Raw genomic sequence first — 57,671 nt, forward strand, 5'->3', positions numbered from 1 at the left:
GTCCGGGGCTTCGCTGGTGTTAATCCGCGCTCCCTCCTGCGGCTTGCACACAATCCCCGCCCGGTGGGGGTCTTTGTCCTCCACAAACCCCCCCCCCCCCCACTGGCTTGCAGACCCTGTGGAACCTCTACGAGGGAAGCCCGCGCCAACCCTCCGGGTCCACCCCACCCGGCACAGCAGTCCCCGCCTCGTACGGCTCCCGGGTGAAGAAGAACGAGCCGAGGTCAAGATGGCTCACCGTTCCGTCGGGCCGCCGCACCGCCCGCAGCTGCTCCCCGGCGAAGTAGCCCTCGAGCCCGGTCCAGGTCCCGTCGCCGTTCGGCCGGAACCCCGATCCGCGGCCCCGGCCGGCAAGGGGAGCCAGCTCGAGCGCACCGTCGCCCTTCGGCCGCAGCACGAAGGTGCTCGTCCCCCAGTACCAGGGCCCCGCCAACGCCAGCAGATCCTTGTCCAGCTCGGGCAGGGGGCGCCACGCTTCGGGGATACGAGGCTCGGCCTCGGCCACGATCTTCAGCAGGTCGAAGGCCAACGCCGTCACAGCGGGGCCCGAGGTGCAGTTGGTCAACGTGACCGCCACCAGGCCGTCCTCCGCGCTCGCCCACAGCCCGGCCATGAAGCCCGGCAGCGATCCGCCGTGCCCGACCAAGGTGCGCCCGTCCCCGCGGATCAGCTGCGTCCCCAGGCCGTACGTCACGTCCCAGTCCCCCGGCGGCAAGGGCGACGCGGGCTCCCGCATCTCCCGCACCGTGTCGGCGGACAGCACCCGGTCGTCGCCCTCCAGGAGGAAGGCGGCAAAGCGCCCCAGGTCCGCCGTCGTGGACCACAGCTGCCCGGCCGGCGCCATGACGCCCAGATCCTCGGCGGGTTCGGGCATCATCACGTCCGCCCACGGGTGAACGGCCCAGCCACCCGCGTGCGGGGCCTGAGGCTGCGCACTCGTACGGTCCAGGCCCAACGGCTCCAGGATCTCGCGGCGCAGCACGGCTTCCCAGGGCTCTCCCCGCAGCGCTTCGATCAGCGAACCGAGCAACGTGTAGCCGGGGTTGGAGTAATGGAACCGTCGCCCGGTGGGGTGTTTGAAGGGCTGCTCACCCAGCACGTCACCGAGCTCGGGGCGCTGCGCACCGGGCGTACGCTCCCACCATTCGCCCGGGGTCTCAGCCGCCAGGCCACTGGTGTGCGCGAGAAGCTCCGCGATGGTCACGTCGCCGGCTGCCGTACCCGGAAGGTGCTTCTCCAAGGGGTCCGAGAGGTCGAGGACGCCCTCGTCGCGCAGCCGCATCACCAGCACGGCGGTAAAGGTCTTGGTGATCGAGCCGATGCGGTACTGGACGTTCTCGTCCGGTGCGTGCCCCTCGACGCAGGTGCGGCCCTCGGTCCACACCAACTCGCCGTCCCTGAGCACCGAAGCGACGAGCGAGGGCGCCCTCCCCTCCGCCTGAGCGGTGGCGACGCGGTGCAGCAAGGCTCGACGGGTGGTGGGCAGCAACTCTTCACGCGGTGATGTCATGGCCCTAGTCCACCGTCGGAGAAGCCGCGCGTCGAGCCAATTCCGCTGTCGGCTGTGCAGGACGCGTGCCCGTGGCCTTGAAGAACGTGTAGTGGAAGGTCCCGCCGTCGTCCGCGGTCCGTCGCAGGTCGGCGATCCCGCGGTCCCAGTCGGCCTCGGTGATGAGGGCCGAGGCCAGCGCGTCGTCTTTGACGGATTCGATCATGGCGATGAACGTGCTGCGGGTGAAGCCTTCGACGAGCTCGGGGCGGGTTCGGTCCGCGTAGACCGTGCGGGGTCGCACCCGGACGCCGTCGTAACCGGCCTCCGCAAGGAGCGGTTGCAACTGCCGCCCCACCAGCGCGTTTCCTCCGCCGTCGGCCTGGAGCCGGACCAGACAGTCGATCGCCGCGCGGGCGTAGGCGCTGTCGGGATGGAAGAACGCCGACCCGTGGTCTCCCTCGATCACAGTGATCGTGCCGCCCGGCCGCAGCAGCCGCCGCAGTCCGGCGAGCGCCTGCCGGGCGGCGGCCAGGTGCTCCAGGACGAAGCAGACGAAGATGTGGTCGAACTCGGCGTCCGGGAAGGGAAGGGCGAAGAGGTCGGCACGGCACCATCGCACGTGGGCTTCGAGCGCCTGTGCCGTCACGCGGGCGCGGGCCTTCGTCAGCGAATCCGCCGACCGGTCGACGGCCACGAAGTGAGCACCGGGGCTGGAGTCGATCAGGTGGACGGTCTGGGCCCCGACCCCGCACCCGACCTCCAGGACCCGGCTTCCCGCCGGATACGCCGTGCCGTCGTGCAGCAGTGCGGCGAGGGTGTCGGCCTGGTCCCCCAGCCTGCGCGCCTCGCGGCGGGAGTACCCATGGACGTAGTCAACTGCCGGGCGGGAGAGGGAATCCAATGTCGTTGCGAGGGCGTCGTGGGATGCGGCTGCTGCTGTCTGCATGGCTTCACCCTGCTGCCACTATGGCCCGGTGAACAGGTCCAATGAGCGCGCCATCGACCGGTCCATACGGCACGAGCCCATACCGCGCGGGGCCGGGTCCCCGGACCAAGGAAGCCCCGGGCAAGCGGCCCCGGTCGGCGCCGACTTCCTGCAGCTGAACATCGCCGACGCCCCTGTGGGTGGCCGCGCGGACTGGCTGGCCCGGCGCCTGCGCCTGGCGATAGCGGACGGCCGCCTGCCGGTCGGCAGCAGACTCCCGGCGACCCGCGTCCTGGCGGCCGAACTCCGCGTGTCCCGCGGCGTGGTCACCGAGGCCTACCAGCGCCTGAGCGAGGACGGACACGTCGCAGGCCGCGGGCGGAACGGCACCGTGGTGGTAGCGGCGCCGACGACAGCCCGACCTGGTGCAGGACCGGAGGCTCGGCCCGACTCGCCGGCGAAAGCCTGGCCCACCGCACCGGCAACAGCCCGGACCGTCGCTTCCGCGAATCCCCCTTCCTCGTCGCCGAACGCCCGGTTCGGCGCCCCGCCCGGCACGGACATCTACGACGCGCTGCGCGCCGCCCCGGCCCGGATCGACCTCTCGCCCGGGATGCCCGACCTCGCCGCCTTCCCCCGCGCCGCGTGGTTGCGGGCAGAGCGCGCCGTACTCAAAGAGCTCCCGGCGTCCGCCTTCGGTTACGGGGACCCGCGCGGGGCCCCGGCGCTGCGGGCCGCCGTCGCCGACTGGCTGGCCCGCAACCGGGGCATCCGCGCCGACCCGGGTGATGTCGTCATCGCCGCGGGCACGGCCCAGACCCTCACCCTGCTCGCCCAGGTGCTGCACGGCGACGGCATCCGTACGGTGGCCGTGGAGGACCCGGGCTCCCTCGGCGCCCGCCAGCATCTGCGCAACGGCGGCCTCGACACCCCGCCGGTCCCGGTCGACGCCGACGGCATCCGCGTCGACGAGCTGTGCGCGACGAACGCCCCCGCGGTGCTGCTGACTCCGGCACACCAGTTCCCGACCGGCGTGGTGCTCGGCGGTGAACGGCGGCGGGACCTGATGCGCTGGGCCACCGAGCGCGACGGGCTGATCATCGAGGACGACTACGACGCCGAGCACCGTTACGACCGCTCGCCGGTGCCCGCTCTGCGTTCCCTGCTCACCGAGCACGTCTGCTACGCAGGGAGCGTGTCCAAGCTGCTCGCTCCGGCGCTGCGCATCGGCTGGGTCCTCGCGCCGCCGAGGTACCGGGACGCACTGGTCGCCGCCAAACGCTTCGCCGATCTCGGCAACGCCGTACTGCCCCAGCTCGTCCTGGCCCGGCTCATGGAATCCGGCGCCCTGGAGCGCCAGTTGCGCCTCCTGCGCAGCCGCCACCGCCGCCACCGGGACGCGATGATCGCCGCTGTCAGGACGCATCTGCCCCAGGCCGTCGTGCACGGCGCCGCGGCGGGCCTGCACCTGACGATCACCTTCGACGCCGGCTTCAGCGACACCGAGCTGGCCGCGGCGGCCCTGGCCCGCGGTGTGAAGGTCCAGCCGCTGTCCTGGCACAGCCAGCGGCCGCACCGCCCCGGCCTGGTCCTCGGCTACGCCGCCCCCGCCGCCGGCGACATCGCCGAGGGCCTGGCCACCCTCGGCGATGCCTTGCGGCGCCTGACCTGACGTATCGCCAGACCCCCTTGCCGTACCGCCGGAATCGCTACCCGGGACGGCTCAGAGGTCGCCTCACGCGACGGCAGTGCCCTCGAGTTCGACCAGCTGTCCGGGGATCGCCAGCCGCGTCACCCCGAGCATCGTGGTGGTCGGCGCCACCCCGGCAACGCCCAACCGCGATGCCAGCACGCCGTAGTGCGGGAACAGCAGGTCGACGTCGGTGGTGTACACGTTGAGCCGGACGAGATTCGCGAGTGACATGTCCGCCGCGCCGAGCACGGCCTCCAGGTTGTCGAGGCTCAGCGCCAACTGGGCGGCCATGTCGCCCTCGTGCTGGGGCTTGCCGTCACCGTTCATCGCGGTCTGCCCGGAGCAGTACAGGGTCCGGGTGTGCCCGGAAACGACCTCGCCCTGGTTGAATCCCATGTCCTGCGACCACGTCACCGGGTTGACTGCCGTTCGTTCCATTGCCACATCAGCTCCATTCGATTCATGGCGAGCACGTACGTCCGTCGGCGCTCTGCAGGCCATCGGTGACGTCGGTTCTCAGGAGCCTCGCAACAATTCACGACATCCTCGGTCATGTATTTGAGAGGGTTCTCGTATGCGCGCCGACCGACTCGTCTCGCTGGTGCTGTTGCTGCGTCAGCGCGGCCGGCTGACCGCGGACACGCTGGCTCGCGAGCTTGAGGTGTCCACCCGCACCGTGCTGCGGGACATCGAGGCACTGTCCGCGGCAGGCGTTCCGGTCTACGCCGAACGCGGACGGCACGGCGGTTTCGCCCTGCTGCCCGGTTTCCGGACCGAGCTCACCGGCCTGAACCACGACGAGGCCCTTGCCCTGCTGACCGCCGGATCGGGGCGCGGCGACCAGACGTTCGGCCTCGGCTCGGCGCTCGCCTCAGCCATGCGCAAGGTGGTCGACGCGTTGCCCGAGAGCCACCAGGCGTCCGCGAGCGACGCGGCCCGGCGGATCCTCGTCGAACCGGAGACCGACCTGCTCTCCCGGCGGCCGGTCACTGAGGAGGTGCCCGACACCACCATGATCGAGGTTCGGCGCGCGGTGCTCGCCGGACACAGGCTGCGCATCCACTACGCGGCCACGGGCCAGCCGCCGCAGTGGCGCACGGTGGACCCGATCGGCCTGGTCACCGTGCGCGACCGGGGATACCTCCTTGCCAGGAGGTCCGGCGCGGACCGCACCTACCGGCTGTCGCGCATACTCGCCGCCGCTGAGCTCCCCGAACCGGCACAGCGCCCCAACAGGGTGGACTTGGAGCAGGCTTGGCGGGAACGCTGTGCGCGGTTTCTGTCAGACGGGCACATAGCCGTGCTGGTACGGGTGAGCCCGGAGCGGCGCGAGGACCTGCTGAGCACCGCGCTGGCGGTCCGCGCCGAAGAGCCCGAGACGGACGGCAGGTTGCGGCTGGAGGTGACGTTCCAGGATGCACGACATGCCGAGTGGGCACTGTGGCAGCTCAGCACGGACGCGGAAGTCCTGTCCCCGAAGTCGTTGCGCACAGCCCTGCACGACCGCGCCACCGCCATCGCAGCACGCTACGAGGAGTAAGCAGACCCGCTCCGCTACGTCTGCGCCATGTCCACGAAGCGCGAGTAGTGGCCCTGGAAGGCCACCGTGATCGTCGCCGTCGGGCCATTACGGTGCTTGCCCACGATGATGTCCGCCTCGCCCGCGCGCGGCGACTCCTTCTCGTACGCGTCCTCGCGGTGCAGCAGGATCACCATGTCCGCGTCCTGCTCGATGGAGCCGGATTCACGCAGGTCGGATACCTGGGGCTTCTTGTCGGTGCGCTGCTCGGGACCACGGTTCAGCTGCGAGAGCGCGATGACCGGGACCTCGAGCTCCTTGGCGAGCAGCTTCAGGTTTCGCGACATGTCCGAGACCTCTTGCTGACGGCTCTCGGCGCGTTTGGAACCACCGGACTGCATCAGCTGCAGATAGTCGATGATCACCATCTTGATGTCGGCGCGCTGCTTGAGACGGCGGCACTTCGCGCGGATCTCCATCATCGACAGGTTCGGGGAGTCGTCGATGTAGAGCGGGGCCGCCGAGACCTCGGGCATCCGGCGCGCGAGCCGAGTCCAGTCCTCGTCCGTCATCGTGCCGGAGCGCATGTGGTGCAGCGCCACCCGGGCCTCCGCGGACAGCAGGCGCATCGCGATCTCGTTGCGCCCCATTTCCAGGGAGAAGATGACGCTGGGCAGGTTGTGCTTGATGGACGCGGCGCGCGCGAAGTCGAGGGCCAGCGTGGACTTACCCATGGCGGGGCGGGCCGCGATGACGATCATCTGGCCCGGGTGCAGGCCGTTCGTCAGCGAGTCGAAGTCCGTGAAGCCCGTCGGCACACCGGTCATCTCGCCGCTGCGCGAACCGATCGCCTCGATCTCGTCGAGCGCGCCCTCCATGATGTCGCCGAGCGGGAGATAGTCCTCGCTGGTGCGCTGCTCGGTGACCGCGTAGATCTCGGCCTGGGCGCTGTTGACGATCTCGTCGACGTCGCCGTCGGCCGCGTATCCCATCTGTGTGATGCGCGTGCCCGCCTCGACGAGGCGACGCAGGACCGCCCGCTCGTGGACGATCTCCGCGTAGTACTCGGCGTTCGCCGCGGTCGGCACCGTCTGCACCAGCGTGTGCAGATACGAGGCCCCGCCGACCTTGGTGATCTCACCGCGCTTGGTGAGCTCGGCCGCCGCGGTGATCGGGTCGGCCGGCTCCCCCTTGGCGTACAGGTCGAGGATCGCCGTGTAGATCGTCTCGTGCGCGGGCCGGTAGAAGTCGTGGCCCTTGAGCACCTCGACGACATCGGCGATGGCGTCCTTGGAGAGCAGCATGCCGCCGAGCACCGACTGCTCGGCATCGAGATCCTGCGGCGGTACGCGCTCGAAGGCGGTGCCACCGCCGTCCCAGCCGCCGCCTTCGCGCCCGCGCTCGTGCTGCTCGTCACGGCCTCTGCCCCCGTCGCGGCGTCGGGAGGCGGGCAGACGGTCACTGGGACCGCTGTCGGCCCAGGGGTCGTCCAAGGGCTCGGAAATACTCACCGGGCCACCTCCCTCACGTCCGCCGCGCGGACCTCGCCGTGCCCTTCTTTCTTACGGCACGACACTGACAAATAAGCGGGCCCAACTCCGGTTCTGACGCGTCGGTTTTACGAGCTTTCCGAGGCCGGATCACGAGGGGGGCGCCGCCCCACGGTAGGCCCGTGGGCACCGTCAGCCAATCTGGTTATCCACAGGCGGTGTGGATGACGGGCGCGTTGCTGTGGAGAACCCCGCCAAACCTGTGCACGGCCCGGTGGACAGCCCTGTGAACAAGCACTCAGCGCTCTCAAGAAACCCGCTCTGACCTGGACCTTTCCCATCCACCGGCTGTGCAGAAGAAAAACTTCCCCAGTCGGACCAAGATCCTGCCGAACAGCGCCCCGTAGAGTGTCCGACTCGAGACCAGGTAAGGGTCTTAAGAGCATTGCATCTCTTACCTGTGGAAGATTAGATTGGTGTCCATGACACAGGCTCCCGCGGCGCCCAAGGCCGCTCGGCGACAGCATGACCGAGAGATCATCGCTCTCGCCGTTCCCGCCTTCGGCGCGCTCGTCGCCGAGCCTCTCTTCGTGATGGCCGACAGCGCCATCGTGGGCCACCTCGGCACCGCCCAACTGGCCGGACTCGGCGTCGCCTCGGCACTCCTCACCACCGCCGTGAGCGTCTTCGTCTTCCTCGCCTACGCGACCACGGCCGCCGTCGCCCGCCGGGTGGGCGCCGGGGATCTCCAGGCCGCCATCCGCCAGGGCATGGACGGCATCTGGCTCGCCCTCCTCCTCGGCGCCGCCGTCATCGCCGTCGTTCTCCCCACCGCACCCGCGCTCGTGGAGCTCTTCGGCGCATCGGACACCGCGGCCCCGTACGCGATCACCTACCTCCGCATCTCCTCGCTCGGCATCCCCGCCATGCTCGTCGTACTGGCCTCCACCGGAGTCCTGCGCGGGCTCCAGGACACCAAGACCCCGCTGTACGTCGCGATCGGCGGCTTCGTCGCCAACGGCGTCCTCAACGTGGCCCTCGTCTACGGCGCCGGCCTGGGCATCGCCGGCTCCGCCTGGGGAACCGTCATCGCCCAGTGCGCGATGGCCGCCGTCTACCTCTTCGTCGTCGTCCGCGGGGCCAGACGCCACGGCGCCTCCCTGCGTCCCGACGCCGCCGGCATCAGGGCCTGCGCCCAAGCAGGCGCCCCGCTTCTGGTCCGTACGCTCTCACTGCGGGCGATCCTCATGATCGCGACTGCGGTTGCGGCCCGTCTCGGCGACGCCGACGTGGCAGCCCACCAGATCATCCTGTCCCTGTGGAGCCTTCTGGCCTTCGCGCTCGACGCCATCGCCATCGCAGGCCAGGCGATCATCGGACGCTACCTCGGCGCGAACGATCCCCAGGGAGCGCGCGACGTCTGCCGCCGCATGGTCCAGTGGGGCATCGCATCGGGCGTCGCCCTCGGTGTGCTGGTCGTACTCGCCCGGCCACTGTTCATCCCGCTCTTCTCCAGCGACTCCGTTGTCCAGGACGCGGCCCTGCCCGCGCTTGTGGTGGTGGCCATCTCCCAGCCGATCTGCGGCATCGTCTACGTCCTCGACGGCGTCCTGATGGGTGCGGGGGACGGCCCGTATCTGGCCTGGGCGATGCTGGCCACGCTGGCGGTCTTCGCTCCGGTGGCACTCCTCGTGCCCACCTTCGGGGGCGGACTGACCGCCGTCTGGGGAGCGATGACCCTGATGATGGCGGTCCGCATGGTGACCCTCTGGCTGCGTACGCGCTCCGGCCACTGGATCGTCACCGGCGCCACCCGCTGATCCGGACCCACGGATCTCTGGACGAGGTGGGCCCTCGCCCCGCTGTTTCACGTGAAACAGCGCGTCCGCAAAACAGCACGTCCGCAAAACACATTGGGCCGCACCCTGAGGGTGCGGCCCAACGGTTGCTTCAGCCCTGCCAAGCGCAGTGCTTAGGCGGAGACGACCTCGATGTTGACCTGAGCGGCAACCTCGGGGTGCAGACGCACGGACGTCGCGTGGGCGCCCAGCGTCTTGATCGGCGAGCCCAGCTCGACGCGGCGCTTGTCGATCTTCGGGCCACCGGCAGCCTCGATCGCCGAAGCGACGTCAGCCGGGGTGACGGAACCGAAGAGACGACCGGCGTCGCCGGAGCGGACGGCCAGACGGACCTTGACGCCCTCGAGCTTGGCCTTGACCTCGTTGGCCTGCTCGATGGTCGCGATCTCGTGGATCTTGCGAGCACGACGGATCTGCTCGACGTCCTTCTCGCCACCCTTGGTCCAGCGGATCGCAAAGTTCCGCGGGATCAGGTAGTTGCGGGCGTAGCCGTCCTTGACGTCTACGACCTCGCCGGCGGCACCGAGGCCGGAGACCTCGTGGGTGAGGATGATCTTCATTTGTCGGTCACCCTTCCCTTATCGCGCGGTGGACGTGTAGGGCAGCAGCGCCATCTCACGGCTGTTCTTCACGGCCGTGGCGACGTCACGCTGGTGCTGCGTGCAGTTGCCGGTCACGCGGCGGGCACGGATCTTGCCGCGGTCGGAAATGAACTTCCGCAGCATGTTCGTGTCCTTGTAGTCCACGTACGTGACCTTGTCCTTGCAGAATGCGCAGACCTTCTTCTTAGGCTTGCGCACAGGCGGCTTCGCCATGTGTTCTCTCCTGTTTGATCAAGAAGTGTGGGAACGGCCCACCCTTGGCCCTGAGGCCTAGAAGGGGGGCTCGTCCGAGTAGCCGCCGCCAGAGCCGCCGGAGCCGCCGGAGCTTCCGCCCCAGCCACCGCCGCCGCCCTGCTGGCCGCCGCCGGCCGGCGCACCGGTCGTCCAGGGGTCGTCGGCGGGAGCACCGCCGCCGCCCTGCTGCTGACCGCCGCCACCGGGGCCGCCGCCCCAGTTGCCGCCGCCCTGCTGGCCGCCGCCACCGCCGCCGCCGAAGCCGCCTCCGCCCTGGCCGCCTCGACCAGTGGTCTTGGTGACCTTGGCCGTGGCGTTCTTCAAGCTGGCGCCCACTTCCTCGACGTCCAGCTCGTAGACCGTGCGCTTGACGCCCTCACGGTCCTCGTAGGACCGCTGCTTCAGCCGGCCCTGCACGACTACGCGCATGCCTCGCTGGAGCGACTCCGCGACGTTCTCCGCCGCCTGACGCCAGACCGAGCAGGTGAGGAAGAGGCTCTCGCCGTCCTTCCACTCATTGGTCTGACGGTCGAAGGTGCGGGGAGTGGACGCGACACGGAACTTCGCGACCGCCGCACCGGACGGGGTGAAGCGCAGCTCGGGGTCGTCGACAAGATTGCCGACGACCGTGATGACGGTCTCGCCTGCCATGGGGGAACCTCTCGGCGGGTTTGCTGCTGGCTGCTTTTGCTGCTGCTACTCGGATCCCGAATACCGCTGAGCTAGGAAGCTCAGTGGGTCTCGGGACGGAGGACCTTGGTCCGGAGGACCGACTCGTTCAGGTTCATCTGGCGGTCGAGCTCCTTGACGACCGCAGGCTCGGCCTGCAGGTCGATGACCGAGTAGATGCCCTCGGGCTTCTTCTTGATCTCGTACGAGAGACGACGACGGCCCCAGGTGTCGACCTTCTCGACCTTTCCGTTGCCCTCACGGACGACGGAAAGGAAGTTCTCGATCAACGGGGAGACAGCGCGCTCCTCGAGATCGGGGTCGAGGATGACCATCACTTCGTAGTGACGCATGTGGAACCCACCTCCTTTGGACTCAGCGGCCACGGTCGTTCCGTGGCAGGAGGGTCGTGATGCGTACGCAACGGTATCGGCAGCCACTGACAATCGGGCTCCCCGATCGTTAGGCCGATCGGGAGTCCCTGCCATGGCCTGGGCAGACACCGGTGCAGACGGTACAGAGTACCCGCACCTAGGCTTCCGGTTGAAATCCGGCCGCGGACGGGCAGAATCTGTACACATCGGGTGTGTATGGCGCTACGATGCGCCGCCTTCCGCAGGAGGTGCCTCATGGCACAGGTATTGCGACCGAACACCGCCGGCTCCCTCTTCGCCACGGACGGCAAGGCCCATCCACTGCAGGACGCGCTGCTCGGCGTGACCCTGGTCCTCGGTGCGATCGCCTTCGTCTCCGCGATGTTCCACAACCTCCACCTGCTCAGCTCATGGGCCGGTCTGGTGGGGATCGCCACGGGTGCGTGGGGACAGTTCATCTCCGAGACGACCCGCGAGCGCTTCGGCCTGATCCTCGGCCTCGGAGCCTCGGCGGTCGGATTCTTCCTGGGTATGGCCCACGGCGGACTCTTCGGCGGGCTTTGGTAGCCACCTCCGAACGCCCCCGCCGCACCTAAGCCGGGGGCCAAGGTTCCGTACGCCCAGACGGGGCGCTCTCGGGGCACAGTAGGCTTCGGCGCGAGAGCCGGAGCCCCTGTACCCATGGGGACACACCAGCCCGAGGAGCGCCCCGAATGAGTCTGACCCTGAGGACCATCAGTCGCGAGCAGCATCTGGCGTATATCCAGAGCCTGCCGTCGGCAAGTCATTGCCAGGTCCCGGCATGGGCGGATGTGAAGAGTGAATGGCGTTCGGAGAACCTGGGCTGGTTCGACGACCGGACCGGCGAACTCGTCGGTGCGGGCCTGGTGCTCTACCGACAGCTGCCCAAGGTGAAGCGCTACCTCGCGTACCTCCCCGAGGGCCCGGTCATCAATTGGTACGCGCCGAACCTGGACGACTGGCTGCAGCCGATGCTCGCGCATCTGAAGCGGCAGGGTGCCTTCTCCGTGAAGATGGGCCCGCCGGTCGTCATCAGGCGCTGGGATGCTCCCGCGATCAAGTCGGGCATCCAGAACCCGGACGTGAAGCGCCTGCGGGATGTCGAGGCCTCGCACATCGAGCCGCGTGCCTTCGAAGTCTCCGACCGGCTGCGGAAGATGGGCTGGCAGCAGGGCGAGGACGGCGGCGCCGGCTTCGGCGACGTACAGCCGCGTTACGTCTTCCAGGTACCGCTGGCCAACCGCTCCTTGGACGAGGTCCTCAAGGGCTTCAACCAGCTGTGGCGACGCAACATCAAGAAGGCCGAGAAGGCCGGCGTCGAGGTCGTCCAGGGCGGTTACGAGGACCTCGCCGAATGGCAGCGCCTCTACGAGATCACCGCCATCCGCGACAAGTTCCGTCCGCGGCCGCTGGGTTACTTCCAGCAGATGTGGCGGGCCCTCAACTCCGAGGACCCCAACCGCATGCGGCTGTACTTCGCCCGGCACAACGGCGTGAACCTGTCCGCGGCGACGATGCTCGTCGTCGGCGGGCACGTCTGGTACTCCTACGGCGCCTCGGACAACATCGGCCGTGAGGTCAGGCCCTCGAACGCGATGCAGTGGCGGATGCTCCGGGACGCCTACGCGCTCGGCGCCACCGTCTATGACTTGCGGGGCATCTCCGACTCTCTGGACGAGACGGACCACCTCTTCGGACTGATCCAGTTCAAGGTGGGCACGGGTGGAGAGGCTGTCGAGTACATCGGTGAGTGGGACTTCCCGCTCAACAAGCTGCTCCACAAGGCGCTCGACATCTACATGTCGCGCCGCTGAGCGCACCGCCCCGGCACAATTCGCGCAACTCCGAATAGTCTTCATATCTCTGATACACCGCAGCCACGAGAAAGGTTCCGGGATCCGGCCATGGCGCTCACGCTCTATGTCGACACCGCGCGCTGGCGGGCACACCACAAGCACGTGCTGGAGCAGTTTCCGGGAATCGTCCCGGTCTGCAAGGGCAACGGCTACGGCTTCGGTCATGAGCGCCTCGCGGAAGAAGCGACTCGTTTCGGCTCCGACATCCTCGCCGTCGGCACCACGTACGAAGCCGCCCGGATCAAGGACTGGTTCAGCGGCGATCTGCTGGTCCTGACCCCGTTCCGGCGGGGCGAGGAGCCCGTGCCGCTGCCCGACCGCGTCATCCGCTCCGTGTCGTCCCTGGACGGCGTACACGGCCTCGTGGGCGCCCGCGTCGTCATCGAGGTCATGTCCTCGATGAAGCGGCACGGCGTGAGCGAGCAGGAGCTCTCACAGCTGCACGCGGCCATCGAGGACGTACGGCTCGAGGGCTTCGCGATCCACCTTCCGCTGGACCGCACCGACGGCTCGGACGCCGTCGAGGAGGTCATCGGCTGGATGGACCGGCTGCGTGCCGCCCGTCTTCCCCTGCACACGATGTTCGTCAGCCACCTCAAGGCCAACGAACTCGCCCGCCTGCAGCAGCAGTTCCCGCAGACGCGCTTCCGCGCCCGTATCGGCACGCATCTGTGGCTGGGTGACCATGAGGCCACCCAGTACCGCGGCGCGGTCCTGGACGTCACGCAGGTGACCAAGGGCGACCGCTTCGGCTACCGCCAGCAGAAGGTCGCGTCCGACGGCTGGCTCGTCGTCGTCGCGGGCGGCACCTCGCACGGTGTCGGCCTGGAGGCGCCGAAGGCGCTGCACGGCATGGTGCCGCGGGCGAAGGGCGTGGCCCGCGCGGGCCTCGCGACCGTCAACCGCAACCTCTCGCCGTTCGTCTGGGGCGGCAAGCAGCGCTGGTTCGCGGAGCCGCCGCACATGCAGGTCTCCATCCTCTTCGTGCCCTCGGACGCGCCCGAGCCGAAGGTGGGCGAGGAGCTGGTGGCCCATCTGCGGCACACCACCACGCAGTTCGACCGCATCGTCGACCGCTGATCACAGCCGGACCGACCGCAGACTGAAGGGCCGGGAGCGACCACCGTCGCTCCCGGCCCTTCAGTCGTTCACAGCCGCCTCCGCGGCGTGTTCGCTCAGGGCGAAACGTCGGTCGGCTTCGCTCCCCATCGCACCTGAGGCCCCTCGGTGACGTGCACCGCGTGCCGCGGAGGATGGGCCGCCTGGCCGAGGACGAAGACGTCCGGCGCACCGTCCAGGACGCCCCCTGAGGGGTCGTCGTCGCCGGACCGCCGCACCGGGTCCCTCTCCGGCATGAGGATGTCGCGCACGACCACGGCGCACAGGTAGAGCGTCCCCAGCAGGTGGATCACGATGACGAGTTGATAGCCCTCGGTCGGCAGACCCTTATGCGCGTCTCCGCTTGTCGTGTACGCGAGGTACAGCCAGATCCCCAGGAAATACGCGACCTCGCACGCCTGCCAGATCAGGAAGTCACGCCACCGCGGGCGGGCCAGCGCGGCGAGCGGAATCAGCCACAGTACGTACTGCGGTGAGTAGACCTTGTTGGTGAGGATGAACGCGGCGACGACCAGGAAGGCGAGCTGCGCGAAGCGGGGGCGGCGCGGCGCGGTCAGGCCCAGCGCACCGACCCCGAGGCAGGACAGGAGCATCAGCGCCGTCGCCAGGGTGTTGACCGTGTCCGTGGACAGCGGATCGTCCATGCGCTGCGAGAGGATCAGCCAGAACGATCCGAAGTCGACGCCCCGCTCCTGGCTGAAGGTGTAGAACTTCGCCCAGCCCTCGCGGATGTGGAAGCCCGTCGCGTCGTGCGTGATCATCACCGGCAGGTTCACCACGAGCCAGGCACCGACCGCGGCCCCGGCCGTCACCCAGAAGGCCCGCCAGCGCCCCGCTCGCCAGCACAGGATGAGCAGGGGACCCAGGAGCAGCGCCGGGTAGAGCTTCGCCGCCGTCGCCAGGCCCAGCAGGACGCCTGCGGAGAGCACCCCACCACGGGCCCACATCAGCATCGCGGCGGCCGTGAGAGCGACGGCGAACAGGTCCCAGTTGATGGTGGCCGTCAACGCGAAGGCGGGCGCCAGGGCGACCATCAGGCCGTCCCAGGGACGACGCCTGTGGGTGCGGGCGACACAGACGGCGATGACCGCCGTACAGGCCATCAGCATCCCGGCGTTGACCATCCAGTAGAACTTCTCCTGGTGCTGGATGCTGCCGCTGCCCGGGGTCAGCCAGGAGGCCACTTCCATGAACACACCGGTCAGCACCGGGTACTCGAGGTACTCCATGTCGCCGGGCAGCTTGTCGAAGTAGGGGACAAGACCGTCGGCGAATCCGCGCCCCTGGTAGAGGTGCGGGATGTCGGAGTAGCAGGCGTGCGTGTACTGCGAACTCGCGCCCTGGAACCAGGCGCCGTCGTAGCACGGCATCTTCTGCACCATGCCGAGCGCGAACATCCCGATGGCCACGAGCGCGATGATGCGTACCGGAGTCCACCATGTCGCCGCGTACAGCACTCTGCGACCGATGGGTCCGCCGATCAGCTCACTGCCGGCCTCGGCGACCTCATCCTCCCGGGTCGGCCGTACGGGCTCCGACTGTTGTGCACTAGTGGTCTTGTGCACGCTCGTGCGCGTCGTCTCTGCACTGGGCATGCCGCACATCCTGCCGTATGCACCTGAGAACACCGCGAGGGCCGCCACACCGGTGCGGTGTGGCGGCCCTCGTCAGCGCTCGATGGCGCATGTTTCACGTGAAACAGTGCGTTTCACGTGAAACACACTCACGGGGATCGGTCAGTCTCCCGGGCCCCCTAGCCAGCCTCCGTTGCCGCTCCCGTTGTTGCCTCCGCCGCCTGTCGGTTCACCCGTGGCCGGTGGCGACTCCCCGCCGGTGCTGCCCTCGGCGTCGCCGCCTTCCGACGTACCGCCGTTGTTGTTGCACTGCCAGTCCCAGTCCGCACAGGACTCATCGGGATCAGGGCTGTCCGACGGGGTCGGGGAGGGGCTGGTGTCAGACGGAGTCGGCGAAGGGCTCTTCTCCGGCTCCTCGGTCTTCGAGGGGGTCGGGCTCGGGGCCGGGGGCGGAGTCTCGCCGACGACTGACCCGATCGGCTTGGGGACCGGGAAGTTGATCACGTCTTCGCCCTTCAGGGCCTGCTCCATATAGCTCTTCCAGATCTGCGCGGGGAACGAAGCACCGTGGATCTTCTCCTCGCCGCCCGTTCCGAACATCTCCAGGAACTCGCGCTTCTTGTTGCTCTCGTTGTCGTCGAGGCGGTACATGCTGATCGCGGTCGACAACTGGGGGGTGTACCCGACGAACCAGGCGGACTTGTTGCCGTCGGTCGTACCGGTCTTGCCCGCCACCTGGCGGCCGCTCAGCTGTGCGGCGCTGCCCGTGCCCTTGTCGACAACGGTCCGGAGCACGTCAGTCACGTTGTCGGCGACCTCTTCGTCGAAGGCTCGCTTGGGCAGTGCGTCGTGCTGGTAGACAGTGTTGCCCTTGTACTCGACTTCCTTCACCGAGTACGGGTCGTTCTGCTTACCGCTGGCCGCGAAGGTGGAGTAGGCACCGGCCATCCGGATCGCACTCGGGGAGGACGTACCGAGAGAGAAGGACGGATAGTTGGCGCTGGCCAGGCTGTTCTCCTTGATGCCGGAGGCGATGGCCGCCTCCTTCACCTTGTCCAGGCCGACATCCATGCCCAGCTGCACATAGGCCGAGTTCACCGACTCCCGCATCGCCTCACGGAGGTCGATCTGGTAGGTCGGCGCGTTGTACGACGCGTCACCGTCGTTGGTCTGCAGCCACTCCTTGCCTTCCCGGTCCTTCCAGACGGTGCCGTCGTAGTTCTGGATCTTGAGCTTGTTCTTGCCGCTGTAGAGGCTCTTGGGGTTGACGATCGTGCGCTGGTCCTCGCCCTGGACTTCCGGCCCCGTCTTGGCGCGCGTTCCGTCCTTGAAAGCCGCTGCCAGCACGAAGGGCTTGAACGTCGAGCCGACCTGCGCACCGGTCTGGTCCGCGTTGTTGGTGAAGTGCTTGGTCGCGTCCTCACCGCCGTAGATGGCTTCGATCGCCCCATCCTTGGGGTTCACGGACGCGCCACCGAACTGAACGTGGGTGTCCTTGTCCTTGCGCAGATTGGGCTTGATCTTCGCCTTGCGGACCTTCTCCACGGACTTCTCGAGCTTCAGCACCTTGTTCTTGTCGAAGGTGGTGTGGATCTCGTAGCCGCCCTGCTGAAGATCGGTGGCGGTGATCCGACCATCGCTGTTGTTGATCACATAGGCCTTGGCCAGGTCGACCAGGTAACCGATCTGCCCGCCCAGCTGAGCGTTGGAACGGGGGTTCTCCAGCTCCGGGAACTCCTTGTACTTGTCCCGGACCTCGGCGGTCAGGTGACCGTCCTTGACCTCTTCGTCGAGGATCCAGCTCCAGCGCTTCTTGGCACGCGCGGTGTTGGCGTCCCGAGAAGCCGCAGGGTCGACCTCAGGAGAGCCCGCCGGGTCGTAGTACGTGGCGCCCTTGAGCACCGTTGCCAGGAGAGCGCACTGGCTCGGGTTCAGGTCCTGCGCGTCCTTGCCGAAGTAGGCACGGGCGGCGGCCTGGATGCCATAGGCCCCACGACCGTAGTAGGCGGTGTTGAGATACCCCGCCATGATCTTCTCCTTGGACTCCGTCCGGCCCACCTTTATGGAGATGAAGAGCTCTTTGAACTTACGCGTGAACGTCTGCGACTGGTCGCCCAGGCGCGCGTTCTTCACGTACTGCTGGGTGATGGTCGAGCCACCCTGGGTCTCGCCGCCCTTGGCCATGTTGACCACGGCTCGCGCGATGCCCATGGGGTCGACGCCCTTGTCGTCCTCGAATGTCTTGTTCTCGGCCGAGATGACGGCCGTGCGCATCGCTTCGGGGATCTTGTCGTAGTCGATGATCTGGCGGTTCGTCTCACCGCCGGTCGCGACCATCTGCTTGCCGTTGGCCCAGTAGTAGACGTTGTTCTGCGCCTTGGCCGCTTCGTCGACCTTCGGCACCTCCACCAGGGCATACGCGATCCCGGTGACCGCCATCAGGCCACCCAGGAACCCGACGAACAGGCCCGTGACAAGACGCCAGGACGGAACCCAGCGGCGCAGGCCGTCCTTGTCCGCGCGCGGGTAATTGATCAAGCGCTTCTTGCCGGGCTCATGACCGCCACGGCCTCGGCCTCGGCCGGGTCCGTTCGGGCCGCCGCCACCACGCCGGCCGCCGCCTCCGGCGCCTCCGCGCCCGGCGCCGGCTCCATCGGCCGCTCTGCGGCGACCCCCTCCCGAGCCGACAGCGCCACTGCGCTGCGAGGCACGGCGGGCCTCGGCACGGCCGCCGTAGGAGCGGTCCCCGTCGTCAGGGGCCCCCGCTCCGTGCGAGCCGGTTGAGGAAGTGGGCGATCCAGTGGCGCCACGCGGTGCCGCGCGGCGGCCCGACGACGCGCCTGGGACGCCACGTCTGGCCGCGGCGCGTCCGCCGCCCTGCGGCTGCGGCGGTTTGCGACGGTGCTCGCTCATCGAACGATTACTCCTCGGGCAGGCGCAGGTATCCGCGCCTGGAAACGGCGGCTGGTTTCCGGTCCCCCCGAAGTACGGATGCGCCGTCGTCGGCACTCATCCGCACTACACCAGGGTCAACGACGCCCTCATGCGTCACTTGGTTCCCGGCGGTCTGCATGGCGCACAGACTACGCACCGTCAAAACCCTCTTAGCGCAGAAGTTCACCCCAAATCAGGCAAGTTACTTCCTACGAATCGGTGATGTGACGCCGTTCACCGATTCCCCTCTTGTCTCAACAGGCGGGCCGTTCTATCGTCTCGATGTATCGAGTCGATACATCAGCTCGGCATAAAGACCGTGTCGACAGACGCTGGCAGACGGGAGGCGAAGATGAGCAGACGCTCCGGCATCCTCGAGTTCGCCGTCCTCGGCCTGCTGCGCGAGTCCCCGATGCACGGCTATGAGCTGCGTAAACGGCTCAATACTTCGCTGGGAGTGTTCCGCGCCTTCAGCTACGGGACGCTCTACCCCTGCCTCAAGACGCTGGTCGCCAACGGCTGGTTGATCGAGGAAACGGGTGGCACCCCCGAGGAGGCCCTCGCGGCGCCTCTCTCCGGGCGTCGCGCCAAGATCGTCTATCGGCTGACGGCGGAAGGTAAGGAGCACTTCGAGGAACTGCTCTCCCAGACCGGCCCCGACGCGTACGAGGACGAACACTTCGCCGCCCGCTTCGCCTTCTTCGGGCAGACCTCGCGGGACGTACGCATGCGGGTGCTCGAGGGGCGTCGCAGCCGCCTCGAGGAACGTCTGGAGAAGATGCGCGCCTCCCTGGCCCGTACCCGGGAGCGCCTGGACGACTACACGCTTGAGCTGCAGCGGCACGGAATGGAGTCCGTGGAGCGCGAAGTGCGCTGGCTGAACGAGCTCATCGAGAGCGAGCGCGCGGGGCGGGACCAGCAACGGTCCGCCCCGGACGGCTCCGCTCAGCACGACAGCACATCTGGGGAGTCGGGCGGCCTGCCCCGGCGGCGGGACACTGACCCGCCGCCGGATCCGTCCGATGACACCGCCAAGTGAGGCCCCGCGGTCCGCGGGGTCTCATCCGGAATACACAGATCACACAGGGAGCAACCGGAATGGGTTCGGTTCGCGTAGCCATCGTCGGCGTGGGCAACTGCGCCGCCTCGCTGGTCCAGGGCGTCGAGTACTACAAGGACGCAGACCCGGACGCCAAGGTCCCGGGCCTGATGCACGTCCAGTTCGGCGACTATCACGTCGGCGATGTCGAGTTCGTCGCCGCCTTTGACGTCGACGCCAAGAAGGTCGGGCTCGACCTCTCGGACGCCATCGGCGCCAGCGAGAACAACACCATCAAAATCTGCGACGTGCCGAACGCGGGCGTCACCGTCCAGCGCGGCCACACCTACGACGGCCTGGGCAAGTACTACCGCCAGACCATCGAGGAGTCCGCCGAGGCCCCCGTCGACGTCGTCCAGATCCTCAAGGACAAGCAGGTCGACGTACTCGTCTGCTACCTGCCCGTGGGTTCCGAGGACGCAGCGAAGTTCTACGCGCAGTGCGCCATCGACGCCAAGGTCGCCTTCGTCAACGCCCTCCCGGTCTTCATCGCCGGCACCAAGGAGTGGGCCGACAAGTTCACCGAGGCGGGCGTCCCGATCGTCGGCGACGACATCAAGTCGCAGGTCGGCGCCACCATCACGCACCGCGTGATGGCGAAGCTGTTCGAGGACCGCGGTGTCCGTCTCGAGCGCACCATGCAGCTCAACGTCGGCGGCAACATGGACTTCAAGAACATGTTGGAGCGCGACCGCCTCGAGTCCAAGAAGATCTCGAAGACGCAGGCCGTCACCTCGCAGATCCGTGACCGTGAGCTGGGCGAGAACAACGTCCACATCGGCCCCTCGGACTACGTGGCGTGGCTCGACGACCGCAAGTGGGCGTACGTCCGCCTCGAGGGCCGCGCCTTCGGTGACGTCCCGCTGAACCTGGAGTACAAGCTCGAGGTCTGGGACTCCCCGAACTCGGCCGGTGTCATCATCGACGCCCTGCGCGCCGCGAAGATCGCCAAGGACCGCGGCATCGGCGGCCCGATCCTCTCCGCGTCCTCGTACTTCATGAAGTCCCCGCCGGTGCAGTACTTCGACGACGAGGCCTACGAGAACGTCGAGAAGTTCATCAAGGGCGAGGTCGAGCGCTAAAGCTCGCCCCTTGAACGGCTGTTGAGGGTCCCCGGGCAATCCGCCCGGGGACCCTCCTCGTATGTGAGGCTGGGGATCATGGCTGTCGTCGGTGACCTGCGCGTACTGCTGCGTCTGCGGGACTTCCGGCGGTTGCTCGCCGTGCGGCTGCTCTCCCAGGGCGCGGACGGCGTCTATCAGGTGGCCCTCGCCACGTACGTCGTCTTCTCGCCGGAGAAGCAGACCTCGCCGGGCGCGATCGCCTCCGCGATGGCGGTGCTGCTCCTTCCGTACTCACTGATCGGGCCCTTCGCCGGCGTGCTCCTCGACCGCTGGCCACGCCGTCAGGTTTTTCTGTACGGCAACCTGCTGCGGACCGCTCTCGCCTCGGTGACCGCGGTGCTGATGCTGAGCGGTGTGCCGGACTGGCTGTTCTTCGCCTCCGCGCTCTGTGTCACGGCCGTGAACCGTTTCGTCCTCGCCGGGCTCTCCGCGGCGCTGCCGCGCGTGGTCGACGCCGAGCGCCTGGTGATGGCCAACTCCCTCTCACCGACCGCGGGGACCCTGGCCGCCACCGTGGGCGGTGGCCTCGCGTTCGTCGTGCGCCTGGTGGGCCTCGACTCGGACGCGGCGGTCGTCCTGCTCGGGGCCGCCCTGTATCTGTGCGCGGCGCTCGCGTCGCTCCGGATGGCGCGTGAACTGCTGGGCCCGGACCCGGAGGTGGTACAGCCTCGCCTCGTCGTGGCGCTCTCCGGTACGGCGCGGGATCTGGTGGCCGGAGTGAGGCATCTGTCGCAGAGGCGCCCGGCCGCTCGTGCGCTGCTCGCGATGACGTTCATGCGGTTCTGTTACGGCGCCCTGTCGGTCATGGTCCTGATGCTCTGCCGGTACGCCTGGTCGTCCTCGGAGTCCGACGGTCTTGCCCTGCTCGGGCTCGCCGTGGGGGTCTCGGGTGCGGGCTTCTTCGCTGCGGCCGTGCTGACTCCCTGGGCGGTGAGCCACCTGACGGCCTCGGGTTGGATCGTCACCTGCGCGGGCGCCGCAGCGATCCTGGAACCGGCGCTCGCCCTCCCCTTCACCCCGGCCCCGCTGCTCATCGCCGCGTTCCTGCTGGGGCTGACGACGCAGGGCGCGAAGATCGCCACGGACACGGTGGTGCAGTCGTCGGTAGATGACCGTTTTCGTGGCCGGATCTTCTCGGTCTACGACGTCCTGTTCAACGTCGCTTTCGTCGCCGCGGCCGGAGTGGCCGCACTGATGCTGCCACCTGACGGGCGATCGGTTCCCCTGGTGGTCACGGTGGCCGTTATCTACGCAGCGATTGCTGCCGCTATGGCCAGATTTGGCGCGCAGTAAGTGTCACATCAGTGACACAGAGCACCTCTGGGCTTCAGAGATGTCACTGCCTCCCGATAACTTACGGACGTCGTATCCGCGCCATCGCGCTTTCGTTCGAGGGGGACCCCCAAAGTGACTACTCCGCCCCAGGGCCAGAATCCGTACGGCCAGGGCGTGCAGCCGCACCCCGGGCAGCCGGTCCAGCCCGGCCAGCCCACCGTGCCGCAGCAGCCTTACCCGCCGTACAACCAGGGGGCGCCGGTTCCTCCTCCGGCCGCGCCGAGCGGTGGTGGACGCGGCAAGAAGCTCATGCTGCGCATCGGCGGCTTCATAGTCGTCGCCGTCCTCATCGCCGCCGGCAAGTGGTACTTCGGTCAGAGCGACGCCGAGACGACGGCAGTCGGTGACTGCCTGCACAACAAGGGCACGCAGTCCGCGCCGGACCTCAAGAACACCGACTGCTCCTCGAGCGACGCCGAGTTCGAGGTCATCGAGAAGTTCGACAACACCAGCAGCGTCAGCAAGTGCGAAGCGGTCAAGGGGACCGAGGTCTCCTACTACCAGACCGGCAGCGGCCACGACGTCGTGCTCTGCTTGAAGAACAAGTAGCGGCATACGCGAAGAGGGCACTGTTTCACGTGAAACAGTGCCCTCTTCACATGTCCGGATCGGGTGCGTTGTTTCACGTGAAACAACGCACCACGCGCCACCTCATTCCTGCGCGGCCCACCACTCCTTGAGCGCCGCGACCGCCGCGTCGCGCTCCATCGGCCCGTTCTCCAGCCGCAGCTCCAGCAGGAACTTGTAGGCCTGGCCGATCGCCGGGCCCGGCCGCACGCCCAGGACCTCCATGATCTCGTTGCCGTCGAGGTCGGGACGGATCGAGTCCAGCTCCTCCTGCTCCTGGAGCCGCGCGATGCGCTCCTCCAGGCCGTCGTACGCGCGCGACAGCGCATTGGCCTTTCGCTTGTTGCGTGTCGTGCAGTCGGACCGGGTCAGCTTGTGCAGCCGGTCGAGGAGGGGGCCCGCGTCGCGCACGTAACGGCGCACGGCGGAGTCCGTCCACTCGCCCGTCCCGTAGCCGTGGAAGCGCAGGTGCAGCTCCACCAGGCGCGAGACGTCCTTCACGAGCTCGTTGGAGTACTTGAGCTCCGTCATCCGCTTCTTGGTCATCTTGGCGCCCACCACCTCGTGGTGGTGGAAGGAGACGCGGCCGTCGTCCTCGAAGCGCCGCGTCCGCGGCTTCCCGATGTCGTGCAGCAGCGCCGCGAGCCGCAGCGTCAGGTCCGGGCCGTCCTCCTCCAGCGCCATCGCCTGCTCAAGGACGATCAGCGAGTGGTCGTAGACGTCCTTGTGGCGGTGGTGCTCGTCACTCTCCAGACGCAGCGCCGGAAGCTCCGGCAGCACGCGGTCAGCGATGCCTGTGTCGACAAGTAGAGCCAGCCCCTTCGCCGGGTACGGCGAGAGGATCAGCTTGTTCAATTCGTCACGGACACGCTCCGCGGAGACGATGTCGATGCGCTCGGCCATCGCCTTCATCGCGGCGACGACCTCCGGAGCCACTTCGAAGTCGAGCTGCGCGGCGAACCGGGCGGCCCGCATCATCCGCAGCGGGTCGTCGGAGAAGGAGTCCTCCGGGGTGCCAGGGGTGCGCAAGGCGCGCTCCGCCAGGTCCTCAAGGCCTCCGTGCGGGTCGATGAACTCCTTCTCCGGGAGAGCGACGGCCATCGCGTTGACGGTGAAGTCGCGACGCACGAGGTCTTCCTCGATGGAGTCGCCGTACGACACCTCGGGCTTGCGCGAGGTCCTGTCGTAGGCCTCGGACCGATATGTCGTGACTTCGATCTGGTAGCCGTCCTTCTGGCTCCCGACCGTGCCGAAGGCGATCCCGACCTCCCAGACGGAGTCCGCCCACGGCCTGACGATCTTGAGTACGTCCTCGGGGCGGGCATCCGTCGTGAAGTCCAGATCATTGCCGAGCCGGCCAAGGAGCGCGTCCCTGACCGATCCGCCGACCAGGGCGAGAGAGAACCCGGCCTCCTGGAAACGGCGGGCAAGGTCGTCCGCGACAGGGGACACACGCAGCAGTTCACTGACCGCGCGGCGCTGCACCTGGCTCAGTGCGCTGGGATTTTCTTCATTGGCGTTCGGCACAACAGAAAAGGGTACGTGCCCCGGACGCCCCCAGCCGCCCCGTTTTCGGCGGGGCCTCCAGGGCCGCGCGCCCCTCTCCGGCCAGGTCTTCCGATCATGTGGAGCAGTCCGCGGCACTTCGCCACAGCGCACCTCGTTACCATGCGTGGACGCACAACCGACGACCACTGACGACGACGAGGACGGGCAACGCGTGGCCGAGGCGGCAGACTTCCCGGGGACCAGTCCCTCACCTGCCCGCCGGTGGCTGCGGCGTACGGCAGCGTTGCTGGCTGGAGCCCCCTTGCTGGCCGGCATGCTGCAGCTGTCGGCTGAGCCGACCGCACACGCCGCGACGCCGAGCGCGCCGGCAGACGCCACCGGTTCGAGCACCGTCGACGTCTCGCTCAACAAACTCACACCCACCGCGCCGACGGACGGCGACACGCTCACGATCTCCGGCACGGTCACCAACGAGAGCAAGCAGTCGGTGACAGGGGCCGAGGTGGGGCTGCGCCTGGGGCCGGTCCTGAACGGCCGGAGCCAGATCGACTCCGCCGCCAAGCGCACCGGCTACCGGCCCGGAGCCGACGGCACCGAGGTGGGCGGCAAGTACGTCAAGAAGTTCTCCAAGCTCGCCCCCGGCATCCGCCAGGACTTCAGCATCTCCGTCCCGGTCAAGGCCCTGGACCTCGGCGCCGACGGCGTCTACCAGCTGGGCGTCTCGCTCACCGGCCGGACCCCGGCCCAGCCGTGGTCCCAGGTACTCGGCTTCGAGCGGACCTTCCTGCCGTGGCAGTCGGGCGCCGCCGACACCAAGACCAAGACGACTTACCTGTGGCCGCTGGTCTCCACCTCGCACCTCACGGCGGAGACCGGCTCGGACGAGCAGCAGACTCCCGTCTTCACGGACGACGACCTGGCCAAGGAGCTCGCTCCGGGCGGCCGCCTGGAACAGATGCTGTCCCTGGGCCGTCAGCTCGACGTGACCTGGGTCGTCGACCCCGACCTGCTGGCCTCGGTCGACCACATGACGCGGAACTACCGGGTGCAGACCGCCGACGGCAAGAGCACCACGGCGGGCAAGAACCAGGCGCTCGCCAAGGACTGGCTCAACAAGCTCGAGCAGACCGTCAAGAACAAGAAGGTCGTCGCGCTGCCCTTCGCCGATCCGGACCTGGCCTCGCTGGCCCACAACGGCAGGACCGTCACCGGCTCCCTGGGCCAGCTCAAGGACGCCACCGACGCGGGGGCGATGGCCGTGGACTCCATCCTCCACGTCAAGCCGCAGTCGGACTTCGCGTGGCCCGTGGACGGCGCCCTCGACCCGTCGATCGTCGACGTCTCCACCTCGGCGGGCGCTCACACGGTGATCGCCCGCAGCGACAGCCTGCGTGAGGGCAACGCGCTGCCGTACACGCCCAACGCCGCCCGGCCCATCGGCGGTGGCACGACGGCCGTGGTGGCCGACGCACGCCTCTCCACGGCCTTCCAGGGCGACATGACGGGGGCCGAGGACTCCACGCTCGCCGTGCAGCAGTTCCTCGCCCAGAGCCTGATGGTCACGCTGCAGGATCCGGACAAGCAGCGGAGCATCGTGGTGGCCCCGCAGCGCATGCCGTCCGCCAGCCAGGCCCAGTCGATGGCCAAGGCCCTGACCGCTCTCTCGGAAGAGCGCTGGTCGGAGCCGCAGGATCTCTCGGCGGCGGCCAAGGCGAAGCCGGACCCGGCGGCCACGACCCAGGTTCCCTCGGCCAGGGCCTATCCGGCGGCGCTGCGCAAGCAGGAGCTGCCCAAGTCGGCCTTCACCTCGATTCAGGGCACCCAGAACAAGCTCAACCGTTTCCAGACGATCCTCACCGAGCCCGACCGCGTCATCACGCCCTTCGGGCGGGCCATAGACCGCGAGATGTCGACGTCCTGGCGAGGCAGGGCCGCCGAGGCGGCGACATTCCGCCAGGGCGTGGCGGACTATCTGACCACGCTCGTCGAGCAGGTGGCGCTGATCGACAAGTCCGACGCGAAGCTCTCGGGGCGCAGCGCGACGATCCCCGTGACGGTGCAGAACAACCTGGTCCAGGGCGTCGATCACATGGTTCTGCGCCTGACGTCGGAGAACCCCACCCGCCTGAAGATCGGCGGCAAGGCCTACTGGGAGCAGCCGGTCAAGATCTCGGGCGGGCACGCCCAGTCGGTGAAGTTCACCACCACGGCCAATGCCAACGGCCCGGTCCCGGTCTACGCCCAGCTCTACACCGAGGACGGGCAGCCGTACGGCAAGAGGGTCCAGTTCGATGTGAACGTCACCGAGATCACCCTCACGGTGATGCTGGTCATCGCGGGCGGCGTACTGCTCCTCGTCCTCGCCGGATTCCGGATGTACACCCAGCGCAAGCGGGCTGCCCGCAAGCAGGCGGAGGAGGGCCCGGAAGAGGGCCCGGAGGACGGGCCGGAAGACGGACAGGACGGCGAGTCCGGCACAGAGCCCGGGAAGGACGACCCCGAGCAGCCGAGTGACCCGACACCTGACACCGCTCCGGAAAGCACCGACCCGTCGGACACGGGTGAGAGAGTGGACCGTTGAGCGATGTCGTGGCCGGTGGGCCCGGGGACGATGAGGTGGGGTAATCCATGAACGCGCCGTACGACGGTGACCGTGGCCAGGGCGCGGGTGGTTCCGGTCCTCCTGAGGACGGGCAGGTGCCACCCCAGCCCGCGCCGGACGTGTATCTCCAGGATGCCTACGACCAGGACCCCTACCGGGCACAGGACCTCGCCGCCCAGGACCCGGTGACCGAGGCGCTGTACGACCGCGCCGCGCACCCCCCGCCGCCGCCCGGCTACTACCAGGACCCTCAGCCGCTCTACGCCCAGCCGCCCTCCCCTCAGCACGCCCCGGATCCTCGCGTGTGGGCGCAGACCCCGGCCCCCGAACCCGAAGGCCCGACCCGGCACCTCCCGTACGGCGACGACGCCCGCACGACGCAGTTCGTGGGCGTCGACGATCTGGTCACCCAGGCCGGCGAGGAACGCCACGAGCCGGACGCCTTCGCCCACCTCTTCCGGGACCAGCAGCCCGGCGGCTACCGCGACCAGTCCACTGGCTACCAGCAGGACGGCTACCCCCAGGGCAACGGATACCCGCAGAACCCTGGGTACCCCCAGGGCGACGGCTATCAGCAGCAGGGCGGCTACCAGCCTGCCGAGCCTCCGATGGTCCCGGCACCGGCAGCTCCCCCGGCCCCTGCGCCGGCCCCGAAGTCGGGCGGCGGCGGACGGGCCTCGAGCCTGCTGAAGTCGAGCGCGGTGATGGCCGCGGGCACGATGGTCTCCCGCCTCACCGGCTTCGTGCGCACGATGGTGATCACTGCGGCTCTCGGCGCCGCGACACTCGGTGACGCCTGGACCGTCGCGTACACGCTGCCGACGATGATCTACATCCTGTCCGTCGGCGGCGGCCTCAACTCGGTGTTCGTGCCGCAGTTGGTGCGCGCCATGAAGGACGACAAGGACGGCGGCGAGGCCTACGCCAACCGCCTGCTGACCCTCGTCATGGTCGCCCTCGGCCTCATCGTCGCCCTGGCCGTCTTCGCGGCGCCACTGCTGGTCAAGCTGATGTCGACCCCCATCGCGAACGACGAGGCGGCCAACAACGTCGCTGTCACCTTCGCCCGCTACTGCCTGCCCACTATCTTCTTCATGGGCGTGCACGTGGTGATGGGCCAGATCCTCAACGCCCGCGGCAGGTTCGGCGCGATGATGTGGACCCCGGTCCTCAACAACATCGTCATGATCTTCACGTTCGGCCTGTTCATCTGGGTCTACGGAACATCCGGCGACTCCGGCATGAACGTGAACTCGATCCCGGCGGACGGTGTTCGTCTCCTCGGCATCGGCACCCTGCTCGGCCTCGCGGTCCAGGCCCTGGCGATGATCCCGTATCTGCGCGAGACGGGTTTCCGCTTCCGGCCGCGCTTCGACTGGAAGGGCCACGGCCTCGGCAAGGCGGTCAAGCTCGCCAAGTGGACGGTGCTGTTCGTCCTCGCCAACCAGGCCGGAGTGCTCGTCGTCACCCAGCTGGCCACCGCCGCGGGCAAGGCCTCCGGCAAGGACGGCTCGGGCATCATGGCCTACTCCAACGCCCAGCTGATCTGGGGCATGCCGCAGGCCATCATCACCGTCTCCGTCATGGCGGCCATGCTGCCCCGCATCTCGCGGTCGGCCCACGACAACGACGCCGGCGCGGTCCGCGACGACATCTCGCAGGGGCTGCGCACCTCCGCGGTCGCGATCGTCCCGGTCGCCTTCTCGTTCGTCGCCCTCGGCGTCCCGATGTGCACCCTGCTCTTCGCCTCCAGCGGCAGCCAGGCCGCCCAGTCCATGGGCTTCGTCCTGATGGCGTTCGGCCTGGGACTGATCCCGTACTCGGTGCAGTACGTCGTCCTGCGCGGCTTCTACGCCTACGAGGACACCCGGACGCCCTTCTACAACACGGTCATCGTGGCCGCCGTCAACGCGGCAGCGAGCGTCCTGGCCTACGTCCTCCTGCCCGCGGAGTGGGCCGTGGTCGGCATGGCCGCCTCGTACGGCCTCGCTTACGCGGTCGGTGTCGGTGTCGCCTGGCGCAGGCTGCGCAACCGCCTCGGCGGCGATCTGGACGGCACCCAAGTCCTGCGCACCTACGCCCGGCTCGCCATGGCGTGCATCCCCGCGGCCGTTCTCGGCGGCGCCGCAGGTTACGGAATCCTCAAGACTCTCGGCGACGGCGCGGGTGGTTCGCTGATCGCTTTGGTGGTCGGTGGAGTCATTCTCGGCGGCGTCTTCTTCGTGGCCGCCCGAAAGATGCGGATTGCGGAGCTCAATTCGATGGTCGGGATGGTGCGCGGCCGTCTCGGACGGTGAGATACAGGGGTTCGCACAACCATCACCGGCCACCGCGTGTCGTGCATAGCGCCGGACTGTGGGCACAATTGGCTTTGGCGTCTGACGAAGCGCGATGGATGGGGAGGCAGGAACGACGGTGGCGGAACGGAGCACGGCTGCCGTCGACGTGGCAGACAACAGCGGCGATGAGCCGCTGACCGCGAAGGCGGACGAGGCCACGGCCGACGGGGTGGCCCAGACCCGGGAGCGGGAAACGGCAGAAGAAGGCGCAGCGGAGATTGATGAGCCCATGGGCGCGGGGGCGGCATCACCCCCCGAGCTGCACAGCGGCCACAAGCTCGCCAGACGCTACCGACTCGAAGAATGCGTCACCCGTCTGGACGGTTTCAGCAGCTGGCGTGCGGTGGACGAGAAGCTCCGCCGGGCCGTCGGCGTGCACCTGCTGCCGGCCGACCATCCGCGGGCACGATCGGTGCTCGCCGCGGCCCGCTCGTCGGCGCTGCTCGGCGATCCCCGATTCGTCCATGTACTGGACGCCGTCGAGGAGAACGACCTCGTCTACGTGGTTCATGAGTGGCTGCCGGACGCCACGGAACTGACCGCGCTGCTCGCCGCGGGCCCTCTTGAGGCCCACGACGCGTATCAACTCGTCAGTCAGGTCGCCCAAGCCATGGCTGCCGCCCACCGCGAGGGACTCGCCCACCTGCGGCTGACCCCGAGCGCGGTGCTGCGGACGTCCTCCGGTCAGTACCGCATCCGCGGCCTCGCCGTGAACGCGGCGTTGCGCGGCATCAGCTCGGACACCCCGCAGCGCACGGACACAGAAGCGGTCGGCGCGCTCCTGTACGCCTCGCTGACCCAGCGCTGGCCGTACGAGGACGACGCGTACGGCCTCTCCGGGCTCCCCAAGGGCGTCGGCCTCATCGCACCCGACCAGGTGCGCGCAGGCGTGCACAGGGGCCTCTCCGAGCTCGCCATGCGCGCGCTCGTGAACGAGGGTGCGACGGCCTCCCGCCAGGAGCCGCCGTGCACGACCCCTGAGGAGCTGGTAAAGGCGATCGGTGAGATGCCGCGCATCCGCCCGCCGGAGCCCGCCTTCACCGCACCGCCCGAGTATCAGCGAACGACCTACCAGCAGGGCACCTACGGCCGCACCGCGCCCCGCCCCGGTGTCACCCAGACCGTCCCGACCCCGCCGCCCCCGCTACAGAGCCGTACCGGCAAAGCCCTCAAGTGGGCCGTGTCCGCACTGCTCATCGCGGCGCTCGGGCTCGGCAGCTGGCAGCTCGCGGACGCGTTGATGGACCGGGGCAACTCCGAGGACCCCGGCAGCGCCGACACGTCCGACGAGGGTGACAAGAGCGAGCCGAAGACCGCGCATCCGATCAAGATCGCGAGCGGCAAGGAGTACGTGCTCCAGGGCGGCCCGCAGGATCTCGCGGGCGTACCCAACACGTACGACGGCGACGCCTCGACGTACTGGCGGTCCAAGAGCTTCATAGAGGGCCCGAAGCTGGCCCCGTACAAGCCCGGCGTCGGTATCGTCTACGACCTCGGCAAGGAAGAGGACGTGTCGGCCGCGTCACTCGGGCTTCGCTACGGCGGCGACCACACCACGGTCGAGCTGTACGCCGCGAACTCGATGTCCTCCTCGACGCCCCCGAGCTCCATGAAGAAGATCGGGACCGCCACGACCACCGGACAGACCGCGAAGATCAAGGCGAAGAAGCCGGTCGCCACGCGGTACGTACTGGTCTGGCTCACCGACGTCCCGCAGTCACCGCGTGACGAGTACAGCAGCGCCGGGTACAAGCAGGCCATCACGGACGTGAAGTTCACGGGCTGACCGAGGCTCACCGGGGGAGGGGGTTCGACGGTGGACGACACCACGCACGGCGAGATGAGCGACCAGGACCTCCTGGCCCGCCATGTGGCAGGCGACAAGGATGCCTTCGGTGAGCTCGTCCGGCGCCATCGCGACCGCTTGTGGGCCGTGGCCCTGCGCACGCTGGGCGACCGCGAGGAAGCCGCTGATGCCGTCCAGGACGCTCTGGTCTCCGCCTACCGCGCCGCCCACACCTTCCGCGGTCAGTCGGCCGTCACGACGTGGCTGCACCGGATCACCGTGAACGCCTGCCTCGACCGGGCCCGCAAAGCGGCGTCCCGCAAGACCTCCCCCATCGACGACACCGAACGGCTCGAGCAGCTCCTCGAACCGCACGAGTCGGCGGAAGCGCCCGTCGAGCGCGGAGATCTGCACCGCGAGGTCATCGAAGCTCTGGGCACCCTGCCGCACGACCAGCGCGCCGCCCTCGTCCTCGTGGACATGCAGGGCTACCCGGTCGCCGAGGCTGCCAGCGTGCTCGAGGTGCCCACCGGCACCGTGAAGAGCCGCTGCGCTCGCGGTAGAGCCAGACTGCTGCCGCTGCTCACCCACCTGCGCACGGAACCCCGTAAGCAGAGCGGAGACGGCGGCGACGACGAGGAAGGCAAGAAGTCTGGCCCGGGAAGGAACCGGACGCAGGGGACATCCGTCCCACCTGCAGCGGGACCACGGGACGCGGGACCAAGCGATTCAGCTGCTGTGAAGGGCGGAGGTGGGCGAGCGTGACAACCACGACCGATTCGGCCGGGCACCCAGAAGTCGCCGAGATCTCCGACCTCACGGAGGGGCTGCTGCCTCCGTCCCGAACCGTCGATGTCCGGCAGCACCTGGACGACTGCGAGCTCTGCGCCGACGTCTACGACTCCTTGGAGGAGATCCGGGGGATTCTCGGCACTCTGCCGGGGCCGCCACGGATGCCGGCCGATGTCGCAGGACGGATCGACGCCGCGCTGGCGGCCGAAGCGCTTCTTGACTCCATCGCACCCGAATCCGTCGAGGCGATCGATCCGGATCCAGCACCGGAGCCAACGGCTGCCGCACGTGTTTCACGTGAAACATCGCCCGCCTCCGTGCAACGCGGCGAGCCCGCCGACCGTCCCGCGGGTCACTCACGCGCTGCGACTGGACCCGGACGACGCAGTCGCTTGCGGAGCGGCCGTCGGCGCAACGTAGTGCTGGGTGCCGTTTTTACGGCAGCCGCCATCGGCCTGGGTTCCTTGTTGCTGCAGAACGTGGGCGGCGACTCAGGTGATGGGGGCGAGACGCCTTCGGAACACACCAACTCCGCGCACGCCTTCTCCGAGGACAAGCTCAAGGGCCAGGTGACGGATCTGCTCGCCAAGGCGCCCACCACGAGCCCCGAGTCCGGCAGCGACAAACCGTCCTTCGACGTGCGGTCCAGCCCGGAGTCCCCGAAGGAACAGCAGAAGATGCGTGAGTCCACGGTGACCGTCCCGACCTGCATCCAGCTCGGCATCGGCGACAAGGTACCGCTGGCTGCCGAGAAGGGCACCTTTAAGGGGAAGGACGCCTACCTCGTCGTGGCGTCCCATGACTCCGACACGACGAAGGTCTCCGCGTACGTGGTCGACGCGTCGTGCGTGGACAAGGCGTCGTCGGCCTCCGCTGCGGGCAAGGTACTGCTGACCAACTCCTACGCGCGGCCCTGACCTTCCCACCGCTGCGGCGGGAGACTCGGCTCAGCGTGGCATCCTGGCGTCCCCTGACATGCTTCCGTGCGCTCGGACACGTCGGGAATGCATGCCCCGTAGGATCCGTTGGGTGGGATGAGAGACCTGATACAGGCACCCACCAGCAGTACGCAGCAGTCTCCAGAGACGAGGAATCAAGCCGTGACCGACGTCCGTAACGTGATCATCATCGGCTCCGGGCCCGCCGGCTACACGGCGGCGCTCTACACCGCGCGAGCGTCGCTGAAGCCCCTGGTGTTCGAGGGCGCCGTCACCGCAGGCGGTGCGCTGATGAACACCACCGAGGTGGAGAACTTCCCCGGCTTCCAGGACGGCGTCATGGGCCCCGAGCTCATGGACAACATGCGGGCTCAGGCCGAGCGCTTCGGCGCCGAGCTGGTGCCGGACGACGTGATCTCCGTCGACCTCACCGGTGAGATCAAGACCGTGACGGACACGGCGGGCACCGTGCACCGCGCGAAGACCGTCATCGTCACGACGGGCTCCCAGCACCGCAAGCTCGGACTGCCGAACGAGGACGCGCTCTCCGGCCGCGGCGTCTCCTGGTGCGCGACCTGCGACGGCTTCTTCTTCAAGGACCAGGACATCGCCGTGATCGGCGGCGGCGACACCGCGATGGAGGAGGCCACCTTCCTCTCGCGCTTCGCCAAGTCCGTGACGATCGTGCACCGTCGCGACAGCCTGCGTGCGTCCAAGGCGATGCAGGAGCGCGCGATGGCCGACCCGAAGATCAGCTTCATCTGGGACAGCGAGGTCGCCGAGATCAAGGGCGAGCAGAAGCTCTCCGGTCTGACGCTGCGCAACCTGAAGACGGGTGAGACCTCCGAGCTGCCCGTGACCGGCCTCTTCATCGCGATCGGCCACGACCCGCGCACGGAGCTCTTCAAGGGCCAGCTCACCCTGGACGACGAGGGCTACCTGAAGGTGGACGCCCCCTCGACCCGGACGAACGTGCCCGGCGTCTTCGGCGCCGGTGACGTCGTCGACCACACGTACCGCCAGGCGATCACGGCGGCCGGCACCGGCTGCTCCGCCGCCCTGGACTCCGAGCGGTTCCTCGCTGCCCTCGTGGACAGCGAGACGGCCGCCGCCGCCGTCTGACATCCCATCCTCCCCACCGCATCACCGAGTTAAGGAGCCCGCCGTGGCCGGCACTCTGAAGAACGTGACCGACGCCTCCTTCGAGGAAGACGTCCTGAAGAACGACAAGCCCGTCCTGGTGGACTTCTGGGCCGCTTGGTGCGGCCCGTGCCGCCAGATCGCGCCCTCCCTCGAGGCGATCGCGGCCGAGCACGGCGACAAGATCGAGATCGTCAAGCTCAACATCGACGAGAACCCGGGCATCGCGGCCAGGTACGGCGTCATGTCCATCCCGACCCTGAACGTGTACCAGGGTGGCGAGGTGGCCAAGACGATCGTCGGCGCCAAGCCGAAGGCGGCCCTGGAGCGCGACCTCGCGGACTTCATCGCCGAGTAACGAGCGACGCCACCACAGGCGACGCGTTGTTTCACGTGAAACACGAATGGGCCAGCCCACCTGGGCTGGCCCATTTGCATGAGAAGAGCGGGTCGGCGCCGCCCAGGATCAGAGCGGCCGGAGCACGGGCTCCTTCTGTACCGCTCCCAGCAACCGGTCGAGCGCCATCTCGACGTCTTCCTTCCAGGAGAGCGTCGTACGCAGCTCAAGCCTCAGCCGTGGATACGAGGGGTGCGGACGGACCGTCTTGAAGCCCACCGCCAGCAGATGATCGGCGGGCAGCACACAGGCGGGCTTCTCCCACCGGGCATCACCGAAAGCCTCGATCGCCTTGAACCCCCGTCGCAGCAGATCCTTCGCGACTGTCTGGACGATGACACGGCCGATCCCCTGGCCCTGGTAGCCCGGCATGATCCAGGCGGTCATCAGCTGCACGGCATCGGGGGACACCGGGCTGGTCGGGAAGGCGGTGGCGCGCGGCACGTACGCCGGCGGGGCGTACAGCACGAAGCCCACCGGAAGATCATCTACGTAGACGACTCGGCCGCAGGATCCCCACTCGAGCAGGACCGCGGAGATCCACGCCTCTTTCTCGAGCTCCGGCGTACCGGCCTTTACCGCGGCCTGGCCGCTGACCGGGTCCAGCTCCCAGAAGACACACGTCCGGCAACGCTGGGGAAGGTCCGGAAGGTTGTCCAGCGTGAGCGGTACGAGCCGACGCCCCATGAAGGCTGTTCCTCACTTCCTTCGCCCGCCGCATCACGGGCGGCAGTCAGAGCGCTCCGTTCCTTCAGCAGGCTGCCGACGAATCCGCCGACGGCTCCCAGCCCAAGGCCCGCAGTCATCAATCCGGTCCGGCTCACCGATCGCATGGCCCTCCCCTCCCCAATGAGGTGCCGCCTGCTGGATGTGCCATACCCAATCGCATCGTATCCACGATGCGATTGCACCGAAACCGTAGGAAAGCAAAGAGCGGGCCGTGTTCCGGTACACACCGGACACGGCCCGCTCTCGGCGGACTGGCGGATGAGGCTCAGGCCCCTTCGCCCTCGGACGTGTCGTCCTCGGCGGCGTCCTCGGTGAGCCCGTTCTTCAGGACCGGCCCCTCGCCCGGAGCGAGCGTCGCGAGGATGCGCTCCAGGTCCTCCAGCGAGGCGAAGTCAACGACGATCTTGCCCTTCTTCTGCCCCAGGTCCACCCTCACCCGGGTCTCGAACCGGTCGGAGAGACGCGTCGCAAGGTTGGTCAGCGACGGCGACACCCGAGCACCCGCACGCGGCCCCTTGGCCCGCGGAGTGCTCTGCGGCCGGGAACCCATGAGGGTCACGATCTCCTCGACGGCCCGCACCGACAGCCCCTCGGCCACGATCCGGTGCGCCAGGCGGTCCTGCTCCTCCGAGTCCTCGACGGACAGCAGAGCACGCGCGTGGCCCGCGGAGAGCACCCCGGCAGCCACCCTACGCTGAACCGCCGGCGACAGCTTCAGCAGCCGCAGCGTGTTCGAGACCTGCGGGCGCGAACGCCCGATCCGGTCCGCGAGCTGGTCGTGCGTGCAGTTGAAGTCCCTGAGCAGCTGGTCGTAGGCAGCAGCCTCTTCGAGCGGGTTCAGCTGTGCGCGGTGCAGGTTCTCCAGGAGCGCGTCCAGGAGAAGCTTCTCGTCGTCCGTGGCGCGGACGATCGACGGGATGCGCTCGAGACCTGCCTCACGGCAGGCCCGCCAGCGCCGCTCACCCATGATGAGCTCGTAGCGCGAGGGCCCTACCTGCCGCACGACGACCGGCTGGAGAAGCCCGACCTCCTTGATGGAGGTCACCAGCTCGGCGAGGGCGTCCTCGTCGAAGACCTCACGGGGCTGCCTCGGGTTGGGCGTGATGAAGTCGAGAGGCAGCTCGGCGAAGTGCGCACCGACCGGGCTCTCCTCGATCTCCACCGCTTCGTTTCGCGGCTGCTCCGTTTCATGTGAAACAGGGCTCTGCGGGAGCGCCGCCACCTTCGCGGCCGCCACCCCCCGCTCGGCGGTGAGTACCGGTACGGCACTGGGCGAAGCCGAAGCTCCGTTCATGGCCTGGGCGGTCGACTTCTCCGTCGGGGCCGCAGGGATCAGGGCACCGAGGCCACGGCCCAGCCCTCTACGTCGCTCGCTCACTGCATCCCCTCCGTCGTGCTGTGCTGATCATTCTGAGCGCCCAGGTGGGCGTGCTGTACGTCGTAGCGAATGCCGACGCCTCGGAGCGCGATCTCCCTCGCCGCCTCGAAGTACGAGAGAGCGCCGCTGGAGCCCGGATCGTAGGTGAGCACGGTCTGGCCGTAGCTCGGCGCCTCGGAGATACGGACCGAGCGGGGAATGCTCGTCCGCAGGACCTCTTCGCCGAAGTGGGTGCGCACCTCGTCCGCCACCTGTGAAGCGAGCCGGGTGCGGCCGTCGTACATGGTGAGCAGGATCGTCGAGACGTGCAGGTGAGGGTTGAGGTGCCCTCGGACCAGGTCGACGTTGCGCAGGAGCTGGCCGAGGCCCTCCAGTGCGTAGTACTCGCACTGAATGGGGATCAGCACCTCCGCGCCGGCAACCAGGGCGTTGACCGTGAGCAGGCCGAGCGAGGGCGGGCAGTCGATGAGGACGTAGTCCAGCGGCTGCTCGTACGCCTGGATCGCCCGCTGCAGACGGCTCTCCCGCGCCACCAGCGACACCAACTCGATCTCCGCACCGGCGAGATCGATGGTGGCCGGAGCACAGAAGAGTCCTTCGACATCGGGGACCGGCTGCACGACTTCAGAGAGCGGTTTGCTGTCGATCAGCACGTCGTAGATGGACGGCACTTCCGCGTGGTGGTCGATGCCCAGCGCCGTGGAAGCGTTGCCCTGCGGGTCGAGGTCGATGACCAGGACGCGCGCGCCGTGCAGAGCAAGTGAAGCGGCGAGGTTGACGGTTGTCGTCGTCTTGCCCACTCCACCCTTCTGGTTGGCAACCACCATGACTCGGGTCTGCTCGGGTCGTGGCAGGCCTTCGCCTGCTCGGCCCAGGGCTTCCACCGCCAGTTGGGCAGCACGACCGATGGGGGTGTCGTCCATCGGGGGCGGTGTTTCACGTGAAACATCCTCCCCCGCCGACTCGGTACGGGGACCGGGGACCGGATCGGTCATCGGTCCCGCGATGTTGGCGTCGGACCGCAAGGATTCACTCTCCTCGACTTCAGGCTCGCAATGAACAGAGCCTCCCATGCTTTGAGGGTCGTGAACCAGCGAGGCCCGGTCTTCTGTGGACGAATCCACCTCTGTGGACAACTCCGTTCCCTTATCGAGGGAACCGAGTGGCCGACGCTCGCGAGGTTCCGCAGCGCGGCCGCGACTGATGATGCCATGCAGCAGTGAGCGACGTTTCACGTGAAACACGATGCACGGCAGCCGGGGTGCCGCATGCGCGACACCCCGGTATGCGTACGTTTGGCAGCTTGTGTGGAGTACGGCTCGTCGTCAGGACGGATCAACGACGAGGGTGGGAATGCTCAGCGACGACGCCTGGTACGACCGGTCCGAGCAGCCTTCGCGCGCTTGGCCGCGAAGCGCACACCGCCAGGGCTCTCCCCGACCTCGACCCGCACGACCGTGGACAGCGGGTCCACCACACCCTCGCCGACATGCAACACGGAGGTGGTCACCGCGCCGAGCTTGCTCAGAGCGGCCCCAGCGGCCTTGACCTCTTCCTCGGCCGTGTCGCCCTTGAGCAGAAGCATCTCCCCGTAGGGACGCAGGAGCGGCACGCCCCAGGCCGCGAGGCGGTCCAGTGGCGCCACGGCCCGCGCGGTCACCACGTGGACGGGAGGCAGCTTGCCAAGGACCTCCTCGGCGCGCCCCCGCACGACGGTCACATGGTCGAGCCCGAGCAGCTCGACCACTTCGGTGAGGAAGTTGGTCCGCCGCAGCAGGGGTTCAAGCAGCGTGATCTTCAGATCCGGGCGGACGAGAGCCAGCGGAATACCCGGCAGACCCGCTCCGGAGCCGACGTCGCACACCATCACGTTCTCGGGCACGACCTCGGAGAGGACCGCGCAGTTCAGCAGGTGCCGCTCCCACAGCCGAGGCACTTCGCGGGGGCCGATCAGTCCGCGCTGCACTCCCGCGTCGGCCAGCAACTCCGCGTACCGGACCGCGTCCGAGAAGCGCTCACCGAATACCGCCCGGGCCTGCTCGGGCGCCGAGGGGAGCTCCGCTGCCTCCGTCACGGGGACCGTCCTTCCGTACCGCACTGGGGTGGCTGACTATCAGGCTGACAAAGACCGGCCCCGCCTGAGAACAGACGGGGCCGGGGAAACGACGTGCGATCAGGCGGGAAGCACGACGACGAAGCGCTGCGGCTCCTCGCCCTCGGACTCGCTGCGCAGACCGGCGGCCTTGACCGCATCATGCACGACCTTGCGCTCGAAGGGCGTCATCGGCTTGAGGTTGACCGGCTCACCCGAGCTCTTCACCTCGGCCGCGGCCTTGGCACCCAGCTCGGAGAGTTCCTCGCGCTTCTTGGCGCGGTAGCCCGCGATGTCCAGCATGAGGCGGCTGCGGTCACCGGTCTCGCGGTGCACGGCGAGACGCGTCAGCTCCTGGAGCGCCTCCAGGACCTCGCCGTCACGGCCGACGAGCTTCTGCAGGTCGCGGCTTTGCGAGTCGCTGATGATCGAGACAGCGGCGCGGTCGGCCTCGACGTCCATGTCGATGTCGCCGTCGAGATCGGCGATGTCCAGCAGACCCTCGAGGTAGTCCGCCGCGATCTCACCCTCCTGCTCGAGGCGGGTGAGGGTGTCGCCGGCCTCGACCTCGGCCTCGGCGGGGGCGGTGGTGCCTTCCGTCACGGGATGGACTCCTTCTACTTCTTGGACGGGTGCTTGGGCCGCTGCTGGCCCTTGCGCTGCCCCGACTTGGCTTGGCGTGCGTTACCTGACCCGGACTTGCCACCCGCGGGCTTGCCCTTGGGAGCGGCGTCCTCAGGCTCGTCCGGAGTCTTCTCCAGTGACGTCTTCGCGTCCGAAGGCGTCTCCGTGTCGCTCTCCGCCTTGCCCTGCTGCGCGGCGGCGGACTGGCGCTGCGACTTGCTCTGGCGCTTGGGCTGCTGCCGCTTCGGGGTGGCGCCGGCGGGAGTGCCGTCCTCGGTCTCCGTGGCGACAGCGGAGTCGCTCGGCGCGACGGAGCCGTCGGTCTGGGCCACGAGACCCGCCTTGCTCAGGCCGTTGATGAACTTGCGCTCGAACTCGTTGCGGTCACGTCCCTTGGCGACGATCGCCTTCATGACGTTCACGTTGCCGCGGCCCCGCACCTTCTTGTGGTGCGTGATCTGCTTCTGCAGGCGCTCGAGGTACGCGGCCTGAGCCTTGGAGCCCGGGGTCGGGTTACGGCGGATCACGAACATCTGCTGACCCATGGTCCAGACGTTGGTGGTCAGCCAGTAGACGAGAACACCGACCGGGAAGTTGATGCCGAACACGGCGAACATGATCGGGAAGACGTACATCAGCATCTTCTGCTGCTGCATGAACGGCGTCTTGACCGTCGTGTCCACGTTCTTCGTCATCAGCTGGCGCTGCGTGAAGAACTGCGACGCCGACATCAGGATGATCATGATCGCGGTGACCACGCGGACGTCGGTCAGCGAGGCGTGGAGCGCCTCGACCTTCTCCTGGCTGTCCATGAACTTCGCGGCCAGCGGGGCACCGAAGATGTGTGCCTTCTGCGCGCTCTCGAGCAGCGGCTTGTCGATGACGCCGATGGTGTCGTTCGACGCGATGCCGGAGAGCACGTGGTAGAGGGCGAAGAAGAACGGCGACTGCGCCAGGATGGGAAGGCACGAGGAGAGCGGGTTCGTACCCGACTCCTTGTACAGCTTCATCATCTCTTCGGACTGACGCTGCTTGTCGCTCTTGTAGCGTTCCTGGATCTTCTTCATCTCGGGCTGCAGCGTCTGCATCGCCCGGGTCGCCTTGATCTGCTTCACGAAGAGCGGGATCAGGCAGATACGGATCAAGATCACCAGGGACACGATGGACAAGCCCCAGGCCCAGCCCGTGTCAGGACCGAAAATGGCCCCGTACAGCGAGTGGAACTGGACGATGACCCAGGAAACGGGTGTCGTGATGAAGCTGAACAGACTGGCAATCGTGTCCACTAATCAGGCTCCTTGAGCATGGGACGGGGTCTCGGCGGCCGGGCTCGGGGTATCCGGGGACATCTCCCCGGAGGGCACGCCAGCGGCGGAGGGCCCGCCCTTGCGCTCGCGCCACATGGCGCGCAGCATCTCGTGCCACCGCGGACGCTTGCGCGGCGGGACATGGTCGACACCACCGAGCGACCACGGATTGCACCGCAGGATGCGCCAGGCCGTCAGCGCCGTTCCCTTGATCGCACCGTGCCGGTCAATGGCCAGGTAGCCGTAGCGAGAGCACGACGGGTAGTACTTGCACACCGGACCAAGCAGCGGACTGATGGTCCACTGGTACAGCTTGATCAGAGCCAGCAGTGGGTACTTCATCGAGCGCCCCCTCCCAGCAGCCGCTGAAGAGCGGCGTCCAGGTCTTGGGCCAGCTGTGCATGGGCGGCGTCACCCGACCCGGGCAACGCTCGTACGACTACCAGGCTACCGGGGGGCAGCTGGCCCACCCGGTCGCGCATCAGATGGCGAAGCCTGCGCTTCACCGTATTGCGTACGACTGCTCCGCCAACGGCCTTGCTCACGACGAAACCCGCACGCGTCGGGGGAACGCTCTCCCCAGGCGCGTGCGGGTCCGTTGCACCGCTACGAAGATGGACGACGAGAAGCGGGCGTCCGGCCCGTCGTCCTCGGCGTACCGCGGTCGCGAAGTCTTCGCGCCGCCTCAGCCGATGCTCGGTAGGCAGCACGACGTCATGACCTAAACGATTAGGCGGAAAGGCTGGCGCGACCCTTGCCACGACGGTTCGCGAGGATCGCGCGGCCGGCACGGGTGCGCATCCGCAGGCGGAAGCCGTGGGTCTTGGCGCGGCGGCGGTTGTTCGGCTGGAAGGTGCGCTTGCTCACTCGGGGGCTCCAGAAATGATTGTGTGGTGGCGGGACATCGCCTGGCTGTCACCGTGCGCCCACGAGAAGCTCGCGAATACGCACCGAGTGCACCGCTTCACAATCACAGATCGTGATCTTTGCCCATCGGAGGCAGGCGGCAGCAGCCATCGACAACTCGACCTGGTCACGGTACGCGGGGCTGCGCCATCCGGTCAAACCGACCGTCAGGGAGAGACACTGTGCACAGCCTGTGGACAACAACTTGAACCGCAGCCGTTGCCCTGACTACCGTGGCCAAACTCCGATTCATTCCCTTCTCCCTGCCCATCCCGATTTCCGTCCCAAGAACCACACCTTCGTGGGACCCCGTGAGAGAGCGTGCCTTGTGGCTGATGTACCTGCCGATCTTGCCGCAGTGTGGCCACGAGTTCTGGAGCAGCTGCTGGGTGAGGGGCGGGGACACGGAGTAGACGCGAAGGACGAGCGCTGGATCAAGCGCTGCCAGCCGCTGGCACTCGTCGCCGACACCGCCCTGCTGGCCGTGCCGAACGAGTTCGCCAAGGGCGTGCTCGAAGGCCGCCTCGCCCCCATCGTCAGCGAGTCGCTGAGCCGCGAGTGCGGCCGCCCGATCCGCATCGCCATCACGGTCGACGACTCGGTCGGCGACCCCATGGACCGGCCGGGCCCCACGGCGCCGCCGTACCAGCAGCAGTCCGGCCAGCAACAGCAGCAGCGTTATGAGGAGCCGGAGCAGCACCCGGGCCCCAGTCAGGGCAACCAGGGACATGAGCAGTACGACGGTTACGGCCGCCGCACCTCGGACGACCACGCCCCGGGCCACGGGCCCGACCAGCTGCCGACCGCCCGACCCGCGTACCCCGACTATCAGCGCCCCGCGCCCGGCGCCTGGCCGCAGCAGCAGCCGCCCCAGCAGGACGACTACGGCTGGCAGCAGCAGCGGCTCGGCTTCCCCGAGCGGGACCCGTACGCGAGCCCTCAGCAGCAGCCCCAGCACGACTACCGGTCGCAGCCCCCGCAGGGGCGCTCCCCGTATGAACAGCACCGCCAGGACCGGCAGGACCAGCAGGACCGCCACGACCGGCACGACAGACGTGAGCGTCACGACCAGTCGCAGGGATCCGGCGGCCACGACCCCAGGGGCGGCGGCCACGGCAACGGCCACGGTGTCCACGGCAGCGGAACCCCCGGCCCGCTGGCCGCTCAGCCGGCCCCGGCGTCGGCGCCCGGCGAACCCACCGCGCGCCTCAACCCGAAATACCTCTTCGACACCTTCGTGATCGGCGCGTCGAACCGCTTCGCGCACGCCGCGGCCGTCGCCGTGGCCGAGGCGCCCGCCAAGGCGTACAACCCCCTCTTCATCTACGGGGAGTCCGGGCTCGGCAAAACGCACCTGCTGCACGCCATCGGTCACTACGCCCGCAGCCTCTATCCCGGCACGCGCGTGCGCTACGTGAGCTCCGAGGAGTTCACGAACGAGTTCATCAACTCCATCCGCGACGGCAAGGGCGACACCTTCCGCAAGCGGTACCGCGAGATGGACATCCTGCTCGTCGACGACATCCAGTTCCTCGCGAGCAAGGAGTCGACGCAGGAGGAGTTCTTCCACACCTTCAATACGCTCCACAACGCGAACAAGCAGATCGTGCTCTCCAGTGACCGGCCTCCCAAGCAGCTGGTGACGCTGGAGGACCGGCTGCGCAACCGCTTCGAGTGGGGCCTGATCACCGACGTCCAGCCGCCGGAGCTCGAGACGCGTATCGCCATCCTTCGTAAGAAGGCGGTGCAGGAGCAGCTCAACGCCCCGCCGGAGGTCCTGGAGTTCATCGCGTCCCGCATCTCACGCAACATCCGTGAGCTCGAGGGCGCGCTGATCCGGGTCACGGCCTTCGCCTCGCTCAACAGGCAGCCGGTGGACCTGGGTCTGACGGAGATCGTCCTGAAGGACCTGATCCCGGGCGGCGAGGACGCCTCTCCGGAGATCACGGCTCCGGCCATCATGGCCGCGACCGCGGACTACTTCGGCCTGACGGTGGACGACCTCTGCGGATCCTCCCGCAGCCGCGTCCTGGTGACGGCCCGGCAGATCGCGATGTACCTCTGCCGCGAGCTGACGGACCTCTCTTTGCCCAAGATCGGCGCGCAGTTCGGCGGCCGCGACCACACGACGGTCATGCACGCGGACCGCAAAATCCGCGCTCTGATGGCCGAGCGACGCTCGATCTACAACCAGGTCACCGAGCTCACCAACCGCATCAAGAACGGCTGACAGACGCAGGCAGACACCTCCGAAGGGCGCTCCGGGACAACTTCCGGGGCGCCCTTCGGCGTTGTGCACGCGCGCGTGGAGCCCGTCGACGCCTCCCCGCTGTTCGATTTCCCCAGCTGAGAGGCCTGTTCTCCACAGATGTGCGCACTTTTTCCCCTCCACACCCTGGGGACCGAGAAGTTGTCCAGACGCTGTCCACAGGGGACCCTGCTGAAGGATCATCAAGCCAGGTCAAGTGGCTGTGGATTGGTGGACGACGGTCCTCCACAGGCTGTGGAGGAAAATCTCGTCCACAGGGTGTGCACGAACTTGTCCACCGGCAACCCACAGGCTCGGGCCGGTTGTCCCCAGCTTTCCCCAGCTTCTCCACATGGCTGTCCACTGTTCGGCAACGCAACGCGCCCCGTCACCGTGCCGAGTGAAAGGCGTCACACCAAGGTGGTCGGTTGGCCTGTGGGGAAGGTGGGTAAAACTGGGGACAGCGCTGGGGAGAAGTACCCCTTGCCTGTGCATCGGGTGTGCAGAACTTTCGCCCGTCCACAGAAACCACCGGTTGTCCACCGCCTCCACCCACAGGCGCAGTGGATAAAAAACCGGCACTGACCTGCGCATACGCGGTTATCCACGGTTTCCACAGGCCCTACTACTACTGCCCCCTAGAGTCACCGGGGAATTGGCTTCGAAGAGGGGCCTGTGCACAACTCGCGCTCCGGACCTCAGATGCCGCTCGTCACGACTTGACCCCGACGGGCACCCACTGTCAGTGCGGTGCGTCAGACTGGTCCCCAGTGCCAGCAACAGCAGGAGGGCGGCTAAGTGAAGATCCGGGTGGAACGCGACGTACTCGCGGAGGCAGTGGCGTGGGCGGCGCGCAGTCTCCCGGCCCGGCCACCGGCACCTGTCCTCGCGGGCCTGCTGCTGAAGGCCGAAGAAGGCGCACTCAGCCTTTCCAGCTTCGACTACGAGGTCTCGGCGCGTGTCTCCGTGGACGCCGAGATCGACGACGAGGGCACGGTCCTCGTCTCCGGCCGGCTGCTCGCCGACATCTGCCGCGCCCTCCCCAACCGTCCGGTGGAGATCTCCACAGACGGTGTGCGGGCCACGGTGGTCTGCGGCTCCTCGCGATTCACACTCCACACACTCCCTGTGGAGGAGTACCCCGCGCTGCCGCAGATGCCCACCGCGACCGGCACGGTCCCCGGTGAGGTCTTCGCCTCGGCCGCCGCGCAGGTGGCCATCGCCGCGGGCCGCGACGACACGCTGCCCGTCCTGACCGGCGTCCGCATCGAGATCGAGGGCGACACGGTCACGCTGGCCTCCACCGACCGCTACCGCTTCGCGGTCCGCGAGTTCCTGTGGAAGCCGGAGAACCCCGAGGCGTCCGCGGTCGCCCTGGTGCCCGCCAAGACGCTCCTGGACACCGCCAAGGCGCTCACGAGCGGCGACACGGTCACCCTGGCGCTGTCCGGCTCCGGTGCCGGTGAGGGCCTGATCGGTTTCGAGGGCGCCGGACGGCGTACGACCACGCGTCTCCTCGAGGGCGACCTGCCGAAGTACAAGACGCTCTTCCCCACGGAGTTCAACTCGATCGCGGTCATCGAGACCGCCCCGTTCGTCGAGGCCGTGAAGCGCGTGGCCCTGGTGGCCGAGCGGAACACCCCGGTGCGGCTCAGCTTCGAGCAGGGCGTGCTGATCCTGGAGGCCGGCTCCAGCGACGACGCACAGGCTGTGGAAAGGGTCGACGCCCAGCTCGAGGGCGACGACGTCTCGATCGCCTTCAACCCGACGTTCCTGCTCGACGGCCTGAGCGCGATCGACTCCCCGGTCGCCCAGCTGTCGTTCACGACGTCGACGAAGCCCGCGCTCCTGAGCGGCAGGCCGGCCGTGGACGCGGAGGCCGACGAGGCCTACAAGTACCTGATCATGCCGGTACGTCTGAGCGGCTGAGCCCACAGGTGTGAGCGGGCGTCCGGGCGTAGGCTCGGACGCGGGTACGAAGGTGCCTCCACGCCACATCGCTACTTAAGGAACCACTGATGGAGCTCGGTCTCGTCGGCCTCGGCAAGATGGGCGGCAACATGCGCGAGCGCATCCGCCGCGCAGGCCACACCGTCATCGGATACGACCGCAACCAGGACGTCGCGGATGTCCACAGCCTCGAAGAGCTTGTGGGCAAACTCAAGGGTCCGCGCGTCGTCTGGGTGATGGTTCCGGCCGGAGCCGCGACCCAGTCCACCGTCGACGAGCTCGCCGAGCTGCTCCAGCCCGGCGACGTCGTCGTGGACGGCGGCAACTCCCGCTGGACGGACGACGAGAAGCACGCCGAGGAGCTCGCCGCCAAGGGCATCGGCTTCGTCGACTGCGGCGTCTCCGGCGGCGTCTGGGGCCTCAAGAACGGGTACGCGCTGATGTACGGCGGCGACGCCAAGGACATCGAGAAGGTCCAGCCGATCTTCGACGCGCTCAAGCCCGAGGGCGACTTCGGCTCCGTGCACGCCGGCAAGGTCGGAGCGGGCCACTTCTCGAAGATGGTCCACAACGGCATCGAGTACGCCATGATGCAGGCCTACGCCGAGGGCTGGGAGCTCCTGGAGAAGGTCGACTCCGTCACGGACGTGCGCGAGGTCTTCCGCTCCTGGCAGGAGGGCACGGTCATCCGTTCCTGGCTGCTCGACCTCGCGGTCAACGCCCTGGACGACGACGAGCACCTGGCGAAGCTGCGCGGCTTCGCGCAGGACTCCGGCGAGGGCCGGTGGACGGTGGAAGCCGCCATCGACAACGCCGTGCCGCTGCCCGCGATCACGGCCTCGCTCTTCGCCCGGTTCGCCTCGCGGCAGGACGACTCCCCGCAGATGAAGATGATCGCGGCGCTGCGCAACCAGTTCGGTGGCCACGCGGTCGAGTCCAAGAGCGAGAACTGATCCACAGCCTGTGGGGAACAGCAGCTGTTTCCCACAGGCCTCTCAGCAAGAGAAGCAAGCCGGGGGAGGTCGGCGCACACCATGCACGTCACGCATCTGTCGCTGGCCGACTTCCGCTCGTACGCCCGGGTCGAGGTCCCTCTCGATCCGGGCGTCACCGCGTTCGTGGGCCCCAACGGCCAGGGCAAGACGAACCTCGTGGAGGCCGTCGGCTATCTCGCCACGCTCGGCAGCCACCGGGTCTCATCGGACGCCCCTCTGGTGCGCATGGGCGCCGAGCGTGCCGTCGTCCGGGCCGCGGTCCGGCAGGGCGAGCGCCAGCAGCTGGTCGAGCTCGAACTCAATCCGGGCAAGGCCAATCGCGCCCGCATCAACAGGTCCTCGCAGGTCAAGCCCCGTGACGTGCTGGGAATCGTGCGTACGGTGCTGTTCGCTCCCGAGGATCTGGCGCTGATCAAGGGCGACCCCGGTGAGCGCCGGCGGTTCCTCGACGAGCTGATCACGGCCCGCTCCCCGCGGATGGCGGGCGTGCGCTCCGACTACGACCGGGTGCTGAAGCAGCGCAACACCCTCCTGAAGTCGGCGGCCCTGGCACGGCGGCACGGCGGGCGTTCCATGGACCTGTCCACACTCGACGTCTGGGACCAGCACCTCGCGCGCGTGGGCGCCGAGCTGCTCACCCAGCGGCTCGACCTGATCGCCGCGCTGCAGCCGCTCGCCGACAAGGCGTACGAACAGCTGGCGCCCGGCGGCGGACCCGTCACCCTCGAGTACAAGCCGTCCGCGCCGGGCGACGGCCACACGCGCGAGGCCCTGTTCGAGCAGCTGATCGCCGCCCTCGAAGAGGTCCGCAAGCAGGAGATCGAGCGCGGAGTGACGCTGGTCGGCCCGCACCGCGACGACCTGCTCCTGAGGCTGGGCCAGCTCCCCGCCAAGGGGTACGCGAGCCATGGCGAGTCCTGGTCGTACGCCCTGTCGCTGCGCCTCGCCTCGTACGACCTCCTGCGCGCCGAGGGGAACGAACCCGTGCTCGTCCTGGACGACGTGTTCGCTGAGCTCGACGCGCGCCGCCGGGAGCGGCTCGCTGAGCTGGTGGCGCCGGGCGAGCAGGTCCTGGTCACGGCCGCGGTGGACGACGACGTGCCGGGCGTGCTCGCCGGGACACGGTTCGCGGTGTCGGACGGCGCGGTGGAGCGCGTATGAGCGCCGAAGAGCCCGCCAAGGGCTCTCCTCAGGACGCCCCCAAGGAGACGCCGAAGACGCCCGAGCCCTCCGGCGTCGACCTCGCCCGCGTCGCCCTGCGCGCCGCCAAGGAACAGGCACGCGCGCGCGGAGACGCCGCCCAGCAGAAGAAGCAGGCCCGCAGAGGCGGCCTTCGCTCCGGCGCGCGCGCCGACGGCCGTGACCCGCAGCCGCTCGGCTCCGCCATCAACCGCCTGATCACCGAGCGCGGCTGGGAGACCCCGGCCGCGGTCGGCGGTGTGATGGGCCGCTGGCCGCAGATCGTCGGCGAGGACCTGGCCAAGCACTGCGTGCCGCAGCGGTACGACGAGAACGAGCGCGTCCTGACCGTCCAGTGCGATTCCACGGCCTGGGCGACGAACCTGCGCCTCCTGGCCCCGCAGCTGGTCGCGCGCCTCAACGAGGACCTCGGCCACGGCACCGTGCGCCTCATCAAAGTCCTTGGTCCCAGCGGCCCCACCCGGCGCTTCGGACCCCTGCGCGCACCGGGCAGCACGGGCCCCGGGGACACCTACGGCTGAGCCCGTACCGGTTGGTAGCTCAAGGTTGACACCTCGAAGCGCTGAGTGCCGCTGTGAGCCTCTTAGAGCCCCGGGCCGCATATGGGGAGTCGGATGATGCCGGTTCAGGACGGCACATGCGGACTCAGGTACCGGCAAACCCCCATCACTGTCGGCGCTACCGGTAGACTGGAAGCTAATCCCGCCCCACTTGTGGGTCGCACCGAGCAACGCTGACTATCGCTGAACGACGCAGCCGCTCCGGCCACCGCCGGGTGCTTGGCTTGTGCTGTGCCAGAAAGGGCGCTTCGTGGCCGATTCCGGCAACCCCAACGAGAACATCCCGTCCACCGCCGCCGGCGAGAACGGCGAGGTCACATCCTCGTACGACGCCAGCGCGATCACCGTCCTCGAGGGTCTGGACGCGGTCCGCAAGCGACCTGGCATGTACATCGGGTCGACCGGTGAGCGTGGCCTGCACCACCTCGTGCAAGAGGTTGTCGACAACTCCGTCGACGAAGCCCTCGCGGGGCACGCGGACACCATCGACGTGACGATCCTCGCCGACGGCGGCGTACGCGTCATCGACAACGGCCGTGGCATCCCGGTGGGCATCCACCCCGTCGAGAAGAAGCCGGCCGTCGAGGTCGTCCTCACCGTGCTGCACGCGGGCGGCAAGTTCGGCGGCGGCGGGTACGCCGTCTCCGGTGGTCTGCACGGCGTCGGTGTCTCCGTCGTGAACGCCCTGTCCACCAAGCTCGCCGTCGAGATCAAGACCGACGGCTACCGCTGGACGCAGGACTACAAGACGGGTGCCCCGACCGCCCCCCTGGAGCGGCACGAGGCGACCGAGGAGACCGGCACCACGGTCACCTTCTGGGCCGACCCGGACGTCTTCGAGACGACCGTGTACTCCTTCGAGACGCTCGCACGGCGCTTCCAGGAGATGGCGTTCCTCAACAAGGGACTGACCATCAAGCTCACCGACGAGCGCGAGTCGGCGAAGGCGACGGCGGGTGCGGACTCCACCGAGGCGACCGACGACGAAACGGCCCCCGAGGCCCGCACGGTGACGTACCACTACGAAGGCGGCATCGTCGACTTCGTGAAGTACCTCAACTCCCGCAAGGGCGAGGTGATCCACCCGACCGTCATCGACGTCGAGGCCGAGGACAAGGAGCGCATGCTCTCGGCCGAGATCGCCATGCAGTGGAACTCGCAGTACACCGAGGGTGTCTACTCCTTCGCGAACACGATCCACACGCACGAGGGCGGTACGCACGAAGAGGGCTTCAGGGCCGCTCTGACGGGCCTGGTCAACCGGTACGCGCGCGAGAAGAAGCTGCTGCGCGAGAAGGACGACAACCTCACGGGCGAGGACATCCGCGAGGGTCTGACGGCGATCATCTCGGTGAAGCTGGGCGAGCCCCAGTTCGAGGGCCAGACGAAGACCAAGCTGGGCAACACCGAGGCGAAGACCTTCGTGCAGAAGGTCGTGCACGAGCACCTCACGGACTGGTTCGACCGCAATCCGAACGAGGCCGCGGACATCATCCGCAAGAGCATCCAGGCCGCCACGGCCCGTGTCGCCGCCCGCAAGGCGCGCGACCTGACCCGCCGCAAGGGCCTGCTCGAATCGGCCTCGCTGCCCGGAAAGCTCTCCGACTGCCAGTCGAACGACCCGACGAAGTGCGAGATCTTCATCGTCGAGGGTGACTCCGCCGGTGGTTCGGCGAAGTCCGGCCGTGACCCGATGTACCAGGCCATCCTGCCCATCCGAGGCAAGATCCTGAACGTCGAGAAGGCGCGGATCGACAAGATCCTGCACAACCAGGAGGTCCAGGCCCTCATCTCGGCCTTCGGCACGGGCGTGCACGAGGACTTCGACATCGAGAAGCTCCGCTATCACAAGATCATCCTGATGGCGGACGCCGACGTCGACGGCCAGCACATCAACACCCTGCTCCTGACGTTCCTGTTCCGCTTCATGCGGCCGCTCGTCGAGTCGGGTCACGTGTACCTCTCGCGCCCGCCGCTCTACAAGATCAAGTGGAGCCGGGACGACTTCCAGTACGCGTACTCGGACCGCGAGCGCGACGCCCTCATCGAGATCGGCCGCCAGGCCGGCAAGCGCGTCAGGGACGACTCGGTCCAGCGCTTCAAGGGCCTCGGCGAGATGAACGCCGAGGAGCTGCGCGTCACGACGATGGACCAGGATCACCGCGTTCTCGGCCAGGTCACCCTGGACGACGCGGCACAGGCCGACGACCTCTTCTCGGTGCTGATGGGAGAGGACGTCGAGGCACGGCGCTCGTTCATTCAGCGCAACGCCAAGGACGTCCGTTTCCTCGACATCTGAGTCGGCCCGTACAAGCCGCACCTCGAAAGGACTTTGACCAGCAATGGCCGACGAGAACACCCCTGTGATGCCCGAAGAGGAGCCCGCCGTTCCCGGCGTGGGCATGCGTGTCGAGCCCGTCGGGCTCGAGACGGAGATGCAGCGCTCCTACCTCGACTACGCGATGTCCGTCATCGTGTCGCGTGCGCTGCCCGACGTACGGGACGGCCTGAAGCCCGTGCACCGCCGCGTCCTGTACGCGATGTACGACGGCGGATACCGCCCCGAGAAGGGCTTCTACAAGTGCGCCCGCGTCGTCGGCGACGTCATGGGCACCTACCACCCGCACGGCGACTCCTCCATCTACGACGCCCTGGTCCGCCTCGCCCAGCCGTGGTCGATGCGGATGCCCCTGGTGGACTCCAACGGCAACTTCGGCTCCCCGGGCAACGACCCGGCGGCCGCCATGCGGTACACCGAGTGCAAGATGGCGCCGCTGGCCATGGAGATGGTCCGTGACATCGACGAGGAGACCGTCGACTTCACGGACAACTACGACGGCCGCAACCAGGAGCCGACGGTCCTGCCGGCGCGCTTCCCGAACCTGCTGATCAACGGCTCGGCGGGCATCGCGGTCGGCATGGCCACCAACATTCCGCCGCACAACCTCCGCGAGGTCGCGGCGGGCGCGCAGTGGGCCCTGGAGCACCCGGACGCCTCGCACGAGGAGCTGCTCGACGCCCTCATCGAGCGCATCAAGGGCCCCGATTTCCCCACCGGCGCACTAGTAGTGGGCCGTAAGGGCATCGAGGAGGCGTACCGCACGGGCCGTGGCTCCATCACGATGCGCGCGGTCGTCGCGGTCGAGGAGATCCAGAACCGCCAGTGCCTGGTGGTCACCGAGCTCCCCTACCAGACCAACCCCGACAACCTCGCGCAGAAGATCGCCGACCTGGTCAAGGACGGCAGGGTCGGCGGCATCGCCGACGTCCGCGACGAGACGTCCTCGCGCACGGGCCAGCGCCTCGTCGTCGTCCTGAAGCGGGACGCGGTCGCCAAGGTCGTGCTGAACAACCTCTACAAGCACACCGACCTCCAGTCGAACTTCAGCGCCAACATGCTGGCCCTGGTCGACGGCGTGCCGCGCACCCTCTCCCTGGACGCGTTCATCCGCCACTGGGTGACGCACCAGGTCGAGGTCATCGTCCGGCGCACGAAGTTCCGGCTGCGCAAGGCCGAGGAGCGGGCCCACATCCTGCGTGGCCTGCTCAAGGCCCTGGACGCGATCGACGAGGTCATCGCACTCATCCGGGCCAGCCAGACCGTCGACGTGGCGCGTGAGGGCCTGATGGGCCTGCTCTCGATCGACGAGATCCAGGCCAACGCCATCCTCGAGATGCAGCTGCGCCGCCTCGCCGCCCTGGAGCGCCAGAAGATCGTCGCCGAGCACGACGAGCTGCAGGCGAAGATCAACGAGTACAACGCGATCCTGGCCTCGCCCGAGCGGCAGCGCCAGATCATCAGCGAGGAGCTCGCGGCGATCGTCGACAAGTTCGGCGAGGACCGTCGCTCGGCGCTCGTCCCCTTCGACGGCGACATGTCCATGGAGGACCTGATCGCCGAAGAGGACATCGTCGTCACCATCACGCGCGGTGGCTACATCAAGCGCACCAAGACCGAGGACTACCGCTCGCAGAAGCGCGGCGGCAAGGGCGTGCGCGGCACGAAGCTGAAGCAGGACGACATCGTCGACCACTTCTTCGTGTCGACGACGCACCACTGGCTGCTGTTCTTCACGAACAAGGGCCGCGTCTACCGCGCGAAGGCGTACGAGCTGCCCGACGCCGGCCGCGAGGCCCGCGGCCAGCACGTGGCGAACCTGCTCGCCTTCCAGCCGGACGAGCAGATCGCCGAGATCCTCGCGATCCGTGACTACGAAGCGGTGCCCTACCTGGTTCTCGCCACCAAGGGCGGCCTCGTGAAGAAGACGCCGCTCAAGGACTACGACTCGCCTCGCTCCGGTGGCGTCATCGCCATCAACCTGCGCGAGACGGACGACGGCAAGGACGACGAGCTGATCGGCGCCGAGCTGGTCTCCTCCGAGGACGACCTGCTGCTCATCAGCAAGAAGGCGCAGTCGATCAGGTTCACCGCGACGGACGAGGCGCTGCGTCCCATGGGCCGCGCGACGTCGGGCGTCAAGGGAATGAGTTTCCGCGGTGGCGACGAACTGCTCTCGATGAATGTCGTCAGGCCGGGTACTTTCGTCTTCACCGCAACCGACGGCGGTTACGCGAAGCGGACCAACGTCGACGAGTACCGCGTCCAGGGTCGCGGTGGCCTCGGAATCAAGGCCGCCAAGATCGTGGAGGACCGCGGCGAACTCGTGGGGGCGCTGGTGACGGAGGAGACCGACGAGATCCTCGCCATCACCCTGAGCGGCGGTGTGATTCGTACGCGAGTCAACGAGGTCAGGGAGACGGGCCGTGACACCATGGGCGTCCAACTGATCAACCTGGGCAAGCGCGATGCCGTGGTCGGTATCGCTCGTAACGCCGAGGCCGGGCGCGAGGCAGAGGAAGTCGACGGAGACATCGTCGTCGAATCGGCCGACGGCGAGCCGGCCGTCGGTACGGACGAGGGCACGGAGTCCGCGGCCGAGTAGCGCGAGGAGAGAGTCATCGTGAGTGGAGCCACGGGCGCCGGGGCAAGCGGAACCGGCCCAGCCGGTACAGACGGTGTCCGTGGCTCCGCCACTGATTCTCCCGACTCGCATGAGTCCCGTGGATCCCAGGGGGGAACCGTGACCGACACCCGAGGGCCGCAGCCGGCTCAGTCAGCGCAGTACGCCGACGGGACCCAAGGGGGACAAGGGTCCCCGAACGCCACCGGTGCTCTGCCCGGTGAGCGCCAGCCCCAGCAGCAGGCGTCCCAGCCGTACCACCCGCCGCAGGCCTACCAGCAGAATTCCCAGACGGGTTCCGTGCGCAGGCCGCGGACGGGGGCGCGCACGACGCCTCGCACGCGCAAGGCGCGGCTGCGGGTGGCCAAGGCCGACCCGTGGTCCGTGATGAAGGTCAGCTTCCTGCTCTCCATCGCGCTCGGCATCTGCACGATCGTCGCGGCCGCCGTGCTGTGGATGGTCATGGACGCCATGGGCGTCTTCTCCACGGTGGGCGGCACGATCTCGGAGGCGACGGGCTCGAACGAGTCCAACGGCTTCGACCTGCAGTCCTTCCTGTCGCTTCCGCGCGTCCTGATGTTCACGACGATCATCGCGGTCATCGACGTGGTCCTCGCCACGGCGCTCGCGACGCTCGGCGCGTTCATCTACAACCTCTCCGCGGGCTTCGTGGGCGGCGTCGAGCTGACACTGGCCGAGGACGAGTAGTCCTCTTCCCGCTCTCTTCTTGCTTCTGGTGCAGGGTCTCGCTCGTACAGGGCGGGGCCCTGTTGCTCTTTGCCCCCCCGTAGGTGAGGGCTGAGCCCGGCTCATCCGGCCCCGTACGGCCGGTCCGGGGCCTGCGGAGGTATCGATTTTGGGACTGGCCCGCACGTGCGCTAATCTTCAGAGGTCAGCGCGCGGGACACACCGCAGCGCGGCGGGGCTATAGCTCAGTTGGTTAGAGCGCATCCCTGATAAGGATGAGGCCACAGGTTCAAATCCTGTTAGCCCCACAGACACGAAGAAGACCCCCAGCCCGTATCGGCTGGGGGTCTTCTTCGTGTCTGTGGAGTTCTTGTCTGTGGGGTCCCTGGGAGGGACGGCGGCCCGGGGGGCCGGGGTGTGACTACGGCTCCGCGGCGAGCCTGCCCGGATGGGCCTCGGCCTCGACGGCTGTCTCCGTGTCGTCCGTGGGGAGGTGGCGGCAGCTGGGGGATGATCCGTGGGCCTCGGCGCGGATGCGCTGCTTCATCGTGGGCGGCAGGGACCGTTCGTACGCTGCTGCCCAGTAGGCCGCGAGTGGGGCCGTCATGGTCGGCGTGCTCTTGCACGTTTCCGTGGCCTGCTGCGTGGGCGTGGCCGCCGTTGCCGTCGTGGTGAATCCCAGCGTGGCGAAGAGTGCGAGGAAGGCGGTGATGAGCGTGGTCCACAGCTTCATGGCCTTGGAGCCGGTCATGGCTTCTCACTTTCGGGTTGGGCGATTTGCGTACTTTCCTCATCATGTGTATGTCGAGCCGAGAGTGGGGGACCAACGCTCGTGGCGCGTCGATGTTCAGATGAACACCACCCGTATGGCCGTAAAAGGCCCCTGGAGGGCCTGGGAGAGGCCCGGGTGAGGTCGGGAGCGGTGAATGGCGCGGCGGGCCGTGAGGCGCCGGAGAGCGGCGACGCCCGATTCGACTGCTGTGATCGGGGCGGGAGTTGGGGTGGATCCAGGTCACCGATCGGTATCGATCGGTGTGTATAGTCGGGCGCCAGAGGTCCCTTACGTCAAGAAAGACGAGGTCGCGCGGTGAAGAAGCTTCTCCTGGTCGCACTGGCCGCCATCGGCGGGCTCCTCGTGTACCGCCAGATCCAGGCGGATCGCGCCGAGCAGGATCTGTGGACGGAGGCGACTGACTCCGTGCCCACGGGTTCGTGAGTACCGACAACAGTCTCTTAACAGGGCCCCGACCGCTTCTGCGGTCGGGGCCCTGTGCTGTCCGGACTGCCTCGCTGTCCGAATCTTGCGGGTCGCCCGCCGCCCGGGTTTGCGCACGCAAGCCCTCACCTTGCGTGAGCAAAGGTTGTCGTGTCCTCGCGTGGGCATAGTGGGCGGGACGACTGGGGCTCAGGGGGAGGGGTGCGCGTGATGGGGCGGCTGCGCGGAGGCCGGGCGACGCCGGCCGTGGGGGCGGCGCTGTGTGCGGTGCTGTGCGCGGTTCCGGTGTCTTCGGGGGTGGCTGTGGCTGCCGTGGAGGGCCCGTCGGACCCGGCATCGAGCCCGTACGTCTTCTCCGAGCGGGCCGTGCCGGTCGACGGGGCACGGACCAGCATGAACAGTGCGCGCCTCGCGCCCGGATCGACGTACAAAAGCTCTCTCGCACGTGGTGCGAAGCTCTACTACCAGCTGCAATTGGACGCCCGCGAGACCGTGTACGTGTCCGCCACCGCCGTTCCCGGGCTCGACGCCAAGGTCGCCTACGGGGACGGCCTGGAGGTGTCCTTGCAGGACGCGAACGGCAACAACTGCAACTCCGGAGACGCCCGGTTCGGTACGTCGCAGAGCCCGCGGCCCCTCTCCGCCTCGGCGGTACGGGCGGTCGGCCCCGCCGACAACCGGTGCAAAGTGGCCGGAACGTACTACGTGGTGGTCGAGCGGAACAGCGACCCGGGGTCCAGTACGGAGACGTGGGACACGGAGCTTCGTGTCGTGTCGGAGCCGGGCGTGGACAAGAGCGTCCCCACGGAGCCGCCCGGAGCGTGGAACTCCGCCTCGCCCACGCCTCCAGGTGGCGCGCCCAAGGAGCGTCGGGGCGGCACGGGCTTCAACGACGCGCGGGCGCTGCGGACAGGCGTCTGGGGCGACCGGATCAAGCCCGGCCAGACCCTCTTCTACCGGGTGCCGGTCGACTGGGGGCAGCAGATCTCCGTCGGCGCCGAGCTGGGCAGTGCGAGCGAGGGCGGGGGCGAGTACGTGACGTCGGCGCTCGTGATGTCTCTGGCCAATCCGGTGCGCGAACGCATCGACGACGCCACCACGGCCTACGACGGCCGGCAGAAGACGACCGCGCTTGACCCACTGCCGCCCGTGGCCCACGAGAACCGGTACTCCCCGATCGACGGCGTGGCCGGAACGCGGTTCGCCGGGTGGTACTACCTCTCGGTCCACTTGAATCCGCAGGTCGCCCGGGAGTTCGGCGACGGACCGCTGGACCTGACGCTGCGGGTGAACGTCGACGGCGCGGCGAAGGCCGGGCCCGCGTACGTGGGGACGGCGCGGCCCGCCGGGGAGTTCAGCGTCACGGGCGAGGACAAGGACGCGGCGTTGCGGGGTGAGACGGGTTCCGGGGGCGGGAGCGGTGGCGGGGCCGGTGCTGGGGCCGACAACAGCGACGTCATGAAAGTGGTCGCCGCCGGGGGATTCGGGGCCGGGACCGTGCTGCTGCTGATTCTTGGCGCGTGGACGCTGATCGGGCGGAGGCGGGCGGCTTCCTCTTAGGGCTCTGGCCGGTTGAGGCTTCGGGCGCCGCCACCGGTGTGGATCAGATCTGGGTGAGGGCCCAGATACCCACCGCGAAGCACGCCAGGGCCGCCAGCAGCATCGGGATCGCCACCTTCGCGGGCGGCCCCGGGCGTTTCTGCCGGTGCGCAATCGGTCGCCGCTGGAGTGGAACCTGCGGGGCTTGAGCGGTGTACGGATAAGTAGGGGCGGATGCGGGATGCGCCGATGCCATTACGGAAGGTGATGTTGCGTACGCCGGGAGTTGGGCTGGGTGCTGGTGGGCCGGGGCCTGCGCCGGGACGTGAAGAGGGGCCGGAGCGGGAGCGGGGGCCGGAGCCGGAGCGGGCGTCGGAGCCGGAGCTGAGATCGGGTGGGGGGTAGGGACATGAGGGGACTGAGCAGGGGGCGGGGGTGGCGTCGCGGGCTGTTGCTCCTGCGCGGGCGGCGTCGACTGCGTGGGTGTCGCCTGGGCCTGCGCAGGGGTTCCATGCGACGGCGTGGCCTGCGATGGCGTGGCCTGTGGGGGCGTAGGCGGTTGTGGCGGTGGAGTCAGCGGGAAGCTGCCGGTCTGGGGCGCGGAGCGGGGCTGGGGCGGAACGGGAGGTGGAGCCGAGGGCAGGCCCGAGGGTGGGGCGAAGCCAGGCTGCGGCGGGGCGGTGAGGGGGCCGTCGGGCCCGAACCCCTGAGGAAGCGGGCCCAGTTGGTCGAAGATCTCCACGATCTCGTCGTCGGGCTCCGGCTCCGGGAGCAGCTCGACGGCGGAGTGCAGCGCCTTCCGAGCACCCGTGGCGGTGCGGAACCGCGCCTGTGGATCCGGCTGCAGAAGCGTGGCGACGACCTGCCACAGCGGTTCCGGAACACCTCGCGGCGCCCCAGGGGTGCCGTGCGCGGCGAAGTGTTCGATCAGGGCCTTGGCGTCCGGCTTGGCGCCTTGCAGCAGATAGAGGGCGACGAGGCCCACGGCGAAGAGATCGGCGGTGAAGTCCGGCTCGGCGCCCAGCATTTGCTCGGGCGCGAAGTAGCCGGGCGTGCCCACGACGTAGTTGGTCTCGGTCAGCCGCGGCTCGCCCATCCGCATCGAGATGCCGAAGTCGGAGAGCCGCAGATGCGGGCGCGCGGTGCCGGTGGCCTCGAGCAGGATGTTGGCGGGCTTGATGTCACGGTGCACGACCCCCTCCGCGTGCACCGCGGCGAGCCCGGAGAGCAGCTGGTCCAGGAGCGTGCAGACCAGGCGGGGCGGCAGCGGGCCGTAGTCCCCGATCACAT

Annotated in this window: 50 protein-coding genes and 1 tRNA gene (1 of these 51 running past the window's edge); 29 read left to right on the forward strand and 22 right to left on the reverse strand. The window is 68.4% G+C overall.

Annotated elements, in window-relative coordinates:
• Positions 1–127: 127 nt before the first annotated feature.
• On the reverse strand, positions 128–1,510 hold the full coding sequence (locus AB0M70_RS35585) for a serine hydrolase domain-containing protein (RefSeq protein ID WP_365826820.1): 1,383 nt from the start codon (positions 1,508–1,510) through the stop codon (positions 128–130).
• Positions 1,511–1,514: 4 nt separating this feature from the next.
• Positions 1,515–2,438: a methyltransferase domain-containing protein gene (locus tag AB0M70_RS35590; RefSeq protein ID WP_365826822.1), complete on the reverse strand. Its 924-nt coding sequence runs from the start codon at positions 2,436–2,438 to the stop codon at positions 1,515–1,517.
• A 79-nt stretch (positions 2,439–2,517) separates the two neighbouring features.
• Here AB0M70_RS35590 and AB0M70_RS35595 point away from each other — a divergent pair, with 79 nt between their 5' ends.
• The gene (locus AB0M70_RS35595) at positions 2,518–4,089 is read left to right on the forward strand and encodes a PLP-dependent aminotransferase family protein (RefSeq protein WP_365826980.1); all 1,572 of its coding nucleotides are present in this window, start codon (positions 2,518–2,520) and stop codon (positions 4,087–4,089) included.
• 63 nt (positions 4,090–4,152) lie between these two features.
• Here AB0M70_RS35595 and AB0M70_RS35600 read toward each other — a convergent pair whose 3' ends face one another.
• Positions 4,153–4,548, reverse strand: coding sequence for a RidA family protein (locus AB0M70_RS35600; RefSeq protein ID WP_365826824.1), 396 nt, complete (start codon positions 4,546–4,548; stop codon positions 4,153–4,155).
• Between the two features lie 136 nt (positions 4,549–4,684).
• Here AB0M70_RS35600 and AB0M70_RS35605 point away from each other — a divergent pair, with 136 nt between their 5' ends.
• Positions 4,685–5,650, forward strand: coding sequence for a WYL domain-containing protein (locus AB0M70_RS35605; protein WP_365826826.1), 966 nt, complete (start codon positions 4,685–4,687; stop codon positions 5,648–5,650).
• 14 nt (positions 5,651–5,664) lie between these two features.
• On the opposite strand, the gene dnaB is transcribed toward AB0M70_RS35605, so the two are convergent.
• Positions 5,665–7,140: a replicative DNA helicase gene (dnaB, locus tag AB0M70_RS35610; RefSeq protein WP_365826828.1), complete on the reverse strand. Its 1,476-nt coding sequence runs from the start codon at positions 7,138–7,140 to the stop codon at positions 5,665–5,667.
• Positions 7,141–7,601: 461 nt separating this feature from the next.
• Here dnaB and AB0M70_RS35615 point away from each other — a divergent pair, with 461 nt between their 5' ends.
• Positions 7,602–8,939: an MATE family efflux transporter gene (locus AB0M70_RS35615; protein ID WP_365826830.1), complete on the forward strand. Its 1,338-nt coding sequence runs from the start codon at positions 7,602–7,604 to the stop codon at positions 8,937–8,939.
• Positions 8,940–9,091: 152 nt separating this feature from the next.
• On the opposite strand, the gene rplI is transcribed toward AB0M70_RS35615, so the two are convergent.
• The 4 genes from rplI to rpsF form a co-directional block, all read right to left on the reverse strand.
• Positions 9,092–9,538: a 50S ribosomal protein L9 gene (rplI, locus tag AB0M70_RS35620; RefSeq protein WP_190082966.1), complete on the reverse strand. Its 447-nt coding sequence runs from the start codon at positions 9,536–9,538 to the stop codon at positions 9,092–9,094.
• Between the two features lie 18 nt (positions 9,539–9,556).
• Positions 9,557–9,793: a 30S ribosomal protein S18 gene (gene rpsR / locus AB0M70_RS35625; protein WP_003949403.1), complete on the reverse strand. Its 237-nt coding sequence runs from the start codon at positions 9,791–9,793 to the stop codon at positions 9,557–9,559.
• A gap of 57 nt (positions 9,794–9,850) precedes the next feature.
• On the reverse strand, positions 9,851–10,465 hold the full coding sequence (locus AB0M70_RS35630) for a single-stranded DNA-binding protein (RefSeq protein WP_365826833.1): 615 nt from the start codon (positions 10,463–10,465) through the stop codon (positions 9,851–9,853).
• An 80-nt stretch (positions 10,466–10,545) separates the two neighbouring features.
• Entirely contained in the window at positions 10,546–10,836 is a 291-nt protein-coding gene (rpsF, locus tag AB0M70_RS35635; protein ID WP_006604399.1) for a 30S ribosomal protein S6, read from the reverse strand.
• A 276-nt stretch (positions 10,837–11,112) separates the two neighbouring features.
• On the opposite strand from rpsF, the gene AB0M70_RS35640 reads away from it, so the two are divergent.
• The 3 genes from AB0M70_RS35640 to AB0M70_RS35650 all read left to right on the forward strand — a co-directional run bounded on the left by AB0M70_RS35640 (position 11,113) and on the right by AB0M70_RS35650 (position 13,814).
• Positions 11,113–11,424, forward strand: a complete 312-nt coding sequence (locus AB0M70_RS35640; protein WP_365826836.1) for a hypothetical protein — start codon at positions 11,113–11,115, stop codon at positions 11,422–11,424.
• Between the two features lie 146 nt (positions 11,425–11,570).
• Complete coding sequence (locus AB0M70_RS35645; RefSeq protein ID WP_361828908.1) at positions 11,571–12,692, forward strand: peptidoglycan bridge formation glycyltransferase FemA/FemB family protein; 1,122 nt, start codon at positions 11,571–11,573, stop codon at positions 12,690–12,692.
• Between the two features lie 90 nt (positions 12,693–12,782).
• Positions 12,783–13,814, forward strand: coding sequence for an alanine racemase (locus tag AB0M70_RS35650; protein ID WP_351169220.1), 1,032 nt, complete (start codon positions 12,783–12,785; stop codon positions 13,812–13,814).
• Between the two features lie 95 nt (positions 13,815–13,909).
• On the opposite strand, the gene AB0M70_RS35655 is transcribed toward AB0M70_RS35650, so the two are convergent.
• Complete coding sequence (locus tag AB0M70_RS35655; protein WP_365826839.1) at positions 13,910–15,457, reverse strand: glycosyltransferase 87 family protein; 1,548 nt, start codon at positions 15,455–15,457, stop codon at positions 13,910–13,912.
• A gap of 132 nt (positions 15,458–15,589) precedes the next feature.
• Positions 15,590–17,965 carry a transglycosylase domain-containing protein gene (locus tag AB0M70_RS35660; RefSeq protein ID WP_365826841.1) on the reverse strand — a complete coding sequence of 792 codons (2,376 nt, stop codon included), beginning with the start codon at positions 17,963–17,965 and terminating at the stop codon, positions 15,590–15,592.
• An 18-nt stretch (positions 17,966–17,983) separates the two neighbouring features.
• Between AB0M70_RS35660 and AB0M70_RS35665 the strand changes: the two genes are divergently transcribed.
• From AB0M70_RS35665 to AB0M70_RS35685, 5 genes are all read left to right on the forward strand, one after another.
• On the forward strand, positions 17,984–18,211 hold the full coding sequence (locus AB0M70_RS35665; RefSeq protein WP_365826843.1) for a hypothetical protein: 228 nt from the start codon (positions 17,984–17,986) through the stop codon (positions 18,209–18,211).
• Between the two features lie 502 nt (positions 18,212–18,713).
• Positions 18,714–19,400: a PadR family transcriptional regulator gene (locus AB0M70_RS35670; protein WP_365826845.1), complete on the forward strand. Its 687-nt coding sequence runs from the start codon at positions 18,714–18,716 to the stop codon at positions 19,398–19,400.
• 59 nt (positions 19,401–19,459) lie between these two features.
• On the forward strand, positions 19,460–20,542 hold the full coding sequence (locus AB0M70_RS35675) for an inositol-3-phosphate synthase (protein ID WP_365826847.1): 1,083 nt from the start codon (positions 19,460–19,462) through the stop codon (positions 20,540–20,542).
• 78 nt (positions 20,543–20,620) lie between these two features.
• Positions 20,621–21,877 (forward strand): MFS transporter, encoded by a 1,257-nt coding sequence (locus AB0M70_RS35680; protein ID WP_365826849.1) that lies wholly within the window; start codon positions 20,621–20,623, stop codon positions 21,875–21,877.
• Positions 21,878–21,991: 114 nt separating this feature from the next.
• Positions 21,992–22,468: a hypothetical protein gene (locus AB0M70_RS35685; RefSeq protein WP_365826851.1), complete on the forward strand. Its 477-nt coding sequence runs from the start codon at positions 21,992–21,994 to the stop codon at positions 22,466–22,468.
• A gap of 102 nt (positions 22,469–22,570) precedes the next feature.
• On the opposite strand, the gene AB0M70_RS35690 is transcribed toward AB0M70_RS35685, so the two are convergent.
• On the reverse strand, positions 22,571–24,013 hold the full coding sequence (locus AB0M70_RS35690) for a CCA tRNA nucleotidyltransferase (protein WP_365826853.1): 1,443 nt from the start codon (positions 24,011–24,013) through the stop codon (positions 22,571–22,573).
• A 193-nt stretch (positions 24,014–24,206) separates the two neighbouring features.
• Between AB0M70_RS35690 and AB0M70_RS35695 the strand changes: the two genes are divergently transcribed.
• The 7 genes from AB0M70_RS35695 to trxA all read left to right on the forward strand — a co-directional run bounded on the left by AB0M70_RS35695 (position 24,207) and on the right by trxA (position 33,950).
• Positions 24,207–26,576, forward strand: coding sequence for a DUF6049 family protein (locus AB0M70_RS35695; RefSeq protein WP_365826982.1), 2,370 nt, complete (start codon positions 24,207–24,209; stop codon positions 26,574–26,576).
• Positions 26,577–26,623: 47 nt separating this feature from the next.
• Positions 26,624–28,894, forward strand: a complete 2,271-nt coding sequence (gene murJ / locus AB0M70_RS35700) for a murein biosynthesis integral membrane protein MurJ (RefSeq protein WP_365826855.1) — start codon at positions 26,624–26,626, stop codon at positions 28,892–28,894.
• Positions 28,895–29,012: 118 nt separating this feature from the next.
• Positions 29,013–30,722 (forward strand): protein kinase family protein, encoded by a 1,710-nt coding sequence (locus tag AB0M70_RS35705; RefSeq protein ID WP_365826857.1) that lies wholly within the window; start codon positions 29,013–29,015, stop codon positions 30,720–30,722.
• A 30-nt stretch (positions 30,723–30,752) separates the two neighbouring features.
• Positions 30,753–31,487, forward strand: coding sequence for an RNA polymerase sigma factor SigM (gene sigM, locus AB0M70_RS35710; protein WP_365826859.1), 735 nt, complete (start codon positions 30,753–30,755; stop codon positions 31,485–31,487).
• Positions 31,484–32,431 carry a hypothetical protein gene (locus AB0M70_RS35715; protein WP_365826861.1) on the forward strand — a complete coding sequence of 316 codons (948 nt, stop codon included), beginning with the start codon at positions 31,484–31,486 and terminating at the stop codon, positions 32,429–32,431. Before sigM ends, AB0M70_RS35715 begins: the two co-directional genes overlap by 4 nt.
• Positions 32,432–32,614: 183 nt before the next feature.
• Positions 32,615–33,574: a thioredoxin-disulfide reductase gene (gene trxB, locus AB0M70_RS35720; protein ID WP_365826863.1), complete on the forward strand. Its 960-nt coding sequence runs from the start codon at positions 32,615–32,617 to the stop codon at positions 33,572–33,574.
• A 43-nt stretch (positions 33,575–33,617) separates the two neighbouring features.
• Positions 33,618–33,950, forward strand: coding sequence for a thioredoxin (trxA, locus tag AB0M70_RS35725; RefSeq protein ID WP_363210328.1), 333 nt, complete (start codon positions 33,618–33,620; stop codon positions 33,948–33,950).
• Between the two features lie 108 nt (positions 33,951–34,058).
• Here trxA and AB0M70_RS35730 read toward each other — a convergent pair whose 3' ends face one another.
• From AB0M70_RS35730 to rpmH, 9 genes are all read right to left on the reverse strand, one after another.
• Complete coding sequence (locus tag AB0M70_RS35730; RefSeq protein ID WP_363210329.1) at positions 34,059–34,676, reverse strand: GNAT family N-acetyltransferase; 618 nt, start codon at positions 34,674–34,676, stop codon at positions 34,059–34,061.
• 307 nt (positions 34,677–34,983) lie between these two features.
• A complete protein-coding gene (locus AB0M70_RS35735; RefSeq protein WP_365826866.1) occupies positions 34,984–36,096 on the reverse strand; it encodes a ParB/RepB/Spo0J family partition protein in 1,113 nt (370 codons plus the stop codon).
• The gene (locus AB0M70_RS35740; RefSeq protein ID WP_363210331.1) at positions 36,093–37,169 is read right to left on the reverse strand and encodes a ParA family protein; all 1,077 of its coding nucleotides are present in this window, start codon (positions 37,167–37,169) and stop codon (positions 36,093–36,095) included. Before AB0M70_RS35740 ends, AB0M70_RS35735 begins: the two co-directional genes overlap by 4 nt.
• Positions 37,170–37,453: 284 nt before the next feature.
• On the reverse strand, positions 37,454–38,170 hold the full coding sequence (gene rsmG, locus AB0M70_RS35745; RefSeq protein ID WP_363210332.1) for a 16S rRNA (guanine(527)-N(7))-methyltransferase RsmG: 717 nt from the start codon (positions 38,168–38,170) through the stop codon (positions 37,454–37,456).
• Between the two features lie 99 nt (positions 38,171–38,269).
• Positions 38,270–38,791, reverse strand: a complete 522-nt coding sequence (locus AB0M70_RS35750; protein WP_365826869.1) for a R3H domain-containing nucleic acid-binding protein — start codon at positions 38,789–38,791, stop codon at positions 38,270–38,272.
• 14 nt (positions 38,792–38,805) lie between these two features.
• Positions 38,806–40,098, reverse strand: a complete 1,293-nt coding sequence (gene yidC / locus AB0M70_RS35755) for a membrane protein insertase YidC (protein ID WP_365826871.1) — start codon at positions 40,096–40,098, stop codon at positions 38,806–38,808.
• Positions 40,099–40,101: 3 nt separating this feature from the next.
• Entirely contained in the window at positions 40,102–40,461 is a 360-nt protein-coding gene (yidD, locus tag AB0M70_RS35760; protein WP_365826873.1) for a membrane protein insertion efficiency factor YidD, read from the reverse strand.
• Positions 40,458–40,829 (reverse strand): ribonuclease P protein component, encoded by a 372-nt coding sequence (gene rnpA, locus AB0M70_RS35765; protein ID WP_363210336.1) that lies wholly within the window; start codon positions 40,827–40,829, stop codon positions 40,458–40,460. Before rnpA ends, yidD begins: the two co-directional genes overlap by 4 nt.
• Before the next feature lie 19 nt (positions 40,830–40,848).
• Positions 40,849–40,986 (reverse strand): 50S ribosomal protein L34, encoded by a 138-nt coding sequence (rpmH, locus tag AB0M70_RS35770; protein WP_006381191.1) that lies wholly within the window; start codon positions 40,984–40,986, stop codon positions 40,849–40,851.
• 367 nt (positions 40,987–41,353) lie between these two features.
• On the opposite strand from rpmH, the gene dnaA reads away from it, so the two are divergent.
• The 9 genes from dnaA (at position 41,354) to AB0M70_RS35815 (ending at position 53,934) form a co-directional block, all read left to right on the forward strand.
• Positions 41,354–43,255: a chromosomal replication initiator protein DnaA gene (gene dnaA / locus AB0M70_RS35775; protein ID WP_365826876.1), complete on the forward strand. Its 1,902-nt coding sequence runs from the start codon at positions 41,354–41,356 to the stop codon at positions 43,253–43,255.
• Between the two features lie 816 nt (positions 43,256–44,071).
• Positions 44,072–45,202: a DNA polymerase III subunit beta gene (dnaN, locus tag AB0M70_RS35780; protein ID WP_344518427.1), complete on the forward strand. Its 1,131-nt coding sequence runs from the start codon at positions 44,072–44,074 to the stop codon at positions 45,200–45,202.
• Between the two features lie 89 nt (positions 45,203–45,291).
• On the forward strand, positions 45,292–46,176 hold the full coding sequence (gene gnd, locus AB0M70_RS35785; RefSeq protein ID WP_363210338.1) for a phosphogluconate dehydrogenase (NAD(+)-dependent, decarboxylating): 885 nt from the start codon (positions 45,292–45,294) through the stop codon (positions 46,174–46,176).
• 81 nt (positions 46,177–46,257) lie between these two features.
• Positions 46,258–47,379, forward strand: a complete 1,122-nt coding sequence (gene recF / locus AB0M70_RS35790; protein ID WP_365826878.1) for a DNA replication/repair protein RecF — start codon at positions 46,258–46,260, stop codon at positions 47,377–47,379.
• Positions 47,376–47,939, forward strand: a complete 564-nt coding sequence (locus tag AB0M70_RS35795; RefSeq protein WP_365826880.1) for a DciA family protein — start codon at positions 47,376–47,378, stop codon at positions 47,937–47,939. Before recF ends, AB0M70_RS35795 begins: the two co-directional genes overlap by 4 nt.
• A 265-nt stretch (positions 47,940–48,204) precedes the next feature.
• Complete coding sequence (gene gyrB / locus AB0M70_RS35800; RefSeq protein ID WP_365826882.1) at positions 48,205–50,277, forward strand: DNA topoisomerase (ATP-hydrolyzing) subunit B; 2,073 nt, start codon at positions 48,205–48,207, stop codon at positions 50,275–50,277.
• A gap of 43 nt (positions 50,278–50,320) precedes the next feature.
• Entirely contained in the window at positions 50,321–52,921 is a 2,601-nt protein-coding gene (gene gyrA / locus AB0M70_RS35805; RefSeq protein WP_365826884.1) for a DNA gyrase subunit A, read from the forward strand.
• Positions 52,922–52,939: 18 nt separating this feature from the next.
• Positions 52,940–53,647: a DUF3566 domain-containing protein gene (locus AB0M70_RS35810; RefSeq protein WP_365826886.1), complete on the forward strand. Its 708-nt coding sequence runs from the start codon at positions 52,940–52,942 to the stop codon at positions 53,645–53,647.
• Positions 53,648–53,860: 213 nt separating this feature from the next.
• Positions 53,861–53,934 (forward strand) — tRNA-Ile (locus AB0M70_RS35815).
• A gap of 113 nt (positions 53,935–54,047) precedes the next feature.
• On the opposite strand, the gene AB0M70_RS35820 is transcribed toward AB0M70_RS35815, so the two are convergent.
• A complete protein-coding gene (locus AB0M70_RS35820) occupies positions 54,048–54,377 on the reverse strand; it encodes a DUF6344 domain-containing protein (protein ID WP_365826888.1) in 330 nt (109 codons plus the stop codon).
• Between the two features lie 336 nt (positions 54,378–54,713).
• Between AB0M70_RS35820 and AB0M70_RS35825 the strand changes: the two genes are divergently transcribed.
• Positions 54,714–54,842, forward strand: coding sequence for a DLW-39 family protein (locus AB0M70_RS35825; protein ID WP_003999697.1), 129 nt, complete (start codon positions 54,714–54,716; stop codon positions 54,840–54,842).
• Between the two features lie 303 nt (positions 54,843–55,145).
• A complete protein-coding gene (locus AB0M70_RS35830; RefSeq protein ID WP_365826890.1) occupies positions 55,146–56,402 on the forward strand; it encodes a hypothetical protein in 1,257 nt (418 codons plus the stop codon).
• A 43-nt stretch (positions 56,403–56,445) separates the two neighbouring features.
• Here the strand turns inward: AB0M70_RS35830 and AB0M70_RS35835 are convergent, their stop codons facing one another.
• A protein-coding gene (locus AB0M70_RS35835; RefSeq protein WP_365826892.1) for a serine/threonine-protein kinase crosses the window boundary here: on the reverse strand, positions 56,446–57,671 show its 3' portion. 271 nt of this gene lie beyond the right edge of the window; only the last 1,226 of its 1,497 coding nucleotides appear in the window; its start codon lies beyond the right edge, outside the window; it ends in the stop codon at positions 56,446–56,448.

This window comes from Streptomyces sp. NPDC051214 (assembly GCF_040682375.1).
Lineage (GTDB): Bacteria > Actinomycetota > Actinomycetes > Streptomycetales > Streptomycetaceae > Streptomyces.

Coding starts and splice junctions, on each gene's coding strand:
- AB0M70_RS35680 (WP_365826849.1), top strand. CDS start 20,621: ATGGCTGTCGTCGGTGACCTGCGCGTACTGCTGCGTCTGCGGGACTTC.
- murJ (WP_365826855.1), top strand. CDS start 26,624: ATGAACGCGCCGTACGACGGTGACCGTGGCCAGGGCGCGGGTGGTTCC.
- gyrA (WP_365826884.1), top strand. CDS start 50,321: ATGGCCGACGAGAACACCCCTGTGATGCCCGAAGAGGAGCCCGCCGTT.
- gnd (WP_363210338.1), top strand. CDS start 45,292: ATGGAGCTCGGTCTCGTCGGCCTCGGCAAGATGGGCGGCAACATGCGC.
- AB0M70_RS35600 (WP_365826824.1), bottom strand. CDS start 4,548: ATGGAACGAACGGCAGTCAACCCGGTGACGTGGTCGCAGGACATGGGA.
- yidD (WP_365826873.1), bottom strand. CDS start 40,461: ATGAAGTACCCACTGCTGGCTCTGATCAAGCTGTACCAGTGGACCATC.
- AB0M70_RS35665 (WP_365826843.1), top strand. CDS start 17,984: ATGACCGCCACGGCCTCGGCCTCGGCCGGGTCCGTTCGGGCCGCCGCC.
- AB0M70_RS35820 (WP_365826888.1), bottom strand. CDS start 54,377: ATGACCGGCTCCAAGGCCATGAAGCTGTGGACCACGCTCATCACCGCC.
- AB0M70_RS35795 (WP_365826880.1), top strand. CDS start 47,376: ATGAGCGCCGAAGAGCCCGCCAAGGGCTCTCCTCAGGACGCCCCCAAG.
- AB0M70_RS35670 (WP_365826845.1), top strand. CDS start 18,714: ATGAGCAGACGCTCCGGCATCCTCGAGTTCGCCGTCCTCGGCCTGCTG.
- recF (WP_365826878.1), top strand. CDS start 46,258: ATGCACGTCACGCATCTGTCGCTGGCCGACTTCCGCTCGTACGCCCGG.
- AB0M70_RS35585 (WP_365826820.1), bottom strand. CDS start 1,510: ATGACATCACCGCGTGAAGAGTTGCTGCCCACCACCCGTCGAGCCTTG.
- AB0M70_RS35730 (WP_363210329.1), bottom strand. CDS start 34,676: ATGGGGCGTCGGCTCGTACCGCTCACGCTGGACAACCTTCCGGACCTT.
- rpsR (WP_003949403.1), bottom strand. CDS start 9,793: ATGGCGAAGCCGCCTGTGCGCAAGCCTAAGAAGAAGGTCTGCGCATTC.
- AB0M70_RS35675 (WP_365826847.1), top strand. CDS start 19,460: ATGGGTTCGGTTCGCGTAGCCATCGTCGGCGTGGGCAACTGCGCCGCC.
- AB0M70_RS35645 (WP_361828908.1), top strand. CDS start 11,571: ATGAGTCTGACCCTGAGGACCATCAGTCGCGAGCAGCATCTGGCGTAT.
- AB0M70_RS35640 (WP_365826836.1), top strand. CDS start 11,113: ATGGCACAGGTATTGCGACCGAACACCGCCGGCTCCCTCTTCGCCACG.
- rpsF (WP_006604399.1), bottom strand. CDS start 10,836: ATGCGTCACTACGAAGTGATGGTCATCCTCGACCCCGATCTCGAGGAG.
- AB0M70_RS35740 (WP_363210331.1), bottom strand. CDS start 37,169: ATGGGAGGCTCTGTTCATTGCGAGCCTGAAGTCGAGGAGAGTGAATCC.
- AB0M70_RS35630 (WP_365826833.1), bottom strand. CDS start 10,465: ATGGCAGGCGAGACCGTCATCACGGTCGTCGGCAATCTTGTCGACGAC.
- AB0M70_RS35615 (WP_365826830.1), top strand. CDS start 7,602: ATGACACAGGCTCCCGCGGCGCCCAAGGCCGCTCGGCGACAGCATGAC.
- AB0M70_RS35655 (WP_365826839.1), bottom strand. CDS start 15,457: ATGTGCGGCATGCCCAGTGCAGAGACGACGCGCACGAGCGTGCACAAG.
- AB0M70_RS35605 (WP_365826826.1), top strand. CDS start 4,685: ATGCGCGCCGACCGACTCGTCTCGCTGGTGCTGTTGCTGCGTCAGCGC.
- AB0M70_RS35650 (WP_351169220.1), top strand. CDS start 12,783: ATGGCGCTCACGCTCTATGTCGACACCGCGCGCTGGCGGGCACACCAC.
- rplI (WP_190082966.1), bottom strand. CDS start 9,538: ATGAAGATCATCCTCACCCACGAGGTCTCCGGCCTCGGTGCCGCCGGC.
- AB0M70_RS35590 (WP_365826822.1), bottom strand. CDS start 2,438: ATGCAGACAGCAGCAGCCGCATCCCACGACGCCCTCGCAACGACATTG.